Raw genomic sequence first — 57,671 nt, forward strand, 5'->3', positions numbered from 1 at the left:
AACTCGCGCACCTGAGCCGCTCCTGCGTCATCATAGTTGATGGCACCACCCCACGGTGTATGACGGTCTGGATTGACGATGGGGGCATAACTTTGGAGGTAATTCCCTTCAGGACCAAAATGGTTATAGACGGCATCGAGGAACACGCAGAGACCTAAACCATGTGCTGCATCGACCAAGGCTTTTAGATGCTCGGGACGGCCGTAGCTACTGTCTGGAGCATAGAGAAAGGCCCCGTCGTAGCCCCAATTCCAACGACCGGGAAAGTCAGCCACGGGCATTAGCTCAATTGCTGTAATGCCCAGTTCCTGCAATGCTTTGAGCTTATCAATTGCAGCTAGGAACGTCCCCTCCGGGGTGAACGTGCCGATGTGCAACTCATAGATTATCATTTCCTCCCAAGGCCGCCCGCGCCAACCAAGATCGGTCCAGCGATAACTTCTCGGGTCGATGATTTCACTTGGGCCATGCACATCGTGAGGCTGAAAGCGCGAAGCCGGATCGGGCACGGTTTGGCCATCAGGCAGAACAAAAACATAGTGCATGCCAGCAAGAGCATGCGGGACTTCAATCTCGTGCCAACCGCCCCTGCACTGCGTCATCGGGTGTTCAAATTCGAGATCTAAGATCTTTAAAGAAACACTGGGAATATTGGGAGCCCACAAACGGAAGCGCACCCCTTCCACCAGCATTTGCGTGCCGAAACGTGAGGGCTGAGCCCGTTGAACTCCAGGAAGACAGTCGAGAGACATCTTGCACCATTCAACCGCGTGGTTGTGAAAATTGGGATTAGAACAGAGTGTTCATCGTTGCAGGATGACCGCCTGTTTTGCCGTCTTCCGGATCATCAAGACCATCGAGCGCAGCAGTGTCTTCCGCATCTAGCGAAAAGCCAAACGCATCAAAATTCTCTCTAATCCGATGCTCATGCGTAGACTTGGGAATTACCACCAGCCCCTGATCGAGCTCCCAACGCAAAATCACCTGAGCAATGCTCTTACCGTGCTTTTTGGCGATTTTGGCGATAGTTGGATTGTCGAGCAGCGCGCCACTGCCCAACGGGCTATAGCACTCAATCGAAATCGCGTGACCTGCGTGAAAATTCCGAACGTCGCGCTGCTGATAGAGTGGATGCAGCTCCAGCTGATTGATCACCGGCAGTAGGTTTGTTGCCTCGCCGATACGTTCAATGTGCTCTGGTAGAAAGTTGGATACTCCAATAGAGCGAATGCGGCCATCCTCGTGTAGAGCGACGAGCGCCTTCCACGCATCCACGTAAAGGTCCTGCTCAGGAACTGGCCAATGGATCAAGAACAAGTCGAGATAATCAAGTTTCAGCCGTTCAAGGCTCTCGTCGAAAGCCCGCATGGCGTCATCGTATTGGTGAGCGCCGTTACGCAACTTGCTGGTAATAAATAGCTCCTCACGGCTCACATCGGCTGCCGCGATGGCTTCACCCACACCAGATTCATTGTCGTAGCCTTGCGCGGTGTCGATCAGCCGGTAGCCGACATCGATGGCGGTCGACACCGCCTTCTGGGCCTCATGGTTCGGCACCTGCCACACACCAAAGCCGAGCTGAGGAATGCTATTGCCGTCAGTGAGGGTAATTTTCGGGATGTTCCGGATCATGTCATTCCTGCCTGATTGGTAGAACGCCGACTACCGCCGCCTTCCTCCAAGCCAAGTCCTGCGACCGGCGTTCCGAGCTTGCCATGTGTTAACGAACGCGCCGGTCATAGTTGTCCGCCGACCTTAACTCCGGTTTATCAATGATCCTCACCCGTAGACCGGCGTTAGCTTGCCATTCAAAAGGAGCCGCAAATGACCAAGCTTTCAGAGATCTACGTTACTGGGCTCAAGAACGCTCACGCGATGGAACACGAAGCGTTGGCGATCATGGAACCTCAGGTTGCGAGCATCAAGAACTACCCCGAAGTGGCACAACGCCTGCAACAGCATCTTGAGGAAACAAAAGGTCAGATCCTACGGCTTGAGAGTTTGCTAGAGCGCGCTGGCGCTCAGAAGTCGGCGCTAAAAGATATCGCTATGGGCGCTGGCGGAACCATTGCAGCACTCGGTCACAAATTGGCGCCAGATGAGATCGTCAAGAACAGCTTCGCCAATTTTGCCTTCGAACACTACGAAATCGCGGCCTATAAGTCATTGATTGCACTGGCTCGTGCGCAAAACGACAGCGACGCGGTGGCGACGCTCACGACGACCTTGGATGAAGAAATCGCGATGTCGGAATGGCTGGATTACAATATCGAACCCCTCACCCTCCAATTCGCCACCCTCCGCGAGCAAGGCTTGCATAGCAAGAACTGAGCGGACAGCTGTTCACAAGAAAGCCGTGAGGCCGCGAAACTCTCTCAAACGGCCAGTGATACCAACGGGATACTCATGGTAACTCGCAGGCCATTGGGTAACCAATCGCGACGAATATCAGCGCTTAGCGCTGCCAGCAGTGTGCTCTCCAGCCGGGCGCCAAAACCTTGTGTGACCGCCGGCCCCGTATGTGGGCAATTGCTCTCATCCCATTCTATTGAAACCGCGTCGTTCTCAATCTTCGCGGTGATAGCCAGCGCTCCCTCTGGCACAGACAAAGCGCCATATTTGGCGGCATTAGTTGCAAGCTCATAGAACAGCAACGCGACGCTCGTAGAAGACTTAGGCCCAATGGCAATCTGATCCCCTGATAGCATGATGCAGTCACCAAGACGGTACGGCTCCAAGACTGTACCAATGAGTTCCAGCAGGTCACCGAACACATTGCTGGCCCCCTCTGACTGCCAACGCGCCATGGTCAATTCGTGCGCCCGCGCCAAGGCACTCAGCCGAGAGTGGATATTTGTTACGATATCTTGGGCGTCGGTACTGGACCGTCCCGTTAGCGAAACCACGGCCGCCGCGAGCGAAAATAGATTCTTCACACGATGCTGCATTTCGTCGACGACCAAATGCAGGGTCTCCTCATTCTGCCGCCGCAGGCTGTCGTCGCGGGCGATTTTAGACGCACCGACTATCGTTCCGTCCACATTTCGAATGGGCGAGACCGACAAAGACAACGGCACTAAGCTTCCATCTTTACGACGGCGCAAGGTTTCGAAGTGGTCGACCCGCCGGCCCGCCCTGATTTGGGAAATGATGAGGGATTCTTCGCTAATCCGCTCTTCAGGGATGATCATTGTGATGTTACGGCCAATAGCCTCTTGCGCTGTATATCCAAACAGGCGCTCTGCTGCGGGATTCCAGCTTCGGATGGTGCCATTCAGATCTTTACTGATGACTGCATCGTGGGACCCCTCAACCAATGCGACCAACCAGTCTCGGGGATCTGGCGTAACCGCTACCTCAGAAACCGTTTCGATATCCCAGATGACGTGCATAGGTTGTTTGTGCCTTCCAGCTGCATTCCTACGATACAGATGCAAACATTTCGGCTCGTTCTCGGTGCCGAGCCGCTCCTTATCTGAACCCAAACCGTCTGCAGGTAAGCCAAACGCGTTATGGTGCTTCAGAGAAGTCAACTCTAGGGTACGAAGTTTGCTGAACGACAGGTAGCTCTCCTCTTCGTTCAGCAACTTTATACAGCTTTCAGCCTAGGCTCGTTTTCGTTCAAATAATCCTCGAGGTAGTCTGAGGAAAAATTTGCCATGCGTCGGAGAGCCTGCACGTCAGGGATAGTGAGCGCACGACCACGCAGCTCGATGAGCTTCAACCGTCTCAGCTCTTGAATGACCCTGTTCACGTGCACTGCAGAAAGCGCCAGATACATTCCCATCTGAACTTGAGTAAGCTTCAGCGTGAACTGATTGCCTTTGGTAAGGTTTAGACGGCGGTATCGGAATTCTAACTCGCAAAGCAAGTGTGCGATACGCTGCATTGCATTGCGCCGCCCCACTGACGTGAGCAGCTCTTCGACCACAACATTGTCCGACGCAAGATTGGCCAACACCGCGCATAGAAGACGCGGGTTACCCTCAAATAACGCTGCCGCATGATTTGCATCAAGCCGCAGAATTGAACATCGCGACCCCGCTTCAGGAACGGCATAAGCTGACCGCCCGGTAACGCAGGTGTATGTGCAAATATCGCCGGGAATAGCCAACGACATTAGATGTCGTTCAGATTCAGCAGTTACCCTGCAACGGAACGCAAACCCAGACGCTATAAAACAAAGATCGGACCCACACTGTATCTGGCCATGGAGACGAACATTTTCCCGCTTCCAAGGCTGCGCTGCGAGTTCATCCAAATCTTCTGCAAACAATAAGCCTGTTGCCCACAACCGCCTAAAGATCGGTGGACCGACAGGTGGCAGCTCAAAATAAGTAGCATGCACGTCTGTCATGACGATCACCTGGTCTTGAAATCGTTATCTAGATAACGCCTCAAACTGAGGTACGTTCCCCATGGATGAATTTCGCGTCGTCGTCATTTGTAGCCCACGATGATATTTAAGATTTCCGAATTTTTTTGCTCTTCGCATTCAGTTCGAACACGTAGGCTCACTTCGGCGAACAATCCGCCAACACCCTCCAGAGAGCAAATTTTGACGTTATCTCTCAAACGTCTGCTCAGTGTCGGTCATAGTCGTTTGCGCTAGTTTTTTGTCACAGTCGCGCTCGCGCAGACCTCTCTCCAGAGCTGCAAACCAGTATTCCTGTTCCTTACCCTCTGGTTTGCCATCTTGTTCCCAGAGAAAGTAAGCCGTCTCACGAGTTTTAAGTTGGAATGCACTATCGCTCCAAGGATCCAGTTGGTACGGGTCCACTGCAACCTCCAATATTGTCTAGTGTGATCCTAAACGCTGAAGCACGCGCTAAGGTGACGAATTTGCCACGAACTTTTCGTGTCGCAACCTAGGGTGAGAAACACAATAATCAGGCCGGTCTCACGACATCCTAGGCCACCTCGTCTGCTCTGGGTACCGGTCTCGGTATTGGGGGAGCGCGCCCCAGACGCCATGTCGCGCAACTTTCGCTCGACTACAAACATTGCCCGCAGAATAGCCCCATAACTCCGGACACTAAGCATGAACGTATCAAACTTGCAGCTACAAGGACTCTACTTAGCCATAGCATCCATCAACAACACACTCGTCGCCAAGGGCATCATCAGCCGCGAAGAGATCGATCTGGCTCTAAGGCGCGCGGAACAATCAGCGCTCGGCGACGATAGGCTGAGGGAAGATCTGACGCCCGCATCACGCGATGCAGTGGCCTTCCCGGCCCGGCTGCTCTTGCTTGCAAACAACAGCGCATCTGAGACAGACGTGATGACATTTTCAGAACTGGCGAAAATGGTAGGTCAAACCAAAGGGCATTATCCCGACGAGGCGTAGCGCGCCGATGGGGATAGTGGACGATCCGCATAACCGGGTTCATCTCTCGGCTCTGAAGGGCAATGAACGGGGCTTTGACGTGCGTGTTCACGAGACACCGACAAGCCAGTCCTTGCGCATCCAAGTCTCGACCGCCAGTAGGTGCGGTATTTCGGATCCGTCGCCAGCGCGGACGTTGATGGAGTTTTGCTCCAGTTCTTCGGGCGAAAAAATGTAGATGTCATCCGGCGGCGTCCGCAGCATGCGAGAAACCAGATAGCTGGGCGTGTTGAACTGAACCAGCTCCCTATAGATCTCACTGATCACTGTCTGGGTGACCGACGGGTCGTCGCTCCCCGATATCTGGTGAACCCCAAGAACCCCGTTGGCCACCCGCTCGTTGCCAGCGAGAAAAATCAGTGAGCAGGACGAATGGCAGCCATCACCGGTCTGCACAATGGTCTTCAGTCCCTTGGCGTAGACGCTCCTCGCCATGTCCAGGGCGGGGATGACATAGCCGCCAGGGCAGTCCAAGCTCCCGTATCCAGAGCCGGATGGGCCGCGACCAGTTGGGTAAAAAGATCTGCGACGGTCTTATCGATAACGCCCATGATCCTAATCGCGGAACCGTCGATTTGGACAATGCCATTTTCGATCGGATGGCAGTGCGCCGGCAGCGTCATTAGGAGCAACGCCAGTACTGCATCCCACGGAGTCGCCCTATCTTGGAGACGCATTTCAGTCGACCAAGTAGCTGAATGTGGAGCAGAGGTCATCGCTGTTGATGTCGAAAGGCGGCACATCTCCATCGAAGACCGCGACCTCAAGTATCTGGCCGCCTCCCAGCCAGCTTTCGGAAAAGACAAGATAGCGCGCACCTTTCCCACAGAGCGTGGTGCCGTTGAGCAGTTCGCCTGGATCCTGCGCAAGCCGGAACACCTCGGCGGTCTGCTTGTCGCCAGAAACGCCCCATTGTCGCCACGATGCGCCTTCGGAAACGAGTTCGACCGGGTCTCCGGCGCCGAACGAAATCTGCATCACGCTGCCGACCTCGGCGAAGCTGGGATTTCCCGAAAGCCCGATGTCACCGGTAATTGAGATGGCAGTCTGGCTCAGGGCTACAAAGGTTCGGCTATCCTGCCAGACATGATGTTCGATGGCAGATTGAGCCAATGAAGGTGTAGTAACAAATGTTACGACGGTCAAAACTAGCAAACATATGCGGCGCATCGATTGCACATACCTTCTTCTAAAACCGCGACCAACAGATAGCCACAAGCGCATAAAGTATCCACTCCTGCAGGTCACTGCTACGATTTTGGCCCGATAATAGCACAGGCGATCCCGAAACTATTCGAAACTCTTCCCCTGCTCACTGTCAATCTCAGGCTTGGGCCGCGTGTTAGCGTGTATCCCCTCCAAGAGCTGCGCGGCTCTTTGTATTTCCGCAGTGAAGCCGTTATCTCGATAGAAACCGGCCACGCCCCCTGCACGTGAGTGTTCGCCAAGCGCAAGATGGCTTTTCTTTCGGATCAGCATGTGCTGCGTAGAGTGTTCGCGTGCATGGACGCAACGCGATTGGTGGTTACCCCGGGCCCTAGCGGCCTGCGTTATCTGAGTGGTCAGGTCTGGCACGACTGACACAACACCTGCGTAACTTTGAAAAGAGGTCGATGTTCGCAAGTTAATTCACCGTCAGGGCAGCGTTGCAAACGCCCGCTCCAACATCACGCACCCCTACCATTCGCCCGATCGGCGCGTCGCAAGAGTAGCCATCGCCAAAGTCGCATCAAAGTTCGAGCCAAGATTAAGTGTTCGGGCCCCCTACCGTGTTTGCTTGAAACTGCAACGCGCCTTCTCCGCCGCCGTCACTGCGCAGTCAGGCGATTCCCTTGCCACCAGTAACACCAAAAACCTCACCGGTAATGTAACTGGCTTCTTGCGACGCCAACAGGACATATATCGGCGCAAGTTCGACAGGTTGACCTGGACGACCAAAGGCACTGTCTTGGCCAAACGTAACAACCTTCTCCGCAAATTGCCCACCACTTGGTTGCAGCACTGTCCAAAACGGACCAGGAGCAACCGAATTCACGCGTATTCCCTTCTCAATAAGCTGTATGGCCAGCGCTTTGGAATAAGCAACGATACCCGCTTTTGTGGTGGCATAGTCAAGAAGATGAGCTGACGGCTCATAAGCCTGAATTGATGCTGTTGTGATGATTGAGGCCCCTGCAGGCAGATGCTGCACGGCCGCGCGAGTAATCCAGTGTAGAGCATAGAGGTTGGTCTTGAGAGTTAGGTCAAAGTCCTCACTCGATATCTCCTCGACGGAATTACGTGCTTGCTGACGGGCCGCATTGATAACTAGAATATCTAGCCCCCCCAGCTGCTCAACCGCATCGGCGATCAGCTGAGTGCAAAATTTTTCGTTGGAGACGTCACCACGTAAGGCGACACCTTTCGTGCCCGCCTGCTGGATGTACCCGAGGACCTCTTCGCCATCACTGTCTTCAGATGGGAGATAGCTTATGGCCACATCTGCTCCCTCACGCGCATAAGCGATTGCTGCTGCGCGACCGATTCCGGAATCCCCGCCCGTGATTAGTGCCTTGCGGCCGAGTAAGCGGCCAAATCCGGCGTAGCTCTCTTCACCATGGTCAGGTGCTGGTCGCATTTTGCCAACAAGTCCAGGAGAGGTTTGCTGTTGCTGCGGAAATGGCGGAGCGGGGAACTGATGTCGTGGGTCCTGCATGGTGAAGCGGTCGGTCATTTGGAACTCCTTTTGCATCGGCCAACGGAAAAAAGAGCGGACCGTTCCCGAACTTAAAATGGCCTGAACCGCAAAAGACGGGTGCGATAAATGACGCAAGAAAGCAATCGACTCCTGCTGCCACAGGGTCTGTCACCGCGGATGGGATACTCTTTGGTACACGCAACGCCATCTTCGCGATTGGCGACCAAGCTCCTTTGCGTACTGACACACCCAAAAAGTGGATCGTCTATGCCCCTACCCTCGAGCCCGATAGATTGGCTGCAGTCCGCATCAATGCTCGGGGAAGGAAGATCGCGGGAACAAGTTTGCCCCGAACGGGATTGGACTCATGATTTTTTTCGCGAGGTAACAGTAATGCCGACCGCAAGAGCGACTTGGAAAGGCTTCGTCAAATTTGGCGAGGTGGCGTGCCCAGTGGCACTGTACACGGCGTCATCCTCTAGTGACCGCATCGCATTCAATACATTGAACCGAAAGACTGGCAACAGGGTAAGGCGCGAGTTCATTGATGAAGAAACTGGTGCCACAGTTGGGCATGAAAACCAGGTCAAAGGCTACGCTAGCGATAATGATGCTTACGTCGTTCTTGAGCCGGCTGAAATCTCCGCGGTCATCCCGGAAAGCGACAAGACCTTAAAAATCGAGGCATTTATTTCCTGCAGCGAAATCGACACCGTTTATTTTGACAAACCTTACTATCTCACACCGGATAAGATGGGAGAGGAAGCCTTCGTGCTCCTTCGCGAAGGGATGAAGCAGACCAAGGTTGCGGCAATTGCCAAGGCTGTTCTGTTTAAGCGTGTGCGCACGCTATTGATCCGTCCTCATGACGATGGGTTGGTCGCCACAACTTTAAACTACGACTACGAGGTTCGCTCTTCCCAAAACGCTTTCGATGATCTGCCCGAGATGAAAATCGAAAGTGAAATGTTGGCATTGGCTGAACACATCATTGAGACGAAGATGGGTATCTTTAATGCTACGACCTTCGATGACCAGTATGAGAACGCGGTCGCAGAACTGGTGAAGGCCAAGATCGAAGGCAGAAAATTGCCCAAGCGCAAGCCTGCGCCTGTAGCTCAAAAAGGTGATCTCCTAAGGGCACTACGAGACAGCGCCGCTATTGGCGATCCGCCCAAGGATAAGCGCAATCGGGCAACGGGCCCGACTAAACATCCGACCACGAAGAGGAAGGTCAAGCAGACGTCCGAAACGACCCGGAAAGCTAGCTGATAGGAGGTTTCAATGGTTATTCGACCGTATTGGAAGGGCTATCTTAAACTGAGCCTCGTCACCTGTCCTGTACAGATGATGCCGGCTACTTCCGAGAGCGAGAAAGTAAAATTTCACACGATTAATCGGGACACAGGGAACAGAGTCGTGAGCCAATACGTCGACGCCGTCACTGGGCGCGTCGTTGATGAAGCCGACGAAGTCAAAGGCTACCGGCGAGGCGAAAACGACTACGTTATTCTGGAAGATGATGAGCTGGACAGCGTTGCGCTGGACAGCACCAAAACCCTCGATATTTCGGTTTTTGTCTCGAGTGACAGCATTCCCTGGATATGGCTCGACACGCCATACTATCTCGCGCCGAACGACGCCATTGGGCAGGACGCGTTTTCGGTGATCCGTGAAGCTATGAAAGCACAAAAGGTTGTTGGCATATCCCGCTTGGTTATTTCTCGTCGCGAACGTGCAGTGATGCTCGAGCCGCGTGGGAAGGGCATTGTCCTATGGACGCTGCGCTACAGCGACGAAGTCCGCGACGCTGCTGGCTACTTCGCGACGGTGACTCAGACAAAACCTGAGGCAGACCTCATGCCGCTCGTTCAAAAATTGATCAAAAGGCAGCAGCGTCATTGGGATCCCGCCATGGTTGCTGACCCCGTGCAGGAAAAGCTGAAGGACATTATCGCGGAGAAAAAGAAGACGGCAAACAAACTTGCCAAGACAAAACCCAAGAGATCTCCCCCCACCCCTAGCAACGTCATCAATATCATGGATGCCCTGCGCAAGTCTGTTCAAGCCGAGAAACGTTCGCGGCACTGAAGGGTCTTCGCTGCTGTCTACGACGCCTTTGTAAGTCGCTTCATCGCCTGCCTAAGTGGACGAGCGCCGTCAGCATAGCTCTGCCATGGAGCCGACGCCTTGAGGAATTTCGGTACGGTTCGAATAGTGAAGCGTGTCGGATCAAGGTTCAGCGTCACTTGGGTCCAATCGAGAGGCATGGATACTGTTGCACCAAGGCGCGCGCGCGTCGAGAGGGGTGCAACAGCGGTGGCCATGCGGTCGTTGCGCAAATAGTCAAGAAATATGCGCCCCTGGCGCTGGTTCTTCGCCATTTTGACTAGATAGCGGCTCGGACTGTCTGCAGCCATGAGTTGGCACACACTTCTAGCAAAATCTTTTGCGTCAGTCCAAGATGGGTTCTTGCCTCGCCTTATGGACAAGGGGGTCACGACGTGCAGGCCTTTGCCCCCGGTGGTTTTGCAGAAGCTTACAAGACCTAATGTGTCTAAGCGGCTGCGCAATTCCAAGGCTGCGTCAACAACCGTTGAAAATTCGACGTCGGGCCCCGGGTCTAGGTCAAAAACCAGACGGCCTGGTACTTCAGGCTGGCCAGGTGCGCTATTCCAAGGGTGCAGCTCTGTTCCTCCGATTTGAGCGATGGCGGCCAATCCCTCTACACGATCAATCTGCAGATAGGTTTTTTTATCGCCCGTGACCTCGATAAGTTCGAGGAGATTGGATGTTCCAGCCAGCGCATGGCGCTGGAAGAACTGCTGGTGAAGTATGCCATCCGGCGTGCGGACAACAGAGCAGGGACGTCCCTTAATATGGTCAATTAGCCATGTCCCAACCTTTGCAAAGTATCTCGCGAGATCGAGTTTTGTGACTTCCTCACCATCGTTGGCGTCCGGCCAAAGAGCCTTACTCGGACTTGAAATCGCCACCCCCATGACGTCTACGCGAGCCCGATTAACCGCCGCTCCCCTAGATTTCCTCGGTGGAGCACCAGCTGGATCAGAAAGCTCAACTGATTTGGGATCGGTGGGCATTTCTGCCACAACTTCACTGGCAGGCTTGTCTTGGCGTAGGCCTTTGAACGCCGCCTGTCGGACTTTTCCACCAGCAGTCCAGCCCGCGTATTCGATCTCAGCAACCAACTCTGGTTCAAGCCAGGTTATGTCCGCACCCTTCTTAGGGCGCGCAAGCCCGGTAAATGGTGACGTCTTTGCTTCCAGTTTCTTTAGTTCTGCTAGGAGGGTCTTGACCTTAGCAGAACTAAAGCCGGTACCGACGCGACCGACATAGACAAGCTTATCGCCTTGATTAACGCCAACGAGCAGAGAGCGGAATTTTCCGTTTGTGGTGGCATAGGCACCGATAACCACTTCATGGCCCCCTCGACACTTTGACTTCACCCAGGCGTTAGTTCGGCCCGATACATAAGGAGCATTTGCTTTTTTCGAGACAATGCCCTCGAGCGACAGACGGCAAGCGGAACGCAGTACAGCATCTCCACCAGTCTCGAAATGATCCACAAAGCGTATTCTAGGGTCCTTGCCGGCTCCCTTGAGCAACAACTCCAGCCTCTTCTTTCGATCCGTAAGTCCTTGATCACGCAGGTCATTCGCTCCGTGGAAAAGCAAATCAAAGGCGAAGAACACCAGATCGTCGGTTTTGCCTTCGGACATCACAGCCTGAAGTGCGGAAAAATCCGGAGCACCTTGATCGTCCAGTGCGCATATTTCTCCATCGATGATGAGGTCCGGCAACGTGCCAGCTGCTTCTGCGATGGCGGCGAACTTGTCTGTCCAGTCAAAACCTTTACGAGTTTTCAACGTAACAGTGCCATCGTTTATGCGCAGCTGCATGCGGTAGCCGTCAAACTTGATCTCGTGAATCCACTGGTCTTGAGCGGGCGGACGCGTTGCTACTTGGCACAACTGTGGTTCGACGAATCCCGGCAGAGCGGTGTGGGCCGCGTTGCTTGGGACTGGTTTTGTTGATCGGCGTTTGGGTTTGAGCTGATTCTCTTCCAAACCCTGCTGTGCCTGCGACGCGATGGCAGCTTTCACATTCGGTTGCCCAACCATGAATGGCTTCGGCTTGCGTCCTTTGCTTTGGGATATCTGCTGCATAGTCCTGCCTGAGGCGATCGAGGTACTGTTTTCCGTCAAGATCGCCGCCCCATTGGCATTCACGGAATGGTCGTCCTGATGCTTGATCAGAAGCCAGTTTGATCGATTCCCCCCATGGCGGTCGTGCTTCATGCGAACTAGAACAAAGCTGCCGTGAAGGCGCTCGCCGGTAAGAGTGAATTTGAGTTCTCCCTCGTTCAAGGCTTGCTCCGGGGACAGGCCCTCCTCCGGTATCCAATATCCGCGATCCCACAGCATTACTGTACCCCCACCATATTGCCCTTTGGGGATCGCGCCCTCGAAATCCCCGTATTCTAGAGGATGGTCTTCCACTTCGACTGCCAAACGCTTGTCACCTGGATCGAGTGAGGGCCCTCGTGTGACAGCCCACGATTTGAAGACGCCATCGAGTTCAAGCCGCAGGTCATAATGCAGCCGCGTTGCATCATGTTTCTGAATGACGAAGCGCAACCATTTGGAACTTTTTATCTTTTTTCTACCAGAAGGCTCCTGTGTCTGCTCAAAGTCCCTTTTTTCCTGATAGCTCGAAAGTTTGTCCTTGGGCATCCCATTCCTCCAATGACACGACAGTTCGTGGCTCGGCTGGATGATGCAGCGGTGGCGACGCGTACATGCATTTTCAATCAAGGCCGAGTTGAGCCCGATGGTTCCCCCGTAGTCGGAATGATCGCTCGGATCTGAGAGATTTTTGCAGCAGCATCTCATTGATCTCGAAAGCATCGGCGCGCTCAAGTGCACCGCGACGAAGACCTACCGGCAGACTGGGGCACCAAGTAGATGTGCAGGTTGATGACGACTTGCCGGCTATCCTAACCCACCAAGGCAATGCAATGGCCCATCTACATCACAGAGCAGCGTGTGATAGCGCTTTTCGAGATTGCTCGTCGCACAGCAGATCTGTCAGATGTTGAGCCTGAATTGACCGCATTTCGCGCCATCACGTCGCAGTACCTATCGAAGTCCACCCGGAATGTTACCCTCTTCCTAGGCCACTCTTAGCGGGTCTCTCGGTCTTTTCTCAGCACGGGCTAGGTTTTGGGGACGCGATATCACCATAGAGACTGGGGCCTAATAGCAGCAAACTCCAGTTCTCGTAATTAGGCGACCCGCTCAAAAGAAGTCAGTGCTTCCAGATCTAACAACGCCGGCGGAGATCATGGCGACGGGTTTCATTGTATGCCTTCCGCTGCCTCCGAGGTCGCCTTCGCACCAAGATGTAGTTTAGAAGGCACCTTTAACCTTTGCCGTCTAGGATAATGGACATGATCTAGCATCGGAATGAAAGCGTTGCAAAATGATCTCGTCGAATGCCGTATTTCTTGAAAGAGTCATGCTCGCCATGCCCTTTCCTGCTATTGCGGTGGACGCACGACTGATAATATTGGCCAGCAATGCGCAATATGGTGTGAAAACCGGGATCGATCAGGCAGACTTGAGAGGGCGCCCTTTGGGTGAGGTGCTCTCGGACCAAGTAGACCAGGGTCTTCAGCAAATCGTTTTGGACGTACTTGAAGCGGGCACGCCGATGTACCGGTCCAGCGCCATGAACGGACTATCCGATAGTGACCATAGCAACCTGGGGTGTAGCTTCGTTCCGCTGTTTGACCAAGATGGAAAGGCTTGGTGTGTGCTCCATTATTGGTCCAGAGCAGATATATTCCCACCACGCAATTTTGCTGCGGGAGTTACCGGTGAACCCACAGGACTTTTAGAGCTATTCAAACAAGCACCCGGCTTCATGTGTGTGCTGCGCGGTCCCAATCATGTTTTTGAACTCGCAAACGACGCTTATTATCAGTTAGTCGGTCACCGAGAAATCATAGGGCATCAAGTCGCCGACGGACTCTCCGAAGTAGTAGCTCAGGGCTTCCTCGAAAAGCTCAATCGCGTATATGAGTCCGGTATCCCATTCGTTGGTAGGGCACTACCAATTCAGCTACAACGTGTTGCACACGGGGTTATGGAGGAACGATTCATTGATCTCATCTATCAGCCTATGTTCACCCCCGCACACGAAGTAAGCGGCATTTTCGTACAAGGTTATGACGTAACTGAAGCTCACATACTCGCCAAAGAAGTTTCATATCAAGCCGCACATGATGCTTTGACAGGTTTGGCTAACCGACGGGAGTTTGGCGCGCAGGCTCGCGCCATTAGTGGCCGTGGTCCCCATGCGTTGCTCTACATGGATGTAGACCACTTTAAGATCATCAACGATCGCTGCGGACATGCGGCAGGAGATGCTCTCCTTGTAGAAGTCAGCAATATTCTTAATCTGCTGTGCGAAACGAACCGGGACTTGTTAGCAAGGCTCGGGGGTGACGAATTCGTTCTCTTGCGTCAAAACTGTGACTTGGCCGAGGCAGCTGAGTTCGCCAATTCCTTAGGCACTGCGGTAAAAGAGATGGACTTCATATGGCAGGGCAAAACGCACGGAGTGACGCTGAGTATAGGCGTAGTGAGTTTCAATCTCACTACTGATGCCCATCTTCAAACGGCAATGGGTTTCGCAGACGCCGCATGCTTTCTTGCAAAGGAGCTGGGGCGAAATAGGGTCCAGGTAAGCTCGTTGGTCGATGATGAGGTCACACAGCAGCAACGAGATATGGATGCGGTAGCTCGCATAAAATCAGCCATAAGGGAGGATCGTCTGGTCATTTACGGCCAAAGGATCGCGCCGATACAACCAGATTTGGAGTCTGCTGTTATATTTTCCGAGGTTTTGGTCCGGCTGATGGACCTAGACGGAAGCATAGTGAGCCCATCGCACTTTATTCCTGCCGCAGAGCGATATGGTCTGATAGAAGATTTGGATAACCACGTTATACGCAAAACCTTTGATCACATCCAACGAACAACAAAAGACAGTCCAAGGGTCAAGTATTTTATTAACATTTCAGGCATCACGCTTAGCGCACCCGGATTCCCAGACTACATTGACGGCACGCTTGCAGCCTACCCACTGGTATCGCCGTCCCAAATTTGCTTTGAAGTGACAGAAACTTCAGCAATCTCAAACATTCGCCGCACCGTGGAGCTAATGAATAACTTGAACGAAAGAGGTTTTAGTTTCGCGCTAGATGACTTCGGGAGTGGGATGGCAACGTTTGCTTATCTAAGCTGGACGTCCGCAAAAACCCTTGGCGGCTTTGATGCAGTCATGATTCATTGATGTCGCCCGATCATGGAGCGTCATCATGGACCCGCATTCGCTTTTCAGCCTGAACGATCACCTCGAAGCCTTGAGCCAACACGGCGATCCGCTCGAGGTTTTGGAGCGGACGGTGGATTTCGAGTATTTCCGGTCCTGGCTGGTGGAGGGGCTTGGCTACAGTGACGGCAGCAAAGGCGGTCGGCCGCCGTTCGATCCGGTGGCCATGTTCAAGATCCTGATCCTGCAGGCACAGCACAACCTGTCCGATGCCCGCACAGAGTTCATGATCCGGGACCGCCTGAGTTGGATGCGCTTCCTGGGGTTCTCGCTCGGCGATCGCACGCCCGATGAGAACACGATCCGCCATTTCCGCAACCGCATGACCCAGACCGGCACGCTCAAGCGGGTGATGAAGGCGTTCGACTGGCAACTGCACAAGAAGGGTTACATCCCGATGTCGGGGCAGATCGTGGATGCTTCGCTGGTGCCGGCACCCAAACAGCGCAATACCGATGGCGAGCGGGAGGCCATCAAGGCAGGCCAGTCGGCTGACGAGATCTGGCCGAACGAGCCGGCTAAAGCCGCACAGAAGGATACCGACGCCCGCTGGACGCTCAAGATCGGCGGCAAGGTGCGCTACCGGCCAGACGGCTCGCCCCTGCCCATGATCGCCACTCCGGTGTTCGGCTATAAAAGTCACATCAGCATCGACCGGCGCTATGGCTTCATCCGGGCTGCAGCGGTGACCTCCGCCTCCCATCCTGACGGCCGGATGCTGCGCCATGTGATCGATCGGGAAAACACCGGCAGCGAGGTCTGGGCCGACAGCGCCTACAGATCACAGAGCAATGAGGCCTGGCTGGCTGATCGTATGCTGACCAGCCGCATTCATCGACGCAAGCCCAAGGGCAAGCCGATGCCGATCGCGACCGCACGGGCCAATGCGGCCAAGTCCGCGATACGTGCCAGGGTCGAGCATGTCTTCGCTCATCAGAAGAACCGGTTCGGTCTGTTCATCCGCACCATCGGCATTGCACGGGCCGAGGCCAAACTCACCTTGGCCAATCTGGCCTACAACTTCGACCGCCTCGTCTTCCACGAAAAGCGCGCAACCGCGCCATGAGTCTGCCCGGATGACCGGGAAACGCCGTCAATGGGCACCGCCGATCGCCAAACGCCGCGCCAAATCTGCTCAAACACGGAAATCAGACGACCACAATCGCAGCCGCAGGCTCAGCGAGCCAGTTCTTGCGGGTCTTCAGCTTGCTTCCTGTGCAGTTCATCAAAATTGACGGAGAGTTCGTGAAGAGCGTTTTGACTCAATCTGTCAGTGCAATCGTTGTCGAAGCTGTTGTTAAGCTCGCAGAGACGATGAACGCTCGTACTATCGCAGAGTCTGTTGAATCCATGGAACTCATCCCTCGACTTGCACAACTGGGCATTCACTATGGTCAGGGCTTTGCCCTCCATCGACCTGAACCACTAATTAGCTGAGCACTTTGTGGTAGGCTGACAGCGAGTGTTAAGCGAGTTGGGGAACCGTTTTCTAATCTAGCGGCACTGCGCGTGGCATATCGTGGGACGAACTGACACAAGTCGGCCGGGTGACCTACGATATCCGGCCAATTCGGTGGCGCATACCTACGGGCAATATCGTCTACTTACACCTGAGGCAACTTAGGTGTTCTCAACATTGCGGTTCTATTGATCCATTGATAGATCAGGTCAATAGGAGCGGTGTCTGCAGGCATTGCTTCGTCGATCCCAGCCATGTTGAGTGTGCCCCCCCCGGCACAATTGCCTGACATGGTTGGGACTTCTTTGCCGAGCTACGGGCATCAAAGAGAAGAAGCTGTGAAGTCCAACCTACCGTTTTGACGCTGGAACGCCTCCGACATCGGCGCCTATGTCCGATTGTTGACACAACCAGTGCATGGTAAGCGGTGTCCTACCTCCACCTTCCATGCTGGTGTCGGCCATGAGATTGCGCACTGATTGATGTCAGTGCGGGAGTTTCTCCATGGACGCTCCAATGGAGCTTCTCACAAACAGCGCGGGACGGCGTCGCAACCGGCAATGGCCCGATGAGGTGAAGGCGCGGATTGTCGCCGAAACGCTTCGGCCAGGAGCGACTGTCGGTCAAGTTGCGCAGCGACATGGGCTGAAGGCCAACCATCTGTCGTCGTGGCGGACCCTCGCCCGGAATGGGAAGCTGGTGCTGCCGGCTCCGGAAGGCCCTGTTGAGTTTGCGAGTCTAATGGTCGCTCCGGTTGAGGAGGTGACGGCCGAGGAGCCGTCGGCGTCGGCTGGGCCAGAGATTGTGTTGGGGGCGGTGTCCATCCGCTTGGAGCCGGGTGCTCCGGCGAGCCGGATTGCCTCGGTTGTACACGCCCTGATGGCGACCTCATGATCTTTCCTTCGAACCGGGTGCGGATCGTGGTGGCGACCAAACCCATCGACTTCCGCAAAGGCCACGACAGCCTGGCCGCGTTGGTGAAGAACGAGCTGCACAAGGACCCGTTCACGGGAACGGTCTTTGTGTTCCGTGCCAAAAAGACCGACCGATTGAAGCTGCTCTACTGGGATGGCACCGGACTGGTTATGGCCTACAAGCGACTGGAAGAGCACAGCTTCACTTGGCCTGCGGTTAAGGACGGACTGATGACACTCAGCCACGCGCAGTTCGAGGCCCTGTTCTCCGGACTCGACTGGCGGCGGGTTCGGGCCGTTGCAGCCAGGGCTCCAGAAGCCGTGGAATGACTGCGGCAGGATGACTCAGGGCTTGTCTTTTTGCGGGCATGCCGGCGCCTGATCTGCTAGGGTTCTGGTCATGCTCGAGACCGCCGAACTTCCCGACGATGTTACCGCCCTCAAGGCGATGCTCGTCGCGGCGGAGGCGCGCAATCAGCGCAAGGATGAGCGGATCGCACAGCTGGAAAAGCTGGTCGCAGCGTTCAGGCAAGCGGCCTTCGGGCGCAGGTCGGAAAAGAGCGATCCGGACCAGTTCGAGCTGGCGCTGGAGGATCTGGAAACAGCCATCGCGGCAGTCCACGCCGAGGAAGATGCAGAGGATCGCGCGGCCCGGCGGTCGGCCAAACCGCGCAGCACCAATCGTGGTTCGCTCCCCAAGCACCTGCCGCGGATCGAGGAGATCATTGAGCCCGATAGCCTGATCTGTGGCTGCGGCGGCGGTCTGCACTGCATTGGCGAGGACGTCTCCGAGAAGCTCGATGTGATCCCGGCCCAGTTCCGGGTGATCGTGACCCGTCGCCCCAAATATGCCTGCCGATCCTGCACGGACGGTGTGGTGCAGGCGCCGGCGCCCGTTCGACTAATCCCTGGCGGGCTCCCAACTGAGGCCATGGTCGCCCATGTTCTGGTCAGCAAATACGCCGACCACCTTCCGCTCTATCGCCAAGCGCAGATTTACAGCCGCCAGGGTATTGATCTGGACCGCTCAACACTGGCCGATTGGGTCGGTCGGGCCGCCTTCGAGCTGCGTCCGGTCTATGACGCCCTGCTGGCGGACCTCAAACGGTCCTCAAAGCTGTTCATGGACGAAACCCGCGCTCCGGTGCTTGATCCTGGAGCCAGAAAGACCAAAACCGGATACTTCTGGGCCCTGGCCAGAGACGAGCGTCCCTGGAATGGCACCGCACCACCCGGTGTTGCCTTCACCTATGCCCCTGGCCGAGGTGGTCTTCATGCCGAACAGATATTGCAGGGCTTCGGCGGCATCCTGCAGGTGGATGGCTATGCCGGCTACAACCGGCTGGTCTCGCCCAGCCGTGTCGGCGCGGGTATCCAGCTCGCCTATTGCTGGGCCCATGCGCGCCGCAAGCTGATTGATATCACCCGCACTGGTCCTGCGCCGATCGCCCAAGAGGGGGGCGGCTCATCCGCGAACTCTACGCCATTGAGGCCGATATCCGAGGCCGGGGCCCGGATGACCGCCTCGCCGTGCGCCGGGAGCGGTCAGCTCCAGCCCTGGCGCGGATAAAAGATTGGCATGATCACCATCGCAGGCGCGTCTCGCCAAAAGCGCCGCTCGGGGAAGCATTGAGCTATATCGCCAAATACTGGGCTGGGCTCGAGTTGTTCCTGACCGATGGGCGCATTGAGCTCGACAACAATGCTGTCGAGCGGACCATCCGTCCCATCGCACTGAATCGGAAGAACGCGCTCTTTGCCGGTCATGATACCGGTGCTGAGAACTGGGCCGTCATCGCCTCGCTGATCGAAACCTGCAAGCTCAACAGCGTCGATCCCAACGCCTGGCTGGCCGCGACACTCCACGCCATCGTCACCAGACATAGGCAGAGCCGCATTAACGAACTGCTCCCGTGGAACTATCCTGCCATCGTGGGTGATTGACGCTGTTGGCTCTGGCGGCATAGTCAGAAAACCACCAGCAACGAGGCCCCTCCCATGAACGATCAAGACCACCCTAACCTGGTCACATCAGGAAAAAGCCAGCGGGTAGTGGTCGAAGGTTATGCCTTCTTGATCAATATCCATCGGCTCGAAACGGACGATACCTGGACCCTCGAGGTCGTGGACCACCACAACGACAGCCACGTCTGGGACAATCAGTTCCAGACCGACAGCGAGGCGCTTGACGCTGCCTTGAACGCACTGAACAGCGAGGGAGCCGGCGCCTTTATGCGCGGCAACAACGTCGTGCAGTTCCCGCGACCCTGAACCTAAGTGGCCGCAGAACACCGCTTACAGTGCATGGCATAGCGGCCGACTTGTTCGCGCCCGCCGTGCTCAAGTCATCGCGACGCGGATGCGCGGCTGGCGATGACCATTTTGCCCGTCACTCCCAATGCGTCAGATCGATCGAATGAGGTCTGCAGTGCAAGAACCGGCGGACGGCCTCACGAGCTGCACGCATGACGTTTTGATTGTTTCAAACTGACAAACTTCGCAGCGGGATATCGATTGTGGCGTGCATTCCGGTGGGCAACCAGCCGGTGCATTTCAGCACTTAGCCCGCCTAGCAGCGTGCTCTCAAGCCGCGAACCAAACCCGGGCGTTAACACAGCCGCAGTGTTAGGGCAGCTGCTCTCACACCAGTCAATTGAAACCACCTCGTTCTTGATCTTCGCAGAAATTGCCAGCAACCCGTCCGGCAACGATAATGCGCCATACTTTGCTGCGCTGGTCGCAAGCTCATGAAGCAGCAGCGCAACGCTCGTCGACGATCTGGGTCCGATAGAGATAGAGTCGCCCGCAAGTGTGATGCAGTCGCCCAGCCGGTATGGCTCCAACAAGGCCTCTACTTAGCCATCACCTCCATCAACAACACACTCGTCACCAAGGGCATTCTCAGTCGCGAAGAGATCGATTTGGCTCTAAGGCGCGCGGAACAATCAGCGCTCGGCGACGATAGGCTGATGGAGATATGACGCTCGCATCACGCGACGCCGTGGCCTTTCCCGCCCGCCAGCTCACGTTTGCAAACAACAGTGCATCCCAGACGGACGTTACATTTTCAGAACTAGCGAAAATGGTCGGTCAAACCAAAGGTCATTACCCTGACGAGGCGTAGCGTCGGCCTAACACTCCAAGAGGGTCGAGATCTTAGGCGCTCTGCAAGCGGTCGTCTTTGCTAAATATGCCAATGAAGGAACGGGATAGTTAGCCACCCGTTACGGCCGCAAAGCCGCAGTGCAGCGACCGCATGCGTCGGGCGCCATTCCTGCTCGCTTCGAAAAATCAAATCCTTGTGCTCCATCAAGATTCGGAACTGCTGACTGACCGCTCCATTGAGGTGACGGCCGTCAAACCACGGCCGCAGCAAGGAGCCCTTTCCATGAGCACACATGATCTCAACGGATCAAACGGGCAGCAAATCGCTCCCACCTCTCAGTTACAAGATCAGGTCAAAACAGATGCCGCGGCGCTCGCCAATCAGGCGAAACATGACCTCGACTCCATCGGCCAGCGCGCCAAAGAAGATGTTCGCAAGCTCGGAAATGACGTTGGAGAAAAGTTAACAGAGGCGACTGATCAAGTCCGATCGTTCGCTGGAGATCAAAAAGATCTTGCTGCCGGACAAATCAATGGCATTGCCGTTGCCATAAGCAAAGTCGCCAATGAGCTTACAGGTAACGACCAGCGCGTCGTCGCTCGCTATGCCCGCGATATTGCCTCTGGCCTCTCCACTGTTGGCCGCACCATCGAAGAACGCGATGTCGATGATCTTATGGGTCTCGCTCAGGACTTCGGCAGAAAGCAACCAGTTGCTTTTCTAGGTGCAGCGGTGCTCGCTGGTTTCGTCGCCAGCCGTTTTGCCCTCGCCTCAAACCTTCGCCGGACGACCAAGTCCAGCGCCGAGAGTGAGGAAGCTACCGCCTCGAACGCATCTGCGCCGGGCACCACCCAGCCCATGGGAGGCCAATAATGTCGGCAGAAAATAGGCCAATCGCCGATCTCCTCGGCGGCCTCGTGAGCGATGTCTCAACCCTTTTTCGAAAAGAAGTGCAGCTCGCAAAACTCGAGGCCAGTGAAAAAGTCTCCGAAACCATGTCCGCCGCCGGCGCCATTGTCATCGGCAGTGTGCTGGCCCTCGGCGCGCTGGGTGTTTTCCTCGCCGCAGTTGTTACGCTCTTGACCGCGGTCCTCATCTCATTGGGCTTCGATCCAATCTTTGCTAATTCCATCGCCGCAGGTGTCGTCACCTTGGTGGTCGGCATGTTGGCTTGGAACTTCATCGCCAAGGGCCTTCACGCGCTCAAAGCGAGCAATCTGAGCATGAACCGTACGGCTGCGTCACTCAGCCGAGATGCAGACATCGTCAAGGAGCGGTTGTGATGACCCAAGCTAACGACAGAAAAACAGCAGCCGAGCTGCAACGCGAAATCGACATGCAACGTAATCGCGTCGAAGACACGATTGACCAAATTCAGGAGCGCCTGTCGCCCGGTCAGATGGTCGATGAGCTTTTGGCTTACACCAAGGGTGGTGGCGGAGAGTTTGTCTCTAGTCTTCAACGCAATGTCACGGCTAATCCCGTGCCGGTCGCCCTGCTCGGCGTCAGCCTTGCTTGGCTCATGGCGAAGCCAGCCTCGGCGGGTGAAAACACCTCTTCCAACCGCGGCGACGCATATAGCGATACCGACGAGCAAAACTATCCCGTCGCTGTCATCAGTGGCACCAGTCTCCGCCGCAGCCTCCGCAAGCCTTCAGACCCTGAGGGGGAGCACTACGCAGAGTTTACCGATGATGCTGGCAAAACCTTCCGCGCCAAATCTGACGGGTCGGGCAAACGTGCCGGTCACTTCAGCGATGAGGCGGGCAATCGCTTCAAAGGCTTCACCAATGCTGCGGGCGAACGTATTGAGCATTTCCGCGACGAAGCAGGAAACCTCATCGAGGAAGCCAGTGATTGGGCCTCACACACTTGGCAGATGGCGCGCGAGCGAATGCACGATGCGCGCGACACAATGGGTACTCAGGCCAGCATGGGCAAGGCCAAGGTTGCCAATGCGAGCGACGCCATGCTCGGGCAGATGGAAAATCTCAATCACACCATCATAAACCAATTCCGCGACCAACCTCTCGTCGGTGGCGCGCTGGCATTCGCACTCGGCGCGGCCTTGGGCAGCACCCTGCCCCATACGCCGCAGGAAGATGCGCTCATGGGCGAGGCTTCGGAATCTTTAAAGAGCAACGTCGGCCACGCCGCTGCGGATTTTTACGAGCAGAGCAAGGAAAAGGCGACTGAGTTCTATGCCACCGCCACTGAAAAGGTCGGGCAGGTGTATGAGCAGGCTCGCGAAGGCGCCACCCAGCACGACACGCCTTCCTCCGCGAGCGGACCTGATCGATCAGGAGGTACTTCGTGAGCAGCGAGCAACTGGACGACGCCCCCAAACGCGCCCAACGGGACGACAAGAACGGCAATCTCGCCATTGTCGGCCGCAGCATCGTAATCAACAAACCGCGCCAGGAGCTTTTCGCGTTCTGGCGCGACTTTGCTAACCTACCCCGTTTCATGAACGCAATCGAACGGGTGGAAATCATTGATGCCAGCCGCTACCGCTGGATCGTGAAAGCCCCGATTGGCCAAGAGGTTACGCTCGAAATCGAGACCATCGATGTCGTCCAAAACCAGTCCATCGGGTGGCGCTCGACAGAGAATTCGCAGATCGACACCACCGGCAATGTTAGCTTTGCTGATGCTCCCGCTGGGCGCGGAACCGTCGTTACAGCCGACATTGCTTACAAGCCACCCGGCGGCGACATCGGGCGCCTATTCGCCAAATTGTTTCAGACCGAGCCCAACATCCAAGCGCGACACGAACTTAAGCGTTTCAAAATGCTCATGGAAACAGGTGAGATTGCCACTGGCGCCTTCCGCAAATCCGAGAATGGAGAAAGTTAATGCGCGCACTGACATGGCACGGCAATAACGACGTTCGCGTTGATACCCATCCAGATCCGGAGATTATCAACCCTCGGGATGTCATTCTCAAAGTGACTTCCACAGCCATCTGCGGTTCAGACCTTCACCTCTATGATGGCGTCATTCCAGGCATGAAATCTGGCGATATCTTGGGCCATGAGTTCATGGGCGAGGTGGTCGACATCGGCCCGAGTAGCACACTCAAAAAGGGTCAGCGTGTTGTCGTTCCCTTCACCATTTCCTGCGGCCAGTGCTTCTTCTGCCAGCAGCAGCAGTTTTCAGCTTGCGACAATGGCAATCCCGTCGCCAACCAGGACGCTTCGGAAATGCTCTATGGCCACGCCATGGGCGCAGCCTTCGGCTACTCGCATCTCACCGGCGGCTATGCTGGCGGTCAGGCCGATTACGTCCGCGTCCCGTTCTCCGACGTTGGCCCCATCGTCATTCCAGACGGCATGGAAGACGACGAAGTGCTCTTTCTCTCGGACATTCTCCCCACAGGCTGGATGGCCGCAGAGAATGCTCAAATTAAGCCCGGCGATACTGTTGCTGTATGGGGCGCTGGCCCTGTTGGGCTTTTTGCTGTCCAAAGCGCCGTTCTCATGGGCGCGGCGCAGGTCATTGTCATCGACCACTTCCCTCGCCGCTTAGAACTGGCCCAGAAATTCGGCGCTAAAATCATCAATTTCGAGGAAACCCACGTCCGCGAAGCGTTGATGGAAATGACCGGTGGCATAGGCCCTGACGCAGTTATCGACGCCGTCGGCATGGAAGCACATGGCTTTGCCCCCGATAACGTCATCGACGTCATCAAGCAGATGATCTCTCCCGGTGTCGACCGCGGCCACACCCTGCGCCAAGCCATTCTCGCTTGCCGCAAGGGCGGTCGCGTTTCCGTCCCCGGAGTCTATGGTGGTATGCTCGATAAATGGCCGCTCGGCGCGATGATGGAAAAGGGCCTTCAAATCCGTGGTGGGCAGACCCACACGCAGAAATACACCCACGATCTCCTGCGCCGCATTCAGGAAGGCGAGATCGACACCACCTTCCTCATCAGCCACCGGCTGTCGCTCGAAGAAGCCCCCAAGGGCTACAAAAACTTCCACGACAAGCAGAACGAGTGGACCAAGGTCATTCTCAAACCTGGTGCCTAGAGCTTACCCTTCTCAAAGGGCTACTCCTCGCAGATAGCCCTTTGCTCTACAACCCCACCCCGCAAATGGGGGTTACTATGGCAGGCGGTTTAGCGAGTGGAGCAATTGAACTTCGATATGGCCCGGCCGCGCTCACGATTATCACTATCGCCAGCATAATGCCAAAACCGCCACATAGACCTTAGACGCCGCCTCCGAAATCCTGGCGGGCTCGGAGACCTGTTTTCTGGCAACGGAACGGGAGAAACCAGGTTCAGGCGAGACCGCTTGGCGACCATAGAAGCCCTGCAACAAACTAACGTCCGCAACAGGGTCGTCCGCGGCCATAGGGTGGGTAGATAGTTTCCTCAGTTTCGTCCGCGTTGCATGCCAGATTGTTGTTGAGACTGGACACTGTAATTGCCTGATGCGATGGTCAAATCCAGTCTACTGCTTGGGGAAATCAATTGAAGTTCGTCATATCCGTAGCGATTGCATGCGCAATCGTTCTGATAACACTATTTGTGGGACTGGATCGCCTAAGCGCAGATCCATCTACAGAGCAACTCAATGCTGATCTCGCCGCAGTACATTCCGAGATAGCGCGAGCCGAAGCTGATCGCACCGCAGTTTCAGGTGGCGCAATCGAGAACCTCTTCACGGTAAGAATTGAAATTCTTCGGACTACGGCCGCGATGCTGGAGCAGAAGCGGTCGAGCATGCTGCGCAGAATTGATCTTGCCTACACGGTAGACGGTGAAAGAGCAGCACCGAACTCAGAGGCTGTTGCAAGTATCGAGCGCGAGATCAAGGTGGCCAGTGCGGAGCGAGATCGGATGCAGGCTGAAGCAGCAAGATATTCGGGTGGCTTGATCCAGACTATGGCTTTGTTGAACGCAGCCACGACCGAGGTATCGATAGCTCAACTCAATCAGGCCAAGTTGGCTGAGCAATATGGATTTTACTTCCGCTTTTCAGTAGAGCCTGCCGAGCCCCTGCAGCCTATTGGTCAAAGCATAGTCGACAATGATGGAGACGCCCTATGATCGCCCGACTTTACACAGTGACCATTCTCATTTTTTTGGCTCTCTCCTCAAATGCGAATGCTCAAGAGGATGCGGCCCCATTCGGTTTGAGTTGGATGGCTAGCAGCGTGGAAATTGAGGCACTCGGAGTAGCGCTAACACCAATGGATATTGCGACGTTCGGGAAGTCGTTTGCGGCTACAAATTTACCCAAGGCGCTAACGGACTTAGAAGCGGTGGTGCTGTCCTTCGGCTATGATGATCGTTTGTGGAGGGTGGCTGCGATAGGCAATGAGTTTGACAACGACAAGTACGGCTCCCAGGCCAAATCACGCTATGACCAGTTGGCCGCATCTCTGGCAAAAAGCTACGCTTTGACGAGTAGGAGTCATCGACCTTCGTCGGATAACTTTTACGGAAAGGCCGACAATTTTGCCTACGCTTTGAGCAAGAACGAGGCCTACTGGTACAGTTTATATGGTTCGCCTTCAGCAGAGATTGAACTTTCTATCGGCGCGAACCACGAGGACACCTATTGGCGGTTAGTATACTCTCACATTGAGGGGAAGTCGTCCTTTACGGACAGAAAGGCCGATGCCGAGCTGGACGCTCTTTAACTACCGGCGGCTGAGACAACCGGTAGAGCGCACTGGTGGTCAACTCCGAGGACTCTGCATGCATGAGGCAGTCTTTCAGATGCCCGACAGCCTGATCGTCGAAGAAAATTTGCGCCCAATCCAACCTCCAAGTGATAGGCGACTGCGGGCACGTGGATAGGCAAATCATCGAATGCCGATGACAGATCCGTGCTGCGCAGGAGTTGATTTCTGCCAAGAAGGTGACGAAACCGGAGCGGGCGGGATAAGGGCTCGGCTGCCAATTCGTTGGCCGAGGCGGGAAACCGGAAAAACCATCCTCGTTCCCTATGCCGCCGTGTCCGGTTGACGCGCACCGGTCTCAGGGTTGTTAATGGCTGGGGAGCCTTGCGGTTCCTGAATTTCTTCATCTTGCTGATCACAGCGATTGATGCACAGGCGAGCGCCCCCAACAAGCTGCTGATCGATCCTTATGCGCGCTGTTGGGCGACATCCAGTAGTCCTTCCGCCTATTTGGGCTAACGTTCGGACGCCGGGGACAAGGACCTTTCCTTCAACCACGAAGACAGCACTTTGGTCACCGCAAAAAGTTCGCGTCGTTGATCCCGTCGCCTACGACTGAAGCAACGACGACAAGCCTTGCATCGCTTGGGCCAATACCATTTCTTACGAAACCCACATCAAAGGGTCAGCCAGCTTTACCCTGCGATACCGGAAAACCTTCGCGGCACCTTTAAGGTTTGGCTCAACGCGAAGCATCGACTACATCTAAACTACAGATGTTACCTCGGTCGAGCTGCTGCCCCGGCAGCCCCTGCGTAGTTTAGACTTGCCCTGATAGAACCAAGTGCCAAAGCCACGCACTTCCTCGATGGGAAGGATCTAGCCCGCGAGGCCAAAAACAGGGCTATCGTTGTATTTTCGGTCTTTGCGGGAGACATATGGGCCAATATGGCCAAATTCATCGAGATAGGCGATGTGAGTCACAGAAACCCTGCCCCAGATACACGAAAACCCACGCTGGTTAGGCGCGGGTCTCGGAATTGAGAGCTACCCACGGGTGCATCTCATCGGACAATAGGTTCGGGTCCTGCATTGGGAAGGCGAATTTTTGGCACTGCAAATGCTGTTTCCACTAGATGCCTCTGCAAAGTGTGGCGAACTGCTCTCCAAGCAAAACATGCCTGCTCGCGGAGGGGCCAGCTCGCTGCTTCGACCGTGCGACATCAAAAGCTTTGATCCGGACCGATTGAGGAGCGAATGCGCCGTCACTTGGTCTTCGGGCCCAAACTACCGCGGCAGCTGCACCATGCCGGATGGCTGCTTTCAGCATCGCCATCTCTGAAAGCTGCCGGTGTAACCGACAACACCACGATGACCGCTTGCTGTTGCCATGGAATCCTAAAAAAGCCTTTGGGAATATTTGGTCATCGAAATCAGGAACCGTTGACAGATGGTAACGTCCAACTGTTTTTTCCATCCACTTAGTAGCAGAAAAGCAACTACCCTAACATATGGCCGTTAGATGGCAGGTCGTTTCTTCGAATCTGTCAGGCAAGTTGTCACATGAAGCTGCGTTCTGTTCCAAGGACCATCTTTTAAAATGGCGGAGCATGCTCGGTTAGCCCACCTTTGCGTCGACGTTCAAAACATGTTCGCGGTCGATACCGATTGGCAGACCCCATGGCTTAACCGGGTCTTGCCTTGTATCGAAGCGATCGTCGAACGTGCTCCTGCCAAAACGGTCTTCACCCGATTTATCCCGCCGTCGCGCCCGGAGGAGGAGATTGGCACTTGGCATAACTACTATCTGCGTTGGCCCGCAATGGTCAGGTCACGCCTATCGCCCTACTTGTTACAGGTGGTTCCCACACTCGCCCGTCACATGCCGCCAGCCCGTCACTTCGACAAGAACAGATATTCCCCCTGGTTATTTGGCGGCCTAGACCGGGCCCTTAGGGCCGATGGCATAGACACCCTCATCATATCCGGCGGTGAGACCGACGTCTGTGTCATGGCAACGACGCTTGGCGCAGTTGACCTCGGATACCGCACAATCCTGGTAACAGATGCGGTGTTCGGCTCTGCCAATCAAACTCATGACGCAGCGCTAACGGTGCTTCAAAGCCGCTTCGGACAGCAACTGTCGGCGTGCACCACACAAGAACTACTCGACAACTGGAAAGACATCACATGACCTTGATAGGCTACCATGCGTCTCACGAGCAGTTCTCTCCAAGCGAATTACTGGGCTTGGTTCGCGAGGCCGAGCAAGCTGGGTTCGCATGCGCGAAGTCTTCAGACCATTTTCATCCGTGGAGCGATCGCCAAGGGCAATCAGGTTTCGCTTGGTCTTGGCTTGGCGCAGCCATGCAAGCGACGGAGTTTGGATAAGGGATGATATCAGCGCCCGGATACCGCTATCATCCCGCAATACTGGCGCAGACAGCGGCCACGATCGGAGAAATGTTTCCCGACCGGCTTTGGCTGTCGGTAGGCACGGGAGAAGCGATCAACGAAGCGATTGTCGAGGAGTATTGGCCCGAAAAATCCGAGCGCAATGCGCGGCTACGAGAGTGTGTCGAGACTTTCCGTGCTTTATTGGATGGCGAGACCGTGACGCATCGGGGCGGGTGACGGTGGTTGAAGCCAAGCTCTCTACCCGGCCCCAGCGCCCCATCCCCCTGTTCGGGGGCGCGGTCACGCCAGCGACGGCAGCTTTCTGCGGACGGTGGGCGGATGGCTTGCTCACGACTGGCTGCAACATCGATGATTTGCGGCAGGTCGTCGGCGCATTTCGGGATAACGGCGGCGAGGACAAGCCTGTCGACATTCAGCATGCGTTGTCGTGGGCCGCGGATGAAGAGATTGCGATCAGAGAAGCTCTCGATCAATGGCGGGCTCCCTCTGTTGGTGGCGATGCGGCTTGGGATCTGCGCCAGCCCCAGGATTTCGACGCTGTTGCGAGAACGATGACTCTCGATCATCTCCGGAAATGCATCGCAATATCATCAGATGTCGGCAAGCATCGCGCCCATATAGAGGCTATGGCGGAGCTGAAGCCGGCAGCTATTCATCTTCATTGCGTCGGACGGAATCAGCGGGCCTTTATTAACATGGCGGCTAAGCATCTCGTAACAACAGCATAGGATGCCGAGCATGGCAGGTTTTGACTGGCAACGCATGTTCATCGGTAACGAGCCCCCATTCTTCTTTTTAGAAATCATCATCCGAACGGCGATCATCTACGCTTATACGCTAATCTTGCTGCGCTGGCTTGGCAGCAGGGCCATTGGTCAGCTCTCGACCGTGGAATTCCTATTGGTTATCGCGCTTGGATCGGCCGTTGGCGATGCGATGTTCTACCCCGACGTTCCCTTACTCCACTGCCTGCTGGTCGTCACCGCAGTGGTCCTAGCGAACAAATTCATCGACCTCGGAATCACGCGAAGCAAAGTCATTGAACACTTGATCGACGGAAAGCCCGAGCAGGCCGTTCGCGACGGCGTCATCTGTAGCTCTTTCCTTAATAGCAGCAGCCTTGGTACGAGTGAGCTTTTCCAGCAGCTTCGCGAGAAGGGCATAAGGCAGTTGGGAGAGGTGGAGCACGCCATTGTCGAAGCGAATGGCGTTTTGACCGTGTTCAAGAGCGCAAGGGCTCGACCTGGACTGCCGATCCTACCGCCGTGGGAAATAGAGCGGCCCCAAGAAGTCGACCGGAGGTCCGTCGATGCCTTACTCAGCTGCATGCAGTGTGGTCATACCTCGACGGACCGGTGCGCACCAATCTGTGCTCATTGCGACAACGATCGATGGACGAATGCGATTGCTACGGGTGGCGAACACGGCGATTGACTGCTTGGCCATTCGCGGAAGGTCACACTTCTATCGTCCACATCGCCGGCCCTCGTCGGCATATCTTTGAAGAAGAATCTGTCGCCCTTTCAACGGCGGGACGCCTTCCTGCGTCTCGTCGGCCAAGTTGGCGTACAGCCGCAAGCTTGATCCGTCGCCCGTTTTCCATGTCACGAGCACAGATTTGACGCCGAGCAATTCATATTGTCCAGCAAAGCCACTCTGTTCAAAAAGACGAGGCACTATTTCAGCTTTTCGAAGATCAATCAGCGGCTGATAATGCGTGAACCACCGCTGATGGGGACGCTTGTTCAGGTTGGACCAGTCGAGTTTGGCGGACTCCAAAGTCTTGGCGCTGGAGGGATGTGCAGCTTCTTTAACACTCGGTTTAATGGGATCTGCATGCTCTGGGCTGTTCTTTAGTTCTTCCTCACGGCCCTTGCGCACTGTCTTCCGAAGTTCGGTCGGCACATCGGAACAGATTGGGTATGGGTGGGCACTAGCCCATTCCTCCCCGTGAAAGAGCATCGGGATCTGCGGCGACAGTAGGTATATCGCGGTCAGCGCCTTTACCGCATCGCTGGTCGCCAGTTTGGTAATCCGTCACCTTTTACCCGATTGCCGACCTGGTCGTGATCCTGCATGTAAACAACAAAAGATGTCGCCGGCAGGCCTCCGCTCGGCTCGTCTCGCTTCATGCCCGCATGCGGTTTCATCTCTCCTTGGTAAGCAAACTCCTCTGCCAAGGCGCGACCGAGCATGCTCGAACGCCCTTCAAAGTCATCGAAGTCAGCATAGTAGCGCGTGTTCTCTTCCGTTGCGGCTGCATGCAGAAGATGATGAACGTCATCATTCCATTGGGCGGTGTAGTGTACCGGCTCCGCACTGCTATTCGGTCGTAGCAAAACTTCCTGATTATCCGAATTCTCGACGATCAGATGGGTATGTCTGTGTGGTGGAGAAGCACGGATCCGAGCCGCCAACAATTCAAGGATGTGGGTGGGCGTATCATCAACGATCGTGTGCACGGCGTCGAACCGCAGGCCGTCGAAGTTGATCTCTTCGCCCCTCGGACTCTTGTGCTTCGTAGTGAAGATCGGTCGAATGTCCGGCAGGTTGTTTCCGAGCGGTCCGAAATGGTTGTAGACGACATCGAATAACACCATCGATGAACGCCGGTGCGCCTCGTCGATGAATGCCTTCAAGTCCTCGGGACGCCCATAGTTAGCTGTCGGCAGCGTCGTAACACCAGTTGAATTTGCCGTAGAACTCGGCGATCGGCATGATCTGCACCGCAGTCACGCCCACATGCCACCAAGCGATCTAGCTTTCTTGCTGCGGCGGCAAATGTCCCATTTCGGTGAATGTCCTCACGTGCGTTTCGTAGATGACCGCTTATTCCCAAAGTCGCCCCGTCCATTCCGCGTCGGTCCATTTGAATGCCTGAGGTCTATCACCTCGCTATATCCGTGGATACGTTGGGGTTGATGCCGGGATGTCGGATCGGGGATCGCCCGGCCATCGGGGAGGACGTACTTGTATAGGGTTTCTGCTCCTACGCCTTCCACATCGAGTCGGTGCCAACCTTCTCCTATGGCATCAAGCTCGATCAAAGCCCACTGACCCTTTAGCTTGAGCTTCATAGTCTTGCATTTGGGGGCCCAAATCTTGAAGCCGGTGCTGCCGCCTCTGACTTCGGCACTAAAGCGCATCTTGTGGCTACGACGAACACTATCTGGGCTAGGCCGTGCATGGACGAACTCAACTGGTAGCCGATCTTGGAATGGTGCCTTGACGAACTTCGACCTTAGCGTCCAGCGAATACGAAGCAAGATCCAAAGGACTTCCAACGCCATAGTCAAAAAATACCGACTGTTTCTGATTTCTAGTAGAATTTGAACCAGAATGCAAAGTCAGCTGAATGCGTCCGCCGTGCTTTGGCGACAGCGCAATACTCTCGATGCCCGAATAATGCTAACAGGCGAGTGAGCAGCAGTCTTCGCTGCCGACAAGTGCGTTCAGTCTCCAAAAAACCGTGTTGTGTTGATCCTTGTATGGAACCCAGCGGGTGCGTCCCCGTTGGGCATCTCCCCTTGTAATGGAGAGCACAATGGCGAGTGAAAAGACCTTAGACGACTTGTTCCTTGATACGCTCAAGGACATCTACTATGCCGAAAAGCAGATCGTCAAAGCGTTGCCAAAGATGGCGAAAGCAGCGGAGTCTCAGGAGTTGGCCGCAGGCTTCCTACAGCATCAGGAAGAAAGCGAAGGCCATATCGACCGTCTAGAGCAGGTATTTGAGCTCATCGGAAAACCGGCTCGTGGCAAGACTTGCGACGCTATCCTTGGCATCCTCGAGGAAGGTAAATCGATCATGGATGAGTTTAAAGGCACAATGGCCTTGGACGCTGGTCTGGTCGCCGCTGCACAGGCCGTCGAGCACTATGAAATCGCGCGTTACGGGACCTTGAAGAGCTGGGCGAAGCAGTTGGGCTACATTGAAGCTGTCAAACTCTTTGATGCCACTCTGATCGAGGAACTCGCGACTGATAAGAAGCTCACCGAACTCGGCGAAGCGCAGGCCAACGTGAAAGCCGCCTAATCATCAGCAATGATCGGGACTGGCGATGTCAGTCCCGAATTCACGAGGCAGTTGCTTGCTCATTCTCGACCTCCGCACACTTAAAATGGTCGAACCACGCAGCATGGCCGCTACAACCTCCAAATGACAACGTTACCAAGCGACATGTGATAACATTGTCACTGAGTTTGAATGCCTATCGTTTGAACAATGATATGTAGGAGAAGCGATGGGATCGTAAGCAGTTAATGCAAGATGCGTAGCAACCGATCAGGTACTGCCTGATATTTGATGATGAGTTAGAACCAATGCCGCGAGCCGGACGCGCCATACCCCACTGGCACGTTCAGACGAAACGGTGCTTAACCCGTTTGCGCATGACCGCCAAACCAATCACTTACTGACGCTGGCTGATGACTGCTCGTGACAGATATGCTGCAGAACCGCTTCCGCCCTCATTGTGGCCTTTCAGAAGACCTATTCCGATCTCCCAAAAGCAGACATGGATTTCGATCGATGACAACGTCTCTATGGGGCTGAGTAGCCGGCATCTAGCTTTTGGCACAAACCATACGTAAGCACTCGTTTTAGTGCGTGATGGCTCTACGGCGTGTCAAAGTAATAGCGACAGCCTAGACATTGTTGGCAGCGTCAGCAGTTTCGTGTTTTCATTCGATAGGTGGAATGGCGAAGGCCGATGAAATGACGATACCCTGCCAAAATCATCGTTTCTCCTTGGAGGATTGCGAATTCGTAATTGCGACGCGCAAATTCTATCCTTCAATCAGGAATGTTGTCGTCGTTTCAGCTGCAATTGGCATGCTGACCTTTCTGGGGGGATGGGAACTTAAGTTAGAGTTGTGGGTGAATGTCCTAGCTGCCGTCGCTGCTACCGCTTTCTCTCTGTTAGCAGCTCCGTTCCTATTCCAATTTAGGTCCGGACAGTTGGCTACGGAAAACTATCTGCTTGGCAACATGACCAGCGTCATGGGCCATGTGAACTGGCTGTCCGTCGTCAGATGGTTTGGCTCAGATTGGCGCTTTGATTAGTGGAGAGAACTGCTCGTCGTTCGGTTCATTTTATGCGGCAAGCCTATGGTGCATCAAGCGTCGATGTTGGATTGTTTTGCGTTTGATGTTTTCACGCTTTTTGATGATGGCAGGTGCTCTGCCGAAGTAGGCGTCTGCGGGTGTCACATTTTGGAGGCTCTCGTGATAGCGCCTATGATTGTAGTGCTCAACGAAGGCCTCGACTTGGCTTTCGAGATCACCGGGCAGGAAGTAGTTTTCGAGTAGAATGCGGTTCTTCAGAGTCTGATGCCATCGCTCGATCTTACCCTGGGTCTGGGGATGAAGTGGCGCGCCTCGAACATGGTCCATGCCGTTGGCGGCGATATAGTCGGCCAGATCCTGGGCGATGTAGCTGGGGCCATTATCGCTCAGCAGGCGAGGTCTATGTCGGACACTGGCCTGATCGCACCCTGAAACGGCCAACGCCATGTCCAGCGTCTCGGTGACGTCCTGAGCCCGCATGGTCGTGCACAGTTTCCATGCGATGATATAGCGGGAATAGTCATCCAGCACCGTGGAAAGATACATCCAACCCCAGCCGATGATCTTGAAATAGGTAAAGTCGGTCTGCCACATCTGGTTGGGACGGCTGGTCTTGGTGTGGAACTCATTGGCCGCCTTGATCACCACATAGGCGGGGCTGGTGATCAGGTCATGGGCCTTGAGAAGCCGGTAAACGCTGGCTTCTGAGATAAAATAGTCTCTCTCATCGGTGAAGCGAACCGCAAGCTCCCTAGGGCTCAGATCAGGCTGCTCTAACGCCAGATCGACGATGTGCTGCTGGATTTGCTCAGGGATACGGTTCCAGACCCGGCTTGGCGCTGAGGATCGATCTTTCAACGCCTCAGGGCCACCATCGCAGTAACGATCGTACCAACGATAAAAGGTCCGTCGTGGGATGCCCAGTCGATCCAGCGTCTGTTTGGTTGGGAGATGAGACTGTTCAACCAGCCGGATAATCTCGAGCTTTTCGGAGGCGGGATATCTCATTCGATATCTTCCCCATCCGCGATCATGCTTTTTTAAGCTAGCGGTTTTCTAGCGTTAGATCCGCAACGCATTCCTTGAGCGCGCTCGCCTCTCGGCGCAAATCCCGAACCTCATCACTGGTAGCGGCACGGGCTGTGTCACCAGCCAAACGCCGTTTGCCAGCTTCTAAGAACTCTTTCGACCAAGAGTAATAGACACTCTGGGCGATGCCTTCACGCCGGCACAGCTCAGTAATGCTGTCCTCGCCACGCAATCCGTCGAGCACAATCCGGATCTTGTCCTCGGCGGAAAAGTGTCGTCGCGTTGCGCGGCGAATGTCCTTCACCACCTGCTCTGCGGATTGCTTCGTCTTTGTTACTTTTGTTGTCATTCTGGGTCTTTCGTCACTCAGACGAGACCAGAACTCTCCTTAAATCGCAAACCCAATTCTGAGACACAGGTGCTGATGTCGAACAGGGACCTTTAACGCCACCCTTGCGATAGCCGCGCCACGAGCGCGACTATCTGGGCACTGGCCGGAGGGTGATAGATAAGGTGTGCGTCCCCCCGTCCAGTCGTAGCCGGACGACCTTGCCTTGAGGGGCGAATGCAACCCCATCGAGAACTGCGTTGGGTAAGCTATCTGCATCACCGCCGCGATTGTGCACGGTGATCTCATATCGTGTGCCAGCCACGGTCAGCTCGGCGGAAAAGCCAGGCCAATCGGCAGGAAGACACGGGTCGATGATAAGGGTGTTGCCTTCGCGGCTGATGCCGAGAATGCCTTCGATACCGGCACGGTACATCCATCCGGCAGAACCCGTGTACCACGTCCAACCGCCTCGCCCCGTGTGCGGCGCCACCGAATAAACATCGGCTGCCAAGACATATGGTTCAACCTTGTAAAGGGCGACTGCTTCTGGGGTTAGCGCATGGTTTATGGGGTTCACCAGCGCGAAGAGATCGAACGCCTTTTTCCCCTGGCCCAGTTTGGCGAAGGCCAGAATGGCCCACATTGCGGCGTGGCTATATTGGCCACCGTTTTCGCGAAGTCCGGGCGGATATCCCTTGATATAGCCGGGATCGCGCGGCGTCTGGTCGAAGGGTGGAGTGAAAAGCAGCGCTAAGCCCAGGTCCGGACGGATGAGGTGTCGATCGAGGGAGCTCATAGCGACGCTGGCGCGAATGGGATCGCCGCCTCCCGACAGCACAGCCCAAGACTGGGCAATGGAGTCGATCCTGCATTCGTCGCTGGATTGCGACCCTAGCCAAAAGCCGTCATCGAAGGTTGCACGCCGATACCATGCCCCATCCCATGCTTCACGCTCGAGAGCGGCCTTGAGTTTGGTGCTGTGCAGTCGCCAGCGTTTGGCCCTTTTGGGATCGCGGATGTCGGCATACGGCATCAGGAGATCCAGAGCGCGAATAAGAAGCCAGCCGAGCCAGACGCTTTCGCCTCTTCCGTCTTCTCCGACGCGGTTCATCCCGTCGTTCCAATCGCCGGTGCCCATGAGTGGTAGGCCATGCTGACCGGTCAATTTGATCGCTAAATCTAGGCCGAGCGCGCAGTGTTCGAACAAGGATGCCGAACGCTCCGAGATCATAGGTTGGAAAAAGTTGTCGTGTTCGCCCTCGGCCAGTTTTGGGCCTTCGATAAAGGGAACAAGCTCATCGAAAATATCCGCATCGCCGGTCGAGATAGCATAGGTAGCGGCGGAGAATGCAAGCCAGACGCAGTCATCGGAAATGCGGGTGCGCACGCCTTGGCCAGAATGCGGTAGCCACCAATGCTGGACATCGCCATCAATGAATTGGCGGCCAGCAGCGCGCAATATGTGATGACGACTATCTTGCGGACGGACAAGCGAGAGCGCCATTCCATCTTGCAACTGGTCACGGAAACCATAGGCACCACTGGCCTGGTAGAAGGCCGAACGCGCGGTGATGCGACAGGCCAGCGTCTGGTACAGCAGCCAGCCATTGAGCATGATGTCCATCGCCCGGTCGGGCGTTCTCACCTGAACAGCCCCGAGAATGGAGTGCCAGTGTGCGGCAACCTCGGCCAAGACGCCATCGAGATCAGCGCTGCGATAGCGCTCGATCAGCTGCCGCGCCTCCTCTTCTGTTCCAGCTTGGCCGAGTAGGCAGACAATCTCGATGCTCTCTCCAACCGCAAGTTCGATGCTGGTTTGTAGCGCCGCGCAGGGGTCGTGGCCCGCGCCAGCTGTCCCGCTAAGGCCTGTCTGGCTCGAGAGGGCAGCGGCCGACGCCGTGCTGCCATTGCGTCCAAGGAATTCGGTGCGGTCTGCAGTGGAGGCCGTCTGGCGACCGCCCAGATCGGTAAATGCGACACGGCCACCAAAGGCGGTCGCCCATTTGTTGGTGGCAAAGATAGCGCCAGTCTCCGCATCGATTTTGGTCAGGAGGAAAGGCGCGGTCGCGCCGCGCTGAGTGCCGAGCACAAATTCAGTGTAGCTGGTGATCGACAGGCGTCGGACGCGCTGGGATCTGTTGGTCAAAGTCATGCGGGAAATCCGCACTGGATCGACAAGCGGAACATATGCGACGAGCTCGCTTTCGATGCCATAAGCCTGATGGCTAAAGCGGGAATAGCCGTAGCCGTGGCGAGCGAGATAGCGTCCCTTGTTTCTAATCGGCCGCGCGGTCGGGCTCCAAAGAGCACCGGACACTTCGTCCTTTATGTAGATCGCTTCGCCAACGGGATCGCTAACGGGATCGTTTGACCAAGGCGTGATCTGATTTTCACGGCTATTACCAGCCCAAGTGTAAAAGCTGCCTTCACTGGAAACTTGGAAGCCGAAACCCTCATTGGCGACGACGTTAATCCAAGGTGCAGGCGTCGTAGCGCCATTGTCGAGCGCGGTCACATATTCCGTTCCATTGTTAGCGAACCCGCCAAGACCGTTGAAAAATTCGAGGTCGTCGAGCAGAGCGACCGTCTCTGCTGAGGAGGCCTGCGCGGGCATGAAAGGCTTCACATTAAGCGGTGGAGTTTTGCTCGCCTTGTTTGCAATTTGGTCTGCGATGGATCCCATCCGCGCGAGGAACACCACACGCGCGCTCGCCTGGAGCAAATTGCGCGTTTCAAGCCCCAAAAGATCGGCACGCAGTAAGTAGACGTTACCCTGCGCGGGGGTGTTGTTATAGCGAGGTCTGGACTGGCTGGACCGTAGGGCCGCTTCGATGGCGTTTTGCAAGTCCTGGACATAGGAAGAGCCGCGCTCGTTGATGATAACAAGATCAACGGCCAACCGTTTAATCCGCCAATACTCGTGCGCCCGCAACATCTGGCGCAACTGAGGCATGTCTTCCAAGGCGTCAATGCGCAGCAACACAATTGGCAAATCGCCCGAGATGCCGTGCGGCCAAAGTCCCGATTGGGGGCCTGCCCCTGCCATAATTGCATCTGAAGAGGGTCGGAAAACCGGATCGGCATAGAGGATGGGTGCTGCGAGACGTTGGAAGTCAGCTGCCTCCTCCAGAGATACGTCGAGATGGTGTAGTTGTACTTGTGCCTGGGTCCAGGCGAGGGTTCTGGCCCGTTCGTAGGCGCTCCGGTCGTGGTGCTTGTCGATCAGTTCAAGCAATTCAACACGCGAGGACGCGACAACAGTCCAGAAGGCGATTTTCGCGACTTTGCCCGGCGGAATGCGCAGCTGTCGACGCAGTGCGAACACGGGGTCGAGCACAGGCCCTAAGGTGCCGGATAGCCCTTGGTTGTCGTGGATCGCCGCCGCATCACCCAGAGAGCGGTTGCGCCCCAGGAAACGGGAGCGGTCAGTTTCATATTGTGGGTCGGACAGCACTTCACCCTCAACCACGGCGAAATGAGCCGCCCAGATTTCAGGTTCACTCGGCGACCGTCGCCGCCGCGTCGCGACGAGAGCACCAAACTCGGACAGATATTCCGTTTGAACAAACATCTTGGCGAAGGCCGGGTGCGCATCGTCTGTGACCGCTGCGGCTAAGACAAGCTCGGCATAGGAGGTCACTTCTATGTCACGAGGGCGACGCCCGCTATTGGTGAAACAAACCAGCCGCACCTCGCTGTCGTCTTCGCCAGACACAAGGACGTCCATTTCAGTTGTCATTGTTTGGTCGTGGCGGCGAAATTGAGCGTGGTCCTCGCCAAATTCGACTGATGCCTCAGCACTGTCGTTCATCGGCTGCTGCGTCGCTGAGAAGACCAAGCCTGTACGTAGGTCTTTGCAAAACACGAAGGCGCCACAGTCATCGCGGGTCACATCTTCGCGCCAACGAGTGATGGCGATGTCTCGCCAGCGGCTGTAACCGCTACCGGAGGCAGTCAGCATCACGGTATAGCGGCCGTTGGACAGTAAATGCGTAATTGGGGCCCCATGATATGGCAGTGCAAGTTTGCGCACCACTGGGCTCATGTTTACCGACAGTTCGGAGGCTGCCTTGATTTCTTCAGCGCGTGGCCGGGCAATGGCAACGTCCCGTGGCACGCGCTCGGAGAGCAGAAGCTCGCTCGCCTTGATCATGGGTTCACGATGAAAGCGTGCGCGCATGATGCCATCGCTCAGCACATTGGCAATGGCAGTAATCGTCATCCCTTGGTGATGCGCCATGTAGCTTCGAACTATCGCCAAATCATCATCGTCCGGCAGTCGGGAACGCGTAAAATCAAGCGCTTCGTAGAAGCCATGAGTGCCACGTGCGCCCATGCGTTCAATGCGCCGGAAATTCTCGATTGCGGCTCGTGGGTCAACCATTGCAGCCAGACCCGTCGCATAGGGGGCAATGACCATATTGCTCGACAGGCCACGCTTAAGGCCGAGCCCCGGCACTCCAAAATTGGAATACTGATAGGTGAACTCGTAGTCGCGGACATTGTATGCCGACTCGGAAATGCCCCAGGGCACGTTGCGGGCGCGGCCATAGGCCTCCTGACGCGCGACGACCAGTCGATTGGTGGCGTCGAGGAGACTTTCCGCTGGCGCACGCATGACCAGCGAGGGCATCAGGTATTCGAACATAGACCCCGACCAGGAGATCAATGCCGAGCCATTGCCCAACGGCGTTGCCGTGCGCCCGAGCCGGAACCAGTGTCGGGTAGAGACATCACCCTTAGCGATTGCGAACAGGCTGGCAAGGCGGGCTTCTGACGCCAGAAGATCATAGCAATTCAGGTCTAGCCTATTGTCAGCAAGCGAAAATCCGATGGAAAGCAGTTTCCTGTCTGGATCGAGGAGAAAAGCGAAATCCATATCGAGAGCGATGCTGCGAGCGATAGTCTCCAGTGCGATCAGCCGGGCGTGGAACGCTTTAGGATCAGTCTGCAAAGCGCGCCGGTCGCGCGTGGCTTCAACAATGCGCCGATTGAACGCTAATACCCAATAGGCGAGATCACTAGGCGCTCCAATGTCAGTGACCGAGGATCGCAACGACACCAGCTTGAGCCCTTTTTCTGATAGCCGGAGCAGGGTTGGGAGCAGTGTATCGAAGGACTGTTGCGTCTCCAGCTGCGCTTGGATTTCGTCCAGTACGGAAGAAATTGTTGGGTCTGACGGGCTCGGTGATGATGCCAGCGCCTTCCGGGCGAGCACCACATTGTCCATAAGTCCCTGTCTCGTGTCTAAAGGCGCACTTTCGGCCCATTCGGCGCAGGCATTGGCAAGCGCAATGAGATGCCCGGCGAGATTGCCGCTGTCGACCGAAGAGACATAGGCCGGGTCAAGGACACGCAGATCGCGCGTGTCATACCAGTTGAAAAAATGCCCGTTGAAACGCCGCATCTGGCCGAGCGTCGCGAAGGTTTTCTCCAGCCGGTCGATGGTTTCGAGAGTACCGGTCCAGCCAAAATCGCGCGCAGCCACGGCGGACAGCAGGTAGAGCCCAATATTAGTGGGAGATGTGCGATGCGCGACGCTGGGCACCGGTGTTTCTTGGAAATTGTCCGGTGGCAGCATATTCTCCAGCGGCGTGACGTAGGTCTCAAAATACCGCCAAGTTTGCCGCGCGATCAGCCGTAAATATCTGGCATCACTCGAACCCAAGTCTCGATCTGGGCGTGTTGCCGGGGACCGGCTGGTCCAAAATGCGATGGCCGGTGCGGCAAGCCACAGCAACACCAAAGGCAGCGCTATCGGCAAAGAGGTGGGCGTAATCGCCATCGCTCCCGCGAACAGCAATATGGCCAGAGCTGTTCCTTTCGCCATGTCGCGATAAAACCCGAGCAACGTCAATCGCGCGCGCTGGCCCGCACTTGCCGCCGTTGTCCATTCGAGCAGGTGTTTACGTGAGACGGTCAGCCGGAACAGCGTGCGCACGATTGCATCGCCGTTGCGCCACGCTTGATCAGGAAGAAAGGCCAGGCCCAGTCCAACCTGCAGCGCTGCCAACTTGAAATCTCGTGCGAGGCCGAACAGATGCGAGCGCAGTTGTAACCCAGGACTGTGCGGCAAGATCGAGAAGAGAATTGGCACAAAGGCTGGAATGATCAGGGCCAAAAGGATTGCGGCACTCGCAATTGCATTCGCTGGCTCCGTCATCAGGCAGGCAAGGAACAAGGCAAATAACGCCGTCGGCGCAACCAGTGATCGCCTCAGGTTGTCCAGCATTTTCCAGCGCCCGATAGTGGGGAGCTTGCCATCCCTAACCAGCCAAGGCAGCAGTTGCCAGTCGCCGCGGGTCCAACGATGCTGTCGCCGCACAGCGACATCATAACGGGTCGGGAAATCGTCGACGACTTCGACGTCGGAGCTCAGGCCCGCTCTGGCATAAATGCCCTCGAACAGATCATGGCTAAGCATGGTGTTTTCCGGAATGCGTCGAGCCAACGCTGCCTCGAACCCATCGACGTCATAAATGCCCTTACCGGTGTAGGACCCCTCGCCAAAGAGATCTTGATACACATCCGAGACCGCCGCCGCATAAGGATCGATCCCCCCAGGCGCCGAAAACACCCGCTGGTACAATGAACTGTCTTGACCAATCGGCAACGACGTGGCGACGCGCGGCTGGATAATCGCGTAACCATCCACAACCCGGTCTCCACGAGCATTCAAGCGCGGCCTATTGAGCGGGTGAGCCATTTTACCGACAAGCCGCACAGTCGCTTCGCGAGGCAATTTGGTATCCGCGTCGAGGGTGATCACATAGCGGACATCCGCCGGCACGTGGGGCGTGCCGAAACTGGTGTCGCCTGCGCCGCGCAAAAGCCAGTTGAGTTCTGTGAGCTTGCCGCGCTTGCGCTCCCAGCCCATCCAAAGGCCCTCGCCCACGTTAAATCGCCTAGCGCGGTGGAGGAGCAAAAAGCGATCGCCAGCGGGACCCGGACCGTGACGCGTGTTCAAGGCAGAGATAGCCTGTTGGCCGATATCCAACAGCGCTTCATCGCCTTCAACAGCTTCAGTTTCTGCATCGAGACCGTCTGTCAGGAGGGCAAAACTGATGTCTCCACCAGCGCCAGACAGATAGTGAACTTCAAGCTGCTCGATGTCTTGGAGCAACTGGGCTTGGTCGATCAACATTGTGGGCACGACAACAAGTGTCCGCAATTCGCTCGGAATGCCAGCGGCGAGTTCCAAACCTGGAAGCCTTGCCGCACTAACGCCGACACTAACCGTGCGATTGACAACCGCTGCTGCAACTTCGCTCGCTGGCACAATTGCCAGAACTAAGAATGCAAAGAGCAGCATTGAAGGCACTGCGGAGGCCGACATTATCCAGCCGAGTGAGGCAACAAGCGCGAGTGTTACTGCAGAAATGGCAAAGACATAGCCGCCTATGCCCATCGTCCCCATCGTCCGGCCAAAGTGGAGCTGAGCATTCGGACGAAATCCGATAGCGCGTTCAAGCGCCCGGCGACCGTGATCAATCAGATGATATCCCGGATCGCCCAGCCGATCCGCTTCTGTCGGAGAGCCTGCTTGTTCGGCTGCATCTTTCGCGAGCGCCAAAGCGGCCTGAGCGATCTCGAGTTCGGTGAATGTCGAGCCTCGCGCCAATAGTTCGATTGCGCTGCGATAGAGATCGCGTGACGCGAAATCCATCTGAGCGAAGTCGCTACCATCAGACAGGCATGCATCGACGAGACTGACGCTTTCGACAAGCTCCCCCCAGTCGATATCGGAAATCAGCCGCATGCTGGTGATGATATTCCGAATAGTGACATTGGAAGCGCCCTGGCGCTGCTGGGCATGCTGCACAACTGTTTCAATCGTACTGCCTTGGCGTGCCAATTGATCTTCGAGCCAGCCAAGACTAGGCGTGGTCCTAGGATCGCGGTCACGCAAACGTTTGGCCAACTGCGCTGCGAACAACTCCGACAGCTCAGCACTCGGCATGCGGACCGCAGATGATCCTTTGGTGTCCTCGGCGAGCAGCGAGTCAGCCAAGGCATCCGCTTCCAGTCGAGCACTGCGTCCCACCGTGATCTGATCCGCAAGGCGCCGCAGGTTCTCGACCAGGACGATGCGCAATGTGATCGCGACAGCCCAGAGTTCACCAATCGTGAGTGGCTGGACCTGTTGATATGCCGCAATAAAGCGCGTCAGGGACGCGGGATCGAAGTGACTGTCTGTATGCGCGACGAAGGCCCACGTCAGGCCAAAAATGCGGGGATAGCCAGCAAAGGGGCCATCGGCTAATTTGGGAAGCTGGCGGTAGTAATTCGGCGGGAGATCATCATGGATTTCGCGGATTTGCTCGTCGACGAGATGGTAATTGTCCAGCAGCCACTCTGCGGCCGGTACTACGGCGCGGTCACTTTCGATCTCATGTGCGCTGCTGCGATAGGCGGCCAATAATACGGACGCGTTCTGTTTCAGCCGTCTATGCAAAGAGAAAACGGACGGCGGACGCGAAGTAATGCTTTGAGCTGCCGCCAGACTGCGAGCGTGCTGTTCCAGTCGCTCGATGCCGAATAATTCCTCGCGCACCGGCGCAGCGTCGTCCCACGGATTAGCGAATTTGTGCCTAGTCATACGCACGTCACCTCGAAAAAACGACCGCGCCCGGCGGAAAATGCGCCGGGGGTGAGAAGCTAGGCGTCAAGCAATTCCGCGCTGAAATGGTTTGCGGTGTTCCTACCGATCAGCGCTTAATTCAGTGCAGGCGAAATCCCTGCGGCTCCGAGCGCAAAAGCGAGGAGGAGCAGCATCGTCCAAACCCGGATCGTCTGGAGGAATCTTTATTCCCATGTGGCGTTCGAATTGCAGCGAGACGTTCGCAGCATTACCGTCACACTCGCTGCCCGGACAGAATTGTCGGGTTTACAAGTGGTCCTGCACAGATTTCGGGACGGCACTAAAAGCCAAATTGCTCCCTTTCTGATCAAACGCTCAGATGCGGAACATGGTTGCGGTCCTGTGCGGCATGGCGGCAGCAGAATGGAGGGCGCTCAGTCGTGCCGATCAGCGCGCTTGTGCGATTTTTCTCAATGGTTCACTTGATGGCAGTGGCTTATCAGTCGCCGCATCTTTAGCGCTTGCCTCGCTGGCGCGATGCTCCTGCCCCCAGCGGGCAAGCAAAGTGACCACTTCCTCCAGCTTTTTGCCGGATGGGGTGAGCTCATACTTGCCTATACTTCCCTCCGCGCCGGAGCGGGCAATAGCGCCGTTCAGTTCCAACTCGCGCAATTCGCGCGAGAGCATGCGGGGGGAGATGGTGGCCAAGAGGCGCTCAATATCGGCGAAGCCCTTGGGACCGCTCAGTAAAGTGCAAACGATTGCTAGCTTCCACTGCCACTGACGACATTAAGTGCGTCGCGAATGGACAGAACAAAGGCCTTCTTGCACAGATCGTGCTCTTCAGGCTCAACCTCCATCTGATGCCTAACGCGGGACATTTCGGTTCTCTAGCGAAGGGCCAAGACGACTATACAACTTGATAGTTCTTCCTAACGGCGAAGGTCCTACCCTCGGATCAGGTTCTGAGGAGTGTGTCATGATCCTTGTCAGCGGTGCAACCGGCCAGCTCGGTCAGTCTGTCGTAAATCATTTGTAGATATGTCGGTACTCGCGGGACATCTCCAATAAGCTGACATTTGTTGAGCTAAGGAGGTATTCATGAACCAGGAACAACGTGAGATTGCGCGCAAGCTTCGTGTTCTGAGGCACGCAGAAGATACGGGTCAGGTCGCCAAGACCTGTCGATACTTCGGCGTCAGCCGCAGCAGTTTTTACCGGTGGCGTGTTGCCTATCTGAAGCTCGGTGAGGCCGGTCTGGTGAACCGGCCGCCAATCCCCAAATGGCATGCTAATCGCATACCAATCGAGATCGAGGAGAAAGTTCTCCACCTTCGCAGCAAGTATCACCTCGGCCCAATGCGGATCGTCTGGTATATGGCCCGATACCATGGGATTAAAATCTCAGACGCCACGGTCTCGCGGATGCTTAAACGCAATGGCGTCAATCGGCTGCCGCGCGGTACCCGTCTGCGCAAGGTGCACACCAAGCGATACAACAAGCAGGTTCCCGGCCACCATATTCAGATGGACGTCAAGTTCCTGACATTTAAGGGGGAAAGTGGCGAGAAGGTCCGGCGCTTTCAGTTCACTGCCATCGATGATGCGACCCGGGTGCGAGCGCTCAAAATCTACCAGAAGCACACCCAGGCAAGCGCGATCGATTTTGTTGACCACATCATCAATACTTTCCCGTTTCGAATTCGCGAGATCCGAACCGACAATGGCCATGAGTTCCAGGCCAAGTTCCATTGGCATGTCGAAGACCAAGGCATCCGCCATGCCTATATCAAGCGCAGTACGCCGCAATTGAACGGCAAGGTCGAACGATCGCACCGGTCAGATCAACAGGAGTTCTACCAGCTGCTCAGCTACAAGGGCGATGTTGATCTCGAGGCGAAACTGAACGAGTGGGAACGGTTCTATAACTTCGCCAGGCCGCACGGCGCGTTCAACGGAAAAACCCCTTACGAGGCCCTCCGAGAAAAGCTATAATCAGACAGAAAGATGTCCCGAAAGCACCTGCAGCTTACACTTCACAACCTGCTCTGCGGATGATTTCGTCTTCGTTGTTTTCGTCGTCATTCTGGGTCTTTCGTCACTCAGACGAGACCAGAACTCTCCTTAAATCGCAAACCCAATTCTGAGACACAGGTGCTGATGCCGAACACCGCCCCCAAAGTCCCCTCCGGTTTTACGGAGAGTCCTTGAGTTGATGTTTGGCCCTAAGCGGCCTGTTTTTCCGGTGCCAGATTGCTGGCAAATTTGCTAGCCGTGAGATTGCCCAGCGAGGAATGCGGTCTATGGTCGTTGTAGTCGTCCTTCCATTCGCTGGTCCGGGTCCTGGCCTCGGCCAGTGACGAGAACAGTATTTCGTTGAGGCACTCATCGCGGAAGCTGCCGTTGAAACTCTCGATGAAGCCGTTCTGCATGGGCTTGCCCGGTGCGATGTAGTGCCAATCGATTTGCCGATCCCGAGACCAGCGCAGGGTTGCCATGCTGGTGAACTCGGTGCAGTTGTCGCTGAACACCGTGTACGGCTTACCTTTTCGTGCAATGACGGCATCGAGCGCGCGGACCACCCGCCTGCGGGAGAGCGACGTGTCCACGATCAGGGCAAGACATTCCCTTGTGTGATCACCGACAAGTGTCAGCACCCGGAACCGCCGGCCATCGGTCACAGCATCGCTGACTAAGTCCCGGCTCCAGCGCTGATTGGGCTGGTCGGGCACGATGATCGGACGCCGTGTTCCCAATGCACGTTTGCGGCCGCCGCGCTTACGCACCTGCAGCTTCTTCCGGGCCCAGCCACTTTTCATAGAGATGTATAGGCTGAGACATAGCAAATGAGGTTAAGACGCACGCCCCTCGCTACCTATAATCCAAAGCGATATATCCCCTCTAATTCAGTAAGTTACTCGCGGGGAGTACTGCTCGTCGTTAGGCTGATGGGATGCGGCAGACCTTTGGTGCATCAAACATCGCTACGTTCTGCCTTTTCGTGCTTTTTGATCGCCGCAGCAGGTCTGCAGACCCGCACCTATTCCACTGCGGAATGGAGACGTTATACCAACAAAGTAAGCCGGCAAGACCGAGATAAAGCCAGTCCAAGCTCTGCAAATGAGCGATGCTGATTGTGCTCCCCCTGCAGAATACGCCGAAGCTAAATTTCGGCATCACACTGCGAATTATGTCGACACAAATTCATACCTTGACACTTTATGGCGTATTTGTTCTGATTTCAAAGTCAGTTCTGTCGACAGAATGAACAGATGGACAGTCTGCGCTAGGGAAGCCTGCAGAGACAGTCTGTTCGGGAGGAAAATATGCATTTTACAAAAACACTAGCGACATTAGCTGTGATTGCAACACTGGGGACTAACGCAGCTAGCGCTCAGGTTAACGTCATGCTGCCAGCAAATCCTGGCGGCGGCTGGGACGGCACCGGCCGTCAAGCGTTCCAAGCACTCAACGACGCTGGCATCTACACGGGTGGTGTGAATTTCACCAACACTGGCGGCGCTGGTGGCACAGTGGGTCTTGCCGAATTCCTCGGCACATCTTCTGGCCAGCCTGACGCGTTGGCGGTATTCGGGGCCATCACCGTTGGCGCAATCCAGCTCAATAACTCGCCGATCAACCTCGCAGACTTCCGCCCTGTTGCCCGGTTGACCGCTGAGTATCTGGTGATCGCCGTTGCTGCTGACTCGCCTTACAATACGCTTGCAGACCTCGTCGCAGGCATCAAGGCTGACCCTGGTGCGGCGGCGCTCGGTGGTGGCTCTGCTGGTGGTGTTGACCACATCTCGCTCGCACTGCTCGCCCAAGCTGGCGACATCCCAGTTGCCGATCTGAACTATATTCCGCAGACGTCAGGCGCTGAAACAGTGACCGCGATCGTCAATGGCACACTGGCTGCAGGTGTTTCGGGCACGTCTGAATTTGCTCAATTCGCCGAGCAAGGACGCATCAAAATCCTCGGCGTCACCTCAGCTGAACGCCGTAGCAATCTACCAGATGTCCCGACCTTCCACGAGGCAGGCTATGACGTTGAGATCGCAAACTGGCGCGGCATTCTGGCAGCTCCGGGCGCTCCAGACGATAACTACGCATCTTGGGTAGAGAACTTCACCAAGCTCTCGCAGAGCGATGCTTGGAAAGCTGTCCTCACAGCACAGGGCTGGGACGACTTCTTCCTGGCCGGTGACGAGTTCGGCGCCTTCATCACTGAGGAAACGGAGCGTCAAGGCCAGATCTTGAAGGACGCTGGTCTTGTCAACTGACGGTCAAAAGTCAACTCACGGGGGCAGCGCAGCGGCTGCCCCCGCCAAACCCTATTGGATTGGCATCGGCTTGATGGTGATCGGTCTGGTTTGGCTTTATGCCGGTTTCGGCCTACCGCAAGGTGCGCGCTACGCCGCTGTTGGACCGGGCCTTTTCGTAACAATAGCTGGTGCCGCCCTCCTTATTTTGGGTGTTATCCTGATGCTCCAAATCCGCAACGGCGAAAGCTTTGAAGCGCAGGACGCGGAAGACGCGGACGGCTCGAACAAGATGGATAAGCGCGCTTTTTTGACCGCACTTGTCGCCGTCGCCCTGCCGATTGGGACGATGGGTCCGCTGGGTATGCCGTTTACCGCTACGCTGTCGTTCGTACTCGTTGCTAACGCTTTTGGTTCGCGCCGCTGGATGCTCGACTTGGTCTGCGGCATCGCTCTGGCATGCGCCGCTTGGTTCTTGTTCAAGCAGTTGGGCCTGCAACTTGGCCGGTTCTTCCCGCCTTTGGGAGTGTAAGTCTTGGGAACTTTCGAGCTTCTTTTGAATGGTTTCGGCGTTGCGCTGCAGCCAACGAATCTCATGTGGGCTTTGATAGGCTCGCTTCTAGGCACCGCCATAGGCATTCTTCCCGGCATCGGTCCGGCGTTGACGATCGCCCTGCTCCTGCCTGTCACCACCGCACTCGCGCCAACCTCCGCCTTCATCATGTTCGCCGGCATACTATATGGCGCGATGTATGGCGGTTCGACGACCTCGATCCTGCTCAATACGCCTGGCGAGGCCGGGTCTATGATGACGGCCCTTGAGGGCAACAAAATGGCCCGTGCTGGTCGTGGCGCTGCCGCCTTGACAACTGCTGCTATCGGCTCTTTTGTCGCCGGTACCATCGCGACGCTTGCTTTGACATTTGCCGCTCCGGCCGTGGCGGAATTAGCGTTCTACTTCAAGCCAACGGACTATTTTGCCATTACGGCATTGGCGTTCTGTTCCGTTGCCGTGGTGATGGGCACATCCCGCACCCGTGGGTTCATTTCATTATTCCTCGGCATTGCGATCGGCGTCATCGGCATCGACTCCATGACCGGGCAACCGCGCCTCACCTTCGGCAACATGCAGCTTTTACGCGGCATTCAGCTGACGGTCGTCTTGGTATCCCTTTTCGCTGTGGGTGAGATCCTTTACGTCGCGAGCCGCTATCGGAGCACGCCCGGCGTCATGGCCCCCATCAAGGGTCAGCTCTGGATGACCAAGCAAGACTTTGCACGCTCTTGGAAGCCTTGGCTTCGCGGTACAGCGATCGGCTTCCCAATGGGTGCTTTGCCGGGCAGCGGCTCGGAAATTCCGACGATGCTGTCCTATACACTTGAGCGCAAGCTCACCAAATATCCCGAAGAATTTGGCAAAGGCGCTATCGAAGGCGTTGCCGGGCCGGAGGCAGCGAATAACGCGGCTGCGGCTGGCATTCTTGTGCCGCTGCTCACCCTTGGTCTGCCGACCTCCGCAACGGCGGCAGTGCTGTTGGCAGCCTTTCAGAACTATGGCTTACAGCCAGGCCCATTTCTCTTCACCTCTAATCCCGCCCTGATTTGGGGCCTAATCGCCTCGCTCTATGTGGGCAATGTGATGCTGTTAGTGCTGAACCTGCCTCTGGTTGGGATGTGGGTGCAGTTGCTGCGCATTCCGCGCCCACAGCTCTACGCCGGCATTCTCGTCTTCGCCATGATTGGTGTCTGGGGGCTGGCGGGATCATGGATGGATCTAACCATTATGCTGGTCGTTGGGCTGGGCGGGTATGTGATGCGGGTCTATGATTTCCCCATCGCGCCCGTACTGATCGGCCTGATCCTTGGCCCCATGGCCGAAACACAGCTGCGCACCGCGCTTGCGGCCGGACAGGGTAATCCGCTGGTCCTGATCTCGACCCCGCTCTCGGCCGTTCTCATCACTCTCGCCGTGCTGCTTCTGGCACTGCCCATTGTGCTTAAGCGCCTTCGCGCGAACGCCTAATTATCTGAATTGGAAAATTTTCCGAGCATGAATACCTATAGCGTAAAAGTTCACCCTTCCGCCGCAAATCTGCCACGCGAGCATCAACTGGCTTGGCATATCGCAGCGTTTGCCGCGCATTGCGGTCCGCTTGATGCCGACGTGGTCGACATGATCGCCTGCCGTATTGTCGACAACGCCAGTGTCGGCCTAGCGGCGATAAATCGTGCGCCTGTGGCTGCAGCACGCGCGATGGCTCTAGCCCATCCGCGCAAAGGTGGCGCAACGGTTTATGGACTTGGCAGTGATGTGCGGGTCGATGCGGAATGGGCCGCGTGGGCAAATGCCACTGCGGTTCGTGAGCTGGACTTCCATGATACCTTCTTGGCTGCCGACTATTCGCATCCCGGCGATGCGATCTCGCCTCTGATCGCTGTGGCCCAGCAGATGGGACTTGATGGAAGCGCTTTGGCGCGCGGCATCGCCGTATCCTACGAAGTGCATGTCGCTCTGGTGAAAGCAATTTCTCTGCACAAGTATAAAAAGGATCACGTCGCGCATTTGGCCCCAGCAACGACCGCTGGTATCGGCGCGATGCTTGGCCTGCCGACGGAAATCATCTTCCAAGCGGTCAACCAAGCGGTACATCTGAGTTTCTCCACACGCCAATCGCGCAAGGGGGAGATCAGCTCCTGGAAGGCCTATGTGCCGGGCTTCTCGGGCAAGCTCGCCACCGAGTGCGTGGACCGCGCCATGCGTGGCGAAGCCTCGCCGTCGCCAATTTACGAAGGCGAAGAGTCGGTTCTCGCCTGGATGCTTGGCGGTAAGAACGAAGCCTACGAAGTCTCGCTCCCAGCTGTCGGTGAGAGCCCACGCGGTATCATGGAGACTTATACCAAAGCCCATTCCGCTGAATATCAGGCACAAGCCCTCATCGATCTTGCTATTGATTTATCCGCGCAGATCGGAGACCTGACAAAGGTCAAAGATATTTTGCTCGAAACCAGCCATCATACCCATAACGTTATCGGCACTGGCGCCAACGATCCGCAGAAGATGGATCCAGAAGCGAGCCGTGAGACGCTTGACCACTCCATCATGTACATCCTTGCAGTCGCGCTAGAGGACCGGAACTGGCACCACGTCAACTCCTACACTCGCGAGCGGGCGAGGACGGCATCGACAGTCGCGCTCTGGCACAAGATCGCTACCGTGGAAGAGCCATCTTGGACTATCCGCTATCTCGATCCGAACCCAGCCAAGCGCGCCTTTGGCGGCAAGATCATTGTGACGCTCGACGATGGTCAGGTCATCACTGGTGAACGCGGCGTCGCCGATGCACATCCCAACGGCAATCACCCTTGGACATGGCAGGACTATGCCAACAAATTCGATACGTTGACGATGGACGACCTATCGGACAGCGAGCGCAAGACGTTTCTCGCGGCCGCAAAAGCCTTTGCGACACTGCCCGCAGGCGCACTCGACGCTTTGATCCCGGCCCTACAGCTTGGCCGCGTCTCGCCATCCAAGCCAACTGGCCAGGGTATTTTCGACCACGGTCTTGAGTAATATCTAATGCTGAACCACGAGATAAATCGGTCTTTCCGTGAACGGCTTTCCGAGGATCGCGTCCTGCTGCTCCCCGGCGCGGCCAATGCTTTGGCGGCACGGATAATCGCGGACATGGGGTTTGAGGCCATATACCTTTCTGGGGCTGGCCTTACCAATACCTATCTTGGCATGCCAGATCTTGGCTTTATTGGCTTGCCCGAGATTGCCCAGCATACTGCCACCATCCGCGATGCCACCGACCTGCCAATTATCGTCGATGCCGATACCGGCTTTGGCAATGCGCTCAATGTACGGCACACAATCCGAACGCTCGAACGTGCTGGGGCGAGTGCCATTCAGATCGAGGATCAAGTTAACCCCAAGCGCTGTGGGCACTTTGCCGGTAAAGACGTTGTCTCGCTCGATGAAGCGAGGAGCCGCATCAAGGCAGCCACCGATGCACGTCAGGATTCCAACCTGCTCATCGTTGCGCGCACCGATGCGCGATCGACGCTGGGTGCCAATGCCGCCATAGAGAGGGCACAGGCTTTCATCGAGGATGGTGCTGACATCACCTTCGTGGAAGCGCCCGAGAGCGTAGAGGAACTGCGGGCGATCCCAGCCCGCCTCCCCAAGACACCACAACTGGTCAACCTTGTGGTTGGTGGCCGCACACCCATTTTACCCCTAGCAGAGCTGGGCACGATGGGCTTTAAGCTGGTCCTCTACGCCAACGTAGCTTTGCAAGGCGCTGTCTACGGCATGCAGAATGCGCTTGGGCAGCTCAAGGCCGATGGCAGTCTTGACGAAAGGGGGCCGGTGGCGACCTTCAAGGAACGTCAGCGCCTCGTGAACAAACCTTTCTACGACACCCTCGAAAAGCGTTACGCGACGAGCGAGTAATATGGAGCAGATCTTGGGGCCAAGCGAAGGTACTGACGAACGGTTGCTGACCGACCAGTTGTTCGAGCAACTGAGCGAAGCCATTGTTTTAGGCACTTTCGCGCCGGGTGCGAAACTCAGTGAGCCTCGGCTTGCAGCTCAATACGGCGTGAGCCGTGGACCACTTCGCGAGGCTATTCGACGCCTTGAGGAACGCAAACTTGTGACACGCGCACCCCGCCAGGGTGTGCGCGTTGTCGTACCCACCCCAAGTGATGCGCTGGAGCTATTCACCATTCGCGAAGTGCTCGAAGGCTTGGCCGCTCGCCAGGCCGCCGAGCATGCGACCGATGCCGAGATCAATGAATTGCGGGCCATGCTGCAGCGCCATCGCGGCGCCTTATCTGAGCCTGACGCCTTGGTCTATTGGCAGGCAACGGCCAATTCCGACTTTCATTTTATGATCGCCCGAGTTGGTCGCAATCAGCACTTGTTTGATCTGCTGTGCGGCGAATACTACACCCTGTTCCGCCTCTATCGTATGCAGCACCGCATCGTACCGGGCCGTGCACAGCGCGCCTTGGCTGAGCACGAGCGCATCGTTGAAGCGGTTGCAGACCGTGACGTAGAGCTGGCCGAATTGCTTATGCGCCGCCACATCGCCTCAGCCCGGAAAGGGTTGATATCGAGCCAAGCTTAAACTTAGCTTTCAGGCATCTTTTCCATTTTTGCGTTGCGAAAAGAACGCGATCTGTCCCGCCTCAGCGTCCGTGCGCATAGCTGGCAGATCGATAGGGAATGTTCAGCTCTCGCCCCCATTCCAGACGTCTAAGTCAGGCGTTGAACATCCCGAAAGCAGCCGTGACGCGAGGCAAAGCTGCACTGCCAGAACGCGAAGATTACGGTCTAGCGGTATAAGCGACCTACAAAGCTAATGCGAACCACCCCGCCGTCAGGTTCGACCAGCTCGCCAGACTAGTGAGATTATTGTATCCGCTACCGTTTCCTTGATGACCTCCCCCGACAGCCTCGTGGGAATCCGACGAAGAGATTGCCGCCTTGTACGTTAGGCTAGGACCAGCCGCTGGCCCAATGCGCTGGACAATTCCAGAGCTTTTGCTGCCAGAACGTCAGTCATGCGAATAACAGCGTCTCGAGTGAAACGCTGCTGTGGCCCGCTGAGGGTAAGCGCACCCATGAGTTCACCGCCCTGCCCAAAAATTGGAGCAGAAACGGAAGCCATGTCTGGATGACGTTCGCCAAACGATGCGAGGACAAAATTTTCACGGCGTATATGGTCTGGCATGCCTTGCGCGTACTGAACCAAACATCGACCACTCGCGCCCTTCCCTAGAGGGTGAGTGTCGCCGACCGTGATATGATCACGAATGACCTGATTTGCATCTACACGGAACAAACAATGACGCTGGCCGGCCGTCGCAACATAGAACGATGCGCTTTCGTTGACTATTTGAACGAGTTCTTCGAGGACAGGCTCAACGAACTCCTTCAGGTTGAACGAGGACTGATAGATGATGCCGAGCTCTGACAACGCAGCGCCCAAACGATAAGATCCGTCAGCCACCCGACGCATAAACCCTTGATTTTCAAGAGATGCGATTAGGCGCAGAACTGTACTTTTATACATTCCGGTTTTGGCGGCGATATCCTTGAGGGACATCTTTCCATTGGTGCCGCGAAACGCATGTAGGATCGAAAGTGCCCGCTCGACGGCTGCTACGCCATTTGGTGAGTGTGTCTCGTTCAATCCCGTCTCGCCTGTTCGCTCATGAGTTCTGCGGCATACTGGAATGCACCGCCACAGCGCAGCCATTTAAGTTCGTTCGCCGTGTGTATCTCGCAACGTCCAACGAGGACTAGCTCTTTATCGCCACGGCGTAGGATAAGCTGAACCGCTCTATACTCTTCGCAAATTGCGTCAACACCAACAATATCTATGTCCATGCGCCAATCGATTTCCAGCGTGCGCACCGGTGTCTCCACGCTAATGGGCAAGATGCCCAAAGCAATTAGATTGCTGCGGTGAATACGTTCGAATGAATTCGCTACAACGGCTGTTACGCCAAGTAGTTGGGTTGCCTTCGCTGCCCAGTCGCGAGCAGACCCGGTGCCATATTCGCGGCCAGCAAAAACAACGCACTGGCGACCTTTCCGCGTCCAATATTGAGCGGCGTCGAACACTGAAATTTCTTCGTTCAAGCCAACATTGGTCCACGGACCAATCTTGGAGCTCAAGTTGTTTGCGAGACGCGGATGCGCAAAGCCGCCGCGCCACATCACTTCATAATTGCCACGACGATCGCCATAGCCGCAGAGATCCTGCGCAGTGACGCTCTGGCTAAGCAAATATTGGCCTGCGATTGATGACGGCGCGATGCGACTGATCGGGGATATGTGATCTGTAGTGACGCTGTCCCCGAGTACGAGGAGCGGTTTTGCTCCACGGATGTTGTCCGATGCAGTCGCCGGTGTGTCGAAGAAGGGCGCCTTTCGAATGAAGGTGGAGGCTGGATCCCAAGGGTATAGGACGCTTGGCTCTGTTGTACTTTCTGACCAAGCAACCTTGCCGGTTTTGGTCGCATCGAACGATTTCTGCCAAATGGCATATTGCGCTTCAATCTCGGCTTCCGAGGGCCAGAGGTCAGCTAGCATGATTTGTCGAGAGCCTACACACGCAATCGGATCCGTCTCAAGGTTAACTCGCAAATTGCCGGCAAGCGAGGCGGCAACCACCAGCGGAGGCGAGGCCAGATAGTTCGCCTGGACATCGGGGTGAATGCGGCTTTCAAAATTGCGATTACCCGAAAGCACAGCACAAAAGATGCTGTTTGGATTGGTTGCGAGATGGGTTTGCGCAGTTGCTGTAAGGCCACCAGAGTTGCCCACGCAGGTTGTGCAACCGTAGCCTACGATATCAAAGCCCAGCGAGGACAATGCTTGTTGTAATCCGAGCGTATCGAGCATCTCGCCAATGACCCGAGAGCCAGGAGCGAGCGAAGTTTTGACCCAAGCCGGCGTCTTGAGGCCCAGTGCCACCGCCTTCTGCGCGACCAAACCGGCTGCGATCATCAAGCGAGGGTTTGCCGTATTGGTGCAACTGGTGATGGCCGCAATGGCAATTGCACCATCACGAATTTGCTCGCTGACGACGCTCGTCTCGACTTGCGGAAAGCGCTTGCACAACGACGCAGGAACCTCTGCCAAATCGACAACGTCCTGCGGTCGAGATGGCCCCGCCATCACTGGAGAGATCGTGCTGAGGTCAAGGACGACGCTACGTGAATAGAGGCGATCTTCGGCATCATCGCGCCACAGACGACTGTCGTGCGCGTAACGACTGTAGTTTTCGATCTGCTCGGCACTTCGTCCCATCAACGACAGATAGTCCAGAGTTGCTCCGTCGACCGGGAACAGCGTAGCCGTAGCTCCAAACTCTGGCGTCATATTGGCGATAGCGGCTCGATCAGCGAGGTCTAGGCTCGACAAGCCTGGTCCGGTAACCTCGATAAAGTGTCCGACGACGTTGAGGCTACGGAGCAAACGCGTGCAGTGCAGTGCAATGTCTGTAGCGGTGATGCCAGCACGTCGAGTACCGGTCAGCCGCAGCTGGGTCACAGAAGGCAGAGTGACGCCGATCGGCTCGCCCATAGCGACCAGCTCCGCCTCGACGCCTCCTACACCCCAGCCAAGAATGCCCAGAGCATTGACCATAGTGGTGTGGCTGTCAGTTCCAATAACGGACTGACCGATCATACGGTTCGGGTCGTTTGGAGAGGCGCAGGCGATTTCACTGAGCTGTTCGAGATTAATCTGATGGCAAATGCCATTCCCTGGCGGAATTACCCTGAGGTTATCGAAACTCTCTTCTGCCCATTTGAAGAAACCGTACCGCTCTTTATTGCGCGCCTGCTCTAGCGCCATGTTCTGACCGAGCGCGCTCGATGAGCCGAAGTGGTCAACGTTGACCGAGTGATCGACGACAAGATCGATCCGAACCTTGGGGTTGATCCGCGTCGGGTCGCCTCCGCGTTCGGCCACGACGTCCCGCAATGACGCTAAGTCGACTAGGACTGCGATTCCTGCCGTGTCCTGCATAAGGATTCGGGTTGGATAAAAAGGCACATCTATCGGTCCGTTGCCCTCTGGTTTTCCAGCGACGGCCGCATCGTACCAAGTCTTGAAAACGCCGAGCCAATGATCTCGATCGTCTTCAAATTCGATAACATTTTCAATCAAGAAGGTGATTGTTCGAGGAAGACGCGTCACCCACGAATGACATTCCGTCAGCGATTTTAGCATTTCATTTCCTCCCCATTGACACGGCATTTTAGATATTGAATATTCTATCCAGCAGAATGTCGTTCTGTCTATCGGGATTTTAAAGCAGTGCCCGTAAGAAAAATGGCCAAAATGCTGGTCGTGAAATTCCGCGGTGGCGGCCGCAAATAAGACGGTTAATCCCGCCAACCGCACTTCTAGGAGGAGGAACAGGTTGAAGTTTCTTAACGTATTGATGGCGAGTGTATTTCTCGTCGCACCAGCGCTTGCACAAGATAAGCTGACCGAGGTGACGATCCTGTTCCCAGGCACCGGAACGGTCACGAACTTCCCACTCGACGTGGCAATGAATGAGGGCTACTTCGCCGAAGAGGGCTTGAGCGTAAAGGCCGAGGCGGTTGACGGCTCAGCAGCTGTCCTTCAGGCAATCATCTCCGGTCAGGCTGATATGGGCGCTGCCGGCATTGGTCCAGTGCTCAATGCCCGTGCCCGCGGTGAAGATGTTATCTTCTTCTATAATCACAACGTTCGCTCGACCATGGGTATCGCTGTCAAGGCAGATGCCGGCGTTGACAGTGTTGAAGGCTTGCGCGGTAAGGTTATCGGCGTCGGCACACCAGACGGTTCGGAAGTGGCATTTGCCCGTT

Annotated in this window: 42 protein-coding genes and 6 pseudogenes (2 of these 48 only partly in view); 31 read left to right on the forward strand and 17 right to left on the reverse strand. The window is 55.9% G+C overall.

The genetic code is table 11. The features are described 5' to 3' along the window. On the reverse strand, positions 1 to 692 hold the 5' portion of the coding sequence (gene treZ, locus H4N61_RS16160; RefSeq protein ID WP_182394475.1) for a malto-oligosyltrehalose trehalohydrolase. The gene continues 1,057 nt to the left of window position 1, outside the view; the window shows 692 of its 1,749 coding nt (coding positions 1-692); it begins with the start codon at positions 690 to 692; its stop codon lies off the left edge, out of view. A gap of 97 nt (positions 693 to 789) precedes the next feature. Then, the gene (locus tag H4N61_RS16165; protein WP_169196896.1) at positions 790 to 1,632 is read right to left on the reverse strand and encodes an aldo/keto reductase; all 843 of its coding nucleotides are present in this window, start codon (positions 1,630 to 1,632) and stop codon (positions 790 to 792) included. A 192-nt stretch (positions 1,633 to 1,824) separates the two neighbouring features. On the opposite strand from H4N61_RS16165, the gene H4N61_RS16170 reads away from it, so the two are divergent. Next, the gene (locus H4N61_RS16170) at positions 1,825 to 2,331 is read left to right on the forward strand and encodes a ferritin-like domain-containing protein (protein WP_182394476.1); all 507 of its coding nucleotides are present in this window, start codon (positions 1,825 to 1,827) and stop codon (positions 2,329 to 2,331) included. A gap of 44 nt (positions 2,332 to 2,375) precedes the next feature. Here the strand turns inward: H4N61_RS16170 and H4N61_RS16175 are convergent, their stop codons facing one another. From H4N61_RS16175 to H4N61_RS18520, 3 genes are all read right to left on the reverse strand, one after another. Further along, positions 2,376 to 3,587, reverse strand: a complete 1,212-nt coding sequence (locus H4N61_RS16175) for a PAS domain S-box protein (protein ID WP_182394477.1) — start codon at positions 3,585 to 3,587, stop codon at positions 2,376 to 2,378. Positions 3,588 to 3,589: 2 nt separating this feature from the next. After that, on the reverse strand, positions 3,590 to 4,357 hold the full coding sequence (locus tag H4N61_RS16180; RefSeq protein ID WP_169196899.1) for a Crp/Fnr family transcriptional regulator: 768 nt from the start codon (positions 4,355 to 4,357) through the stop codon (positions 3,590 to 3,592). A gap of 207 nt (positions 4,358 to 4,564) precedes the next feature. Continuing rightward, complete coding sequence (locus H4N61_RS18520; protein ID WP_349236467.1) at positions 4,565 to 4,780, reverse strand: DUF2934 domain-containing protein; 216 nt, start codon at positions 4,778 to 4,780, stop codon at positions 4,565 to 4,567. 261 nt (positions 4,781 to 5,041) lie between these two features. On the opposite strand from H4N61_RS18520, the gene H4N61_RS16190 reads away from it, so the two are divergent. After that, positions 5,042 to 5,350, forward strand: a complete 309-nt coding sequence (locus tag H4N61_RS16190; protein WP_169196900.1) for a hypothetical protein — start codon at positions 5,042 to 5,044, stop codon at positions 5,348 to 5,350. 87 nt (positions 5,351 to 5,437) lie between these two features. Here H4N61_RS16190 and H4N61_RS16195 read toward each other — a convergent pair whose 3' ends face one another. The 3 genes from H4N61_RS16195 to H4N61_RS16205 all read right to left on the reverse strand — a co-directional run bounded on the left by H4N61_RS16195 (position 5,438) and on the right by H4N61_RS16205 (position 8,102). After that, complete coding sequence (locus tag H4N61_RS16195; protein WP_182394478.1) at positions 5,438 to 5,863, reverse strand: hypothetical protein; 426 nt, start codon at positions 5,861 to 5,863, stop codon at positions 5,438 to 5,440. Positions 5,864 to 6,067: 204 nt separating this feature from the next. Further along, a complete protein-coding gene (locus H4N61_RS16200; RefSeq protein WP_182394479.1) occupies positions 6,068 to 6,613 on the reverse strand; it encodes a hypothetical protein in 546 nt (181 codons plus the stop codon). Between the two features lie 595 nt (positions 6,614 to 7,208). Beyond that, on the reverse strand, positions 7,209 to 8,102 hold the full coding sequence (locus H4N61_RS16205) for an SDR family oxidoreductase (RefSeq protein WP_182394480.1): 894 nt from the start codon (positions 8,100 to 8,102) through the stop codon (positions 7,209 to 7,211). A gap of 357 nt (positions 8,103 to 8,459) precedes the next feature. Here H4N61_RS16205 and H4N61_RS16210 point away from each other — a divergent pair, with 357 nt between their 5' ends. Further along, the gene (locus H4N61_RS16210; protein ID WP_182394481.1) at positions 8,460 to 9,338 is read left to right on the forward strand and encodes a Ku protein; all 879 of its coding nucleotides are present in this window, start codon (positions 8,460 to 8,462) and stop codon (positions 9,336 to 9,338) included. A 12-nt stretch (positions 9,339 to 9,350) separates the two neighbouring features. After that, a complete protein-coding gene (locus tag H4N61_RS16215) occupies positions 9,351 to 10,157 on the forward strand; it encodes a Ku protein (protein ID WP_182394482.1) in 807 nt (268 codons plus the stop codon). A 17-nt stretch (positions 10,158 to 10,174) separates the two neighbouring features. Here H4N61_RS16215 and ligD read toward each other — a convergent pair whose 3' ends face one another. After that, positions 10,175 to 12,820 carry a DNA ligase D gene (gene ligD / locus H4N61_RS16220; protein WP_182394483.1) on the reverse strand — a complete coding sequence of 882 codons (2,646 nt, stop codon included), beginning with the start codon at positions 12,818 to 12,820 and terminating at the stop codon, positions 10,175 to 10,177. A gap of 748 nt (positions 12,821 to 13,568) precedes the next feature. On the opposite strand from ligD, the gene H4N61_RS16225 reads away from it, so the two are divergent. The 17 genes and pseudogenes from H4N61_RS16225 (at position 13,569) to H4N61_RS16310 (ending at position 30,450) form a co-directional block, all read left to right on the forward strand. Continuing rightward, positions 13,569 to 15,446 (forward strand): diguanylate cyclase, encoded by a 1,878-nt coding sequence (locus tag H4N61_RS16225; RefSeq protein WP_182394484.1) that lies wholly within the window; start codon positions 13,569 to 13,571, stop codon positions 15,444 to 15,446. A gap of 25 nt (positions 15,447 to 15,471) precedes the next feature. Further along, positions 15,472 to 16,551, forward strand: coding sequence for a transposase (locus tag H4N61_RS16230; protein WP_182394168.1), 1,080 nt, complete (start codon positions 15,472 to 15,474; stop codon positions 16,549 to 16,551). An 897-nt stretch (positions 16,552 to 17,448) separates the two neighbouring features. Continuing rightward, positions 17,449 to 17,838: a transposase gene (locus tag H4N61_RS16240; protein ID WP_116655198.1), complete on the forward strand. Its 390-nt coding sequence runs from the start codon at positions 17,449 to 17,451 to the stop codon at positions 17,836 to 17,838. Continuing rightward, positions 17,835 to 18,188, forward strand: a complete 354-nt coding sequence (gene tnpB / locus H4N61_RS16245; RefSeq protein ID WP_116655199.1) for an IS66 family insertion sequence element accessory protein TnpB — start codon at positions 17,835 to 17,837, stop codon at positions 18,186 to 18,188. Before H4N61_RS16240 ends, tnpB begins: the two co-directional genes overlap by 4 nt. A gap of 70 nt (positions 18,189 to 18,258) precedes the next feature. Beyond that, positions 18,259 to 19,802: pseudogene (locus H4N61_RS16250) on the forward strand (IS66 family transposase). Between the two features lie 54 nt (positions 19,803 to 19,856). Beyond that, positions 19,857 to 20,129, forward strand: coding sequence for a hypothetical protein (locus tag H4N61_RS16255; RefSeq protein WP_169196902.1), 273 nt, complete (start codon positions 19,857 to 19,859; stop codon positions 20,127 to 20,129). Positions 20,130 to 20,719: 590 nt separating this feature from the next. Beyond that, positions 20,720 to 20,982 (forward strand): annotated as a pseudogene (locus tag H4N61_RS18405) (hypothetical protein). Between the two features lie 264 nt (positions 20,983 to 21,246). Beyond that, positions 21,247 to 21,837 carry a nutrient deprivation-induced protein gene (locus H4N61_RS16260; protein ID WP_169196905.1) on the forward strand — a complete coding sequence of 197 codons (591 nt, stop codon included), beginning with the start codon at positions 21,247 to 21,249 and terminating at the stop codon, positions 21,835 to 21,837. After that, entirely contained in the window at positions 21,837 to 22,247 is a 411-nt protein-coding gene (locus H4N61_RS16265) for a phage holin family protein (protein ID WP_169196906.1), read from the forward strand. The genes H4N61_RS16260 and H4N61_RS16265 overlap by 1 nt, the downstream gene beginning before the upstream one ends. Beyond that, positions 22,247 to 23,281 (forward strand): DUF3618 domain-containing protein, encoded by a 1,035-nt coding sequence (locus tag H4N61_RS16270; protein WP_169196907.1) that lies wholly within the window; start codon positions 22,247 to 22,249, stop codon positions 23,279 to 23,281. The genes H4N61_RS16265 and H4N61_RS16270 overlap by 1 nt, the downstream gene beginning before the upstream one ends. Then, a complete protein-coding gene (locus H4N61_RS16275; RefSeq protein ID WP_199368615.1) occupies positions 23,278 to 23,820 on the forward strand; it encodes an SRPBCC family protein in 543 nt (180 codons plus the stop codon). The genes H4N61_RS16270 and H4N61_RS16275 overlap by 4 nt, the downstream gene beginning before the upstream one ends. Then, complete coding sequence (locus H4N61_RS16280) at positions 23,820 to 24,995, forward strand: zinc-dependent alcohol dehydrogenase (RefSeq protein WP_182394486.1); 1,176 nt, start codon at positions 23,820 to 23,822, stop codon at positions 24,993 to 24,995. The genes H4N61_RS16275 and H4N61_RS16280 overlap by 1 nt, the downstream gene beginning before the upstream one ends. A 446-nt stretch (positions 24,996 to 25,441) precedes the next feature. Continuing rightward, entirely contained in the window at positions 25,442 to 26,020 is a 579-nt protein-coding gene (locus H4N61_RS16285; RefSeq protein ID WP_182394487.1) for a hypothetical protein, read from the forward strand. Further along, positions 26,017 to 26,616, forward strand: a complete 600-nt coding sequence (locus H4N61_RS16290) for a hypothetical protein (protein WP_182394488.1) — start codon at positions 26,017 to 26,019, stop codon at positions 26,614 to 26,616. The genes H4N61_RS16285 and H4N61_RS16290 overlap by 4 nt, the downstream gene beginning before the upstream one ends. A 1,582-nt stretch (positions 26,617 to 28,198) precedes the next feature. Next, complete coding sequence (locus H4N61_RS16300) at positions 28,199 to 28,792, forward strand: cysteine hydrolase (protein ID WP_169196911.1); 594 nt, start codon at positions 28,199 to 28,201, stop codon at positions 28,790 to 28,792. A 269-nt stretch (positions 28,793 to 29,061) separates the two neighbouring features. Further along, positions 29,062 to 29,744, forward strand: a pseudogene (locus tag H4N61_RS16305) (LLM class flavin-dependent oxidoreductase). Between the two features lie 10 nt (positions 29,745 to 29,754). Continuing rightward, positions 29,755 to 30,450 (forward strand): YetF domain-containing protein, encoded by a 696-nt coding sequence (locus tag H4N61_RS16310; protein WP_182394489.1) that lies wholly within the window; start codon positions 29,755 to 29,757, stop codon positions 30,448 to 30,450. A gap of 30 nt (positions 30,451 to 30,480) precedes the next feature. On the opposite strand, the gene H4N61_RS16315 is transcribed toward H4N61_RS16310, so the two are convergent. Next, positions 30,481 to 30,897, reverse strand: a complete 417-nt coding sequence (locus tag H4N61_RS16315) for a DUF3459 domain-containing protein (RefSeq protein WP_182394490.1) — start codon at positions 30,895 to 30,897, stop codon at positions 30,481 to 30,483. Between the two features lie 122 nt (positions 30,898 to 31,019). Further along, positions 31,020 to 31,655: a hypothetical protein gene (locus H4N61_RS16320; RefSeq protein ID WP_182394491.1), complete on the reverse strand. Its 636-nt coding sequence runs from the start codon at positions 31,653 to 31,655 to the stop codon at positions 31,020 to 31,022. Between the two features lie 905 nt (positions 31,656 to 32,560). On the opposite strand from H4N61_RS16320, the gene H4N61_RS16325 reads away from it, so the two are divergent. After that, entirely contained in the window at positions 32,561 to 33,052 is a 492-nt protein-coding gene (locus tag H4N61_RS16325) for a ferritin-like domain-containing protein (protein ID WP_169196913.1), read from the forward strand. A gap of 663 nt (positions 33,053 to 33,715) precedes the next feature. Then, positions 33,716 to 34,081 carry a hypothetical protein gene (locus H4N61_RS16330; protein ID WP_182394492.1) on the forward strand — a complete coding sequence of 122 codons (366 nt, stop codon included), beginning with the start codon at positions 33,716 to 33,718 and terminating at the stop codon, positions 34,079 to 34,081. A gap of 30 nt (positions 34,082 to 34,111) precedes the next feature. Here the strand turns inward: H4N61_RS16330 and H4N61_RS16335 are convergent. The 3 genes and pseudogenes from H4N61_RS16335 to H4N61_RS16345 form a co-directional block, all read right to left on the reverse strand. Further along, positions 34,112 to 35,462, reverse strand: a pseudogene (locus H4N61_RS16335) (IS3 family transposase). A 130-nt stretch (positions 35,463 to 35,592) separates the two neighbouring features. After that, a complete protein-coding gene (locus H4N61_RS16340) occupies positions 35,593 to 44,043 on the reverse strand; it encodes a glucoamylase family protein (protein ID WP_182394493.1) in 8,451 nt (2,816 codons plus the stop codon). Positions 44,044 to 44,472: 429 nt separating this feature from the next. Further along, a pseudogene (locus tag H4N61_RS16345) lies at positions 44,473 to 44,790 on the reverse strand (helix-turn-helix domain-containing protein); the annotation flags it as partial. Between the two features lie 336 nt (positions 44,791 to 45,126). Between H4N61_RS16345 and H4N61_RS16350 the strand changes: the two are divergent. Next, on the forward strand, positions 45,127 to 46,020 hold the full coding sequence (locus H4N61_RS16350; protein WP_182394494.1) for an IS481 family transposase: 894 nt from the start codon (positions 45,127 to 45,129) through the stop codon (positions 46,018 to 46,020). Between the two features lie 230 nt (positions 46,021 to 46,250). Here H4N61_RS16350 and H4N61_RS16355 read toward each other — a convergent pair. Further along, positions 46,251 to 46,823: pseudogene (locus H4N61_RS16355) on the reverse strand (integrase core domain-containing protein); the annotation flags it as partial. Positions 46,824 to 47,351: 528 nt separating this feature from the next. Here H4N61_RS16355 and H4N61_RS16360 point away from each other — a divergent pair. Genes H4N61_RS16360 through H4N61_RS16385 form a run of 6 tightly spaced genes read left to right on the forward strand, consistent with a single transcriptional unit; the run spans position 47,352 to position 53,425 of the window. After that, on the forward strand, positions 47,352 to 48,308 hold the full coding sequence (locus H4N61_RS16360; RefSeq protein ID WP_169197046.1) for a tripartite tricarboxylate transporter substrate-binding protein: 957 nt from the start codon (positions 47,352 to 47,354) through the stop codon (positions 48,306 to 48,308). Next, positions 48,298 to 48,819: a tripartite tricarboxylate transporter TctB family protein gene (locus H4N61_RS16365; RefSeq protein WP_248306128.1), complete on the forward strand. Its 522-nt coding sequence runs from the start codon at positions 48,298 to 48,300 to the stop codon at positions 48,817 to 48,819. Before H4N61_RS16360 ends, H4N61_RS16365 begins: the two co-directional genes overlap by 11 nt. 3 nt (positions 48,820 to 48,822) lie before the next feature. Then, positions 48,823 to 50,310: a tripartite tricarboxylate transporter permease gene (locus H4N61_RS16370; RefSeq protein WP_182394495.1), complete on the forward strand. Its 1,488-nt coding sequence runs from the start codon at positions 48,823 to 48,825 to the stop codon at positions 50,308 to 50,310. Positions 50,311 to 50,337: 27 nt separating this feature from the next. Further along, a complete protein-coding gene (locus tag H4N61_RS16375; RefSeq protein WP_182394496.1) occupies positions 50,338 to 51,861 on the forward strand; it encodes an MmgE/PrpD family protein in 1,524 nt (507 codons plus the stop codon). 6 nt (positions 51,862 to 51,867) lie between these two features. After that, positions 51,868 to 52,746, forward strand: a complete 879-nt coding sequence (locus H4N61_RS16380; RefSeq protein ID WP_169197043.1) for an isocitrate lyase/PEP mutase family protein — start codon at positions 51,868 to 51,870, stop codon at positions 52,744 to 52,746. Between the two features lies 1 nt (position 52,747). Then, positions 52,748 to 53,425 (forward strand): GntR family transcriptional regulator, encoded by a 678-nt coding sequence (locus H4N61_RS16385; RefSeq protein ID WP_169197042.1) that lies wholly within the window; start codon positions 52,748 to 52,750, stop codon positions 53,423 to 53,425. 366 nt (positions 53,426 to 53,791) lie between these two features. Here H4N61_RS16385 and H4N61_RS16390 read toward each other — a convergent pair whose 3' ends face one another. Next, a complete protein-coding gene (locus H4N61_RS16390) occupies positions 53,792 to 54,493 on the reverse strand; it encodes an IclR family transcriptional regulator (protein WP_182394497.1) in 702 nt (233 codons plus the stop codon). Then, positions 54,490 to 57,045, reverse strand: coding sequence for an aconitate hydratase AcnA (gene acnA / locus H4N61_RS16395; RefSeq protein WP_182394498.1), 2,556 nt, complete (start codon positions 57,043 to 57,045; stop codon positions 54,490 to 54,492). Before acnA ends, H4N61_RS16390 begins: the two co-directional genes overlap by 4 nt. A 193-nt stretch (positions 57,046 to 57,238) precedes the next feature. Between acnA and H4N61_RS16400 the strand changes: the two genes are divergently transcribed. Next, positions 57,239 to 57,671, forward strand: the 5' portion of a protein-coding gene (locus H4N61_RS16400; protein ID WP_182394499.1) for an ABC transporter substrate-binding protein. It continues 566 nt past the right edge of the window; the window shows 433 of its 999 coding nt (coding positions 1-433); its start codon is at positions 57,239 to 57,241; its stop codon lies off the right edge, out of view.

It is taken from the genome of Devosia sp. MC521 (assembly GCF_014127105.1).
GTDB lineage: Bacteria > Pseudomonadota > Alphaproteobacteria > Rhizobiales > Devosiaceae > Devosia.

Excerpts from the sequence above, each read along its gene's own strand:
- H4N61_RS16165 (WP_169196896.1), bottom strand. The coding sequence starts at position 1,632 with ATGATCCGGAACATCCCGAAAATTACCCTCACTGACGGCAATAGCATT.
- H4N61_RS16170 (WP_182394476.1), top strand. The coding sequence starts at position 1,825 with ATGACCAAGCTTTCAGAGATCTACGTTACTGGGCTCAAGAACGCTCAC.
- H4N61_RS16180 (WP_169196899.1), bottom strand. The coding sequence starts at position 4,357 with ATGACAGACGTGCATGCTACTTATTTTGAGCTGCCACCTGTCGGTCCA.
- H4N61_RS16190 (WP_169196900.1), top strand. The coding sequence starts at position 5,042 with ATGAACGTATCAAACTTGCAGCTACAAGGACTCTACTTAGCCATAGCA.
- H4N61_RS16200 (WP_182394479.1), bottom strand. The coding sequence starts at position 6,613 with ATGCGCTTGTGGCTATCTGTTGGTCGCGGTTTTAGAAGAAGGTATGTG.
- H4N61_RS16205 (WP_182394480.1), bottom strand. The coding sequence starts at position 8,102 with ATGACCGACCGCTTCACCATGCAGGACCCACGACATCAGTTCCCCGCT.
- H4N61_RS16210 (WP_182394481.1), top strand. The coding sequence starts at position 8,460 with ATGCCGACCGCAAGAGCGACTTGGAAAGGCTTCGTCAAATTTGGCGAG.
- H4N61_RS16215 (WP_182394482.1), top strand. The coding sequence starts at position 9,351 with ATGGTTATTCGACCGTATTGGAAGGGCTATCTTAAACTGAGCCTCGTC.
- ligD (WP_182394483.1), bottom strand. The coding sequence starts at position 12,820 with ATGCCCAAGGACAAACTTTCGAGCTATCAGGAAAAAAGGGACTTTGAG.
- H4N61_RS16225 (WP_182394484.1), top strand. The coding sequence starts at position 13,569 with ATGATCTCGTCGAATGCCGTATTTCTTGAAAGAGTCATGCTCGCCATG.
- H4N61_RS16230 (WP_182394168.1), top strand. The coding sequence starts at position 15,472 with ATGGACCCGCATTCGCTTTTCAGCCTGAACGATCACCTCGAAGCCTTG.
- H4N61_RS16240 (WP_116655198.1), top strand. The coding sequence starts at position 17,449 with ATGGACGCTCCAATGGAGCTTCTCACAAACAGCGCGGGACGGCGTCGC.
- tnpB (WP_116655199.1), top strand. The coding sequence starts at position 17,835 with ATGATCTTTCCTTCGAACCGGGTGCGGATCGTGGTGGCGACCAAACCC.
- H4N61_RS16255 (WP_169196902.1), top strand. The coding sequence starts at position 19,857 with ATGAACGATCAAGACCACCCTAACCTGGTCACATCAGGAAAAAGCCAG.
- H4N61_RS16260 (WP_169196905.1), top strand. The coding sequence starts at position 21,247 with ATGAGCACACATGATCTCAACGGATCAAACGGGCAGCAAATCGCTCCC.
- H4N61_RS16265 (WP_169196906.1), top strand. The coding sequence starts at position 21,837 with ATGTCGGCAGAAAATAGGCCAATCGCCGATCTCCTCGGCGGCCTCGTG.
- H4N61_RS16270 (WP_169196907.1), top strand. The coding sequence starts at position 22,247 with ATGACCCAAGCTAACGACAGAAAAACAGCAGCCGAGCTGCAACGCGAA.
- H4N61_RS16280 (WP_182394486.1), top strand. The coding sequence starts at position 23,820 with ATGCGCGCACTGACATGGCACGGCAATAACGACGTTCGCGTTGATACC.
- H4N61_RS16290 (WP_182394488.1), top strand. The coding sequence starts at position 26,017 with ATGATCGCCCGACTTTACACAGTGACCATTCTCATTTTTTTGGCTCTC.
- H4N61_RS16300 (WP_169196911.1), top strand. The coding sequence starts at position 28,199 with ATGGCGGAGCATGCTCGGTTAGCCCACCTTTGCGTCGACGTTCAAAAC.
- H4N61_RS16310 (WP_182394489.1), top strand. The coding sequence starts at position 29,755 with ATGGCAGGTTTTGACTGGCAACGCATGTTCATCGGTAACGAGCCCCCA.
- H4N61_RS16325 (WP_169196913.1), top strand. The coding sequence starts at position 32,561 with ATGGCGAGTGAAAAGACCTTAGACGACTTGTTCCTTGATACGCTCAAG.
- H4N61_RS16330 (WP_182394492.1), top strand. The coding sequence starts at position 33,716 with ATGGCGAAGGCCGATGAAATGACGATACCCTGCCAAAATCATCGTTTC.
- H4N61_RS16340 (WP_182394493.1), bottom strand. The coding sequence starts at position 44,043 with ATGACTAGGCACAAATTCGCTAATCCGTGGGACGACGCTGCGCCGGTG.
- H4N61_RS16350 (WP_182394494.1), top strand. The coding sequence starts at position 45,127 with ATGAACCAGGAACAACGTGAGATTGCGCGCAAGCTTCGTGTTCTGAGG.
- H4N61_RS16360 (WP_169197046.1), top strand. The coding sequence starts at position 47,352 with ATGCATTTTACAAAAACACTAGCGACATTAGCTGTGATTGCAACACTG.
- H4N61_RS16375 (WP_182394496.1), top strand. The coding sequence starts at position 50,338 with ATGAATACCTATAGCGTAAAAGTTCACCCTTCCGCCGCAAATCTGCCA.
- H4N61_RS16380 (WP_169197043.1), top strand. The coding sequence starts at position 51,868 with ATGCTGAACCACGAGATAAATCGGTCTTTCCGTGAACGGCTTTCCGAG.
- H4N61_RS16385 (WP_169197042.1), top strand. The coding sequence starts at position 52,748 with ATGGAGCAGATCTTGGGGCCAAGCGAAGGTACTGACGAACGGTTGCTG.
- acnA (WP_182394498.1), bottom strand. The coding sequence starts at position 57,045 with ATGCTAAAATCGCTGACGGAATGTCATTCGTGGGTGACGCGTCTTCCT.